This is a genomic window from Mycolicibacterium duvalii (assembly GCF_010726645.1).
In the GTDB taxonomy this organism is placed as follows: Bacteria; Actinomycetota; Actinomycetes; order Mycobacteriales; family Mycobacteriaceae; genus Mycobacterium; species Mycobacterium duvalii.
This window is the reverse complement of sequence record NZ_AP022563.1, coordinates 857,366-913,633: the sequence shown is the minus strand read 5'-3', so window position 1 is coordinate 913,633 and position 56,268 is coordinate 857,366. Positions and strand designations below refer to the sequence as shown.

General features: G+C 68.5%; 54 protein-coding genes and 1 tRNA gene (2 of these 55 only partly in view). 29 read left to right on the top strand and 26 right to left on the bottom strand.

What is annotated here, in order from left to right:
- On the top strand, positions 1-1,149 hold the 3' portion of the coding sequence (locus tag G6N31_RS04125; protein WP_098004504.1) for an RNA-guided endonuclease InsQ/TnpB family protein. Its footprint begins 66 nt before the window's first position; only the last 1,149 of its 1,215 coding nucleotides appear in the window; its start codon lies off the left edge, out of view; its stop codon occupies positions 1,147-1,149.
- A gap of 48 nt (positions 1,150-1,197) precedes the next feature.
- Here G6N31_RS04125 and G6N31_RS04120 read toward each other — a convergent pair whose 3' ends face one another.
- Positions 1,198-1,815, bottom strand: coding sequence for a class I SAM-dependent methyltransferase (locus G6N31_RS04120; RefSeq protein ID WP_098004505.1), 618 nt, complete (start codon positions 1,813-1,815; stop codon positions 1,198-1,200).
- Positions 1,812-2,729 carry an NAD(P)/FAD-dependent oxidoreductase gene (locus tag G6N31_RS04115; RefSeq protein ID WP_098004506.1) on the bottom strand — a complete coding sequence of 306 codons (918 nt, stop codon included), beginning with the start codon at positions 2,727-2,729 and terminating at the stop codon, positions 1,812-1,814. Before G6N31_RS04115 ends, G6N31_RS04120 begins: the two co-directional genes overlap by 4 nt.
- A 46-nt stretch (positions 2,730-2,775) precedes the next feature.
- Between G6N31_RS04115 and G6N31_RS04110 the strand changes: the two genes are divergently transcribed.
- Positions 2,776-3,354, top strand: coding sequence for a helix-turn-helix domain-containing protein (locus tag G6N31_RS04110; protein WP_098004507.1), 579 nt, complete (start codon positions 2,776-2,778; stop codon positions 3,352-3,354).
- Here G6N31_RS04110 and G6N31_RS04105 read toward each other — a convergent pair.
- From G6N31_RS04105 to G6N31_RS04095, 3 genes are read right to left on the bottom strand one after another with little or no spacing between them, the layout of a single operon-like run.
- The gene (locus tag G6N31_RS04105) at positions 3,345-4,421 is read right to left on the bottom strand and encodes a bifunctional RNase H/acid phosphatase (protein ID WP_098004508.1); all 1,077 of its coding nucleotides are present in this window, start codon (positions 4,419-4,421) and stop codon (positions 3,345-3,347) included. The genes G6N31_RS04110 and G6N31_RS04105 overlap by 10 nt on opposite strands.
- Positions 4,418-5,155 (bottom strand): zinc ribbon domain-containing protein, encoded by a 738-nt coding sequence (locus tag G6N31_RS04100; RefSeq protein ID WP_098004509.1) that lies wholly within the window; start codon positions 5,153-5,155, stop codon positions 4,418-4,420. The genes G6N31_RS04105 and G6N31_RS04100 overlap by 4 nt, the downstream gene beginning before the upstream one ends.
- Complete coding sequence (locus G6N31_RS04095; RefSeq protein ID WP_098004510.1) at positions 5,152-6,279, bottom strand: Nif3-like dinuclear metal center hexameric protein; 1,128 nt, start codon at positions 6,277-6,279, stop codon at positions 5,152-5,154. Before G6N31_RS04095 ends, G6N31_RS04100 begins: the two co-directional genes overlap by 4 nt.
- 114 nt (positions 6,280-6,393) lie before the next feature.
- On the opposite strand from G6N31_RS04095, the gene G6N31_RS04090 reads away from it, so the two are divergent.
- The 3 genes from G6N31_RS04090 to G6N31_RS04080 are packed head-to-tail and all read left to right on the top strand — an operon-like array spanning position 6,394 to position 8,379.
- Positions 6,394-7,071, top strand: coding sequence for an HAD-IA family hydrolase (locus G6N31_RS04090; RefSeq protein ID WP_098004549.1), 678 nt, complete (start codon positions 6,394-6,396; stop codon positions 7,069-7,071).
- A complete protein-coding gene (locus tag G6N31_RS04085) occupies positions 7,064-7,555 on the top strand; it encodes a low molecular weight protein-tyrosine-phosphatase (protein ID WP_098004511.1) in 492 nt (163 codons plus the stop codon). The genes G6N31_RS04090 and G6N31_RS04085 overlap by 8 nt, the downstream gene beginning before the upstream one ends.
- A 2-nt stretch (positions 7,556-7,557) precedes the next feature.
- The gene (locus tag G6N31_RS04080; RefSeq protein WP_098004512.1) at positions 7,558-8,379 is read left to right on the top strand and encodes an SURF1 family cytochrome oxidase biogenesis protein; all 822 of its coding nucleotides are present in this window, start codon (positions 7,558-7,560) and stop codon (positions 8,377-8,379) included.
- Here G6N31_RS04080 and G6N31_RS04075 read toward each other — a convergent pair.
- Entirely contained in the window at positions 8,333-9,313 is a 981-nt protein-coding gene (locus G6N31_RS04075) for a cobalamin biosynthesis protein (RefSeq protein ID WP_308207718.1), read from the bottom strand. The two genes, G6N31_RS04080 and G6N31_RS04075, sit on opposite strands and share 47 nt — an antisense overlap.
- 62 nt (positions 9,314-9,375) lie before the next feature.
- Here G6N31_RS04075 and G6N31_RS04070 point away from each other — a divergent pair, with 62 nt between their 5' ends.
- The 3 genes from G6N31_RS04070 to G6N31_RS04060 all read left to right on the top strand — a co-directional run bounded on the left by G6N31_RS04070 (position 9,376) and on the right by G6N31_RS04060 (position 14,156).
- Positions 9,376-11,085, top strand: a complete 1,710-nt coding sequence (locus G6N31_RS04070; protein ID WP_098004513.1) for an amidohydrolase — start codon at positions 9,376-9,378, stop codon at positions 11,083-11,085.
- A 61-nt stretch (positions 11,086-11,146) separates the two neighbouring features.
- Positions 11,147-13,714, top strand: coding sequence for a multicopper oxidase domain-containing protein (locus G6N31_RS04065; RefSeq protein WP_234815392.1), 2,568 nt, complete (start codon positions 11,147-11,149; stop codon positions 13,712-13,714).
- Between the two features lies 1 nt (position 13,715).
- On the top strand, positions 13,716-14,156 hold the full coding sequence (locus G6N31_RS04060) for a hypothetical protein (protein WP_098004551.1): 441 nt from the start codon (positions 13,716-13,718) through the stop codon (positions 14,154-14,156).
- Positions 14,157-14,168: 12 nt separating this feature from the next.
- Here G6N31_RS04060 and G6N31_RS04055 read toward each other — a convergent pair.
- The 4 genes from G6N31_RS04055 to G6N31_RS04040 form a co-directional block, all read right to left on the bottom strand.
- Positions 14,169-14,243, bottom strand: a tRNA-Val gene (locus G6N31_RS04055).
- A gap of 136 nt (positions 14,244-14,379) precedes the next feature.
- Positions 14,380-14,838, bottom strand: coding sequence for a peroxiredoxin (locus tag G6N31_RS04050; protein WP_098004515.1), 459 nt, complete (start codon positions 14,836-14,838; stop codon positions 14,380-14,382).
- A gap of 2 nt (positions 14,839-14,840) precedes the next feature.
- Positions 14,841-15,269, bottom strand: a complete 429-nt coding sequence (locus G6N31_RS04045; RefSeq protein WP_098004552.1) for a DUF3052 domain-containing protein — start codon at positions 15,267-15,269, stop codon at positions 14,841-14,843.
- A gap of 104 nt (positions 15,270-15,373) precedes the next feature.
- The gene (locus G6N31_RS04040) at positions 15,374-15,952 is read right to left on the bottom strand and encodes an Rv2240c family protein (RefSeq protein WP_098004516.1); all 579 of its coding nucleotides are present in this window, start codon (positions 15,950-15,952) and stop codon (positions 15,374-15,376) included.
- Between the two features lie 194 nt (positions 15,953-16,146).
- On the opposite strand from G6N31_RS04040, the gene aceE reads away from it, so the two are divergent.
- From aceE to G6N31_RS04005, 7 genes are all read left to right on the top strand, one after another.
- The gene (gene aceE, locus G6N31_RS04035) at positions 16,147-18,936 is read left to right on the top strand and encodes a pyruvate dehydrogenase (acetyl-transferring), homodimeric type (protein ID WP_098004517.1); all 2,790 of its coding nucleotides are present in this window, start codon (positions 16,147-16,149) and stop codon (positions 18,934-18,936) included.
- Between the two features lie 49 nt (positions 18,937-18,985).
- Positions 18,986-20,272, top strand: coding sequence for a PucR family transcriptional regulator (locus G6N31_RS04030; RefSeq protein WP_098004518.1), 1,287 nt, complete (start codon positions 18,986-18,988; stop codon positions 20,270-20,272).
- Positions 20,273-20,415: 143 nt separating this feature from the next.
- Positions 20,416-21,336 (top strand): ACP S-malonyltransferase, encoded by a 921-nt coding sequence (locus G6N31_RS04025; RefSeq protein ID WP_098004553.1) that lies wholly within the window; start codon positions 20,416-20,418, stop codon positions 21,334-21,336.
- A gap of 73 nt (positions 21,337-21,409) precedes the next feature.
- A complete protein-coding gene (acpM, locus tag G6N31_RS04020; RefSeq protein ID WP_098004519.1) occupies positions 21,410-21,709 on the top strand; it encodes a meromycolate extension acyl carrier protein AcpM in 300 nt (99 codons plus the stop codon).
- Entirely contained in the window at positions 21,706-22,956 is a 1,251-nt protein-coding gene (kasA, locus tag G6N31_RS04015) for a 3-oxoacyl-ACP synthase KasA (RefSeq protein ID WP_098004520.1), read from the top strand. The genes acpM and kasA overlap by 4 nt, the downstream gene beginning before the upstream one ends.
- Before the next feature lie 48 nt (positions 22,957-23,004).
- Positions 23,005-24,258: a 3-oxoacyl-ACP synthase KasB gene (gene kasB, locus G6N31_RS04010; protein WP_098004521.1), complete on the top strand. Its 1,254-nt coding sequence runs from the start codon at positions 23,005-23,007 to the stop codon at positions 24,256-24,258.
- A gap of 18 nt (positions 24,259-24,276) precedes the next feature.
- Positions 24,277-25,710 carry an acyl-CoA carboxylase subunit beta gene (locus G6N31_RS04005; RefSeq protein ID WP_098004522.1) on the top strand — a complete coding sequence of 478 codons (1,434 nt, stop codon included), beginning with the start codon at positions 24,277-24,279 and terminating at the stop codon, positions 25,708-25,710.
- Positions 25,711-25,789: 79 nt separating this feature from the next.
- Here G6N31_RS04005 and G6N31_RS04000 read toward each other — a convergent pair whose 3' ends face one another.
- Positions 25,790-26,539, bottom strand: a complete 750-nt coding sequence (locus G6N31_RS04000; RefSeq protein ID WP_098004523.1) for an SDR family oxidoreductase — start codon at positions 26,537-26,539, stop codon at positions 25,790-25,792.
- A gap of 74 nt (positions 26,540-26,613) precedes the next feature.
- Between G6N31_RS04000 and G6N31_RS03995 the strand changes: the two genes are divergently transcribed.
- The gene (locus tag G6N31_RS03995; RefSeq protein WP_098004524.1) at positions 26,614-27,483 is read left to right on the top strand and encodes a LysR family transcriptional regulator; all 870 of its coding nucleotides are present in this window, start codon (positions 26,614-26,616) and stop codon (positions 27,481-27,483) included.
- A 21-nt stretch (positions 27,484-27,504) separates the two neighbouring features.
- Here the strand turns inward: G6N31_RS03995 and G6N31_RS03990 are convergent, their stop codons facing one another.
- Both G6N31_RS03990 and G6N31_RS03985 read right to left on the bottom strand, forming a co-directional pair.
- The gene (locus tag G6N31_RS03990) at positions 27,505-29,043 is read right to left on the bottom strand and encodes a glycerol-3-phosphate dehydrogenase/oxidase (protein ID WP_098004525.1); all 1,539 of its coding nucleotides are present in this window, start codon (positions 29,041-29,043) and stop codon (positions 27,505-27,507) included.
- Positions 29,040-29,618 (bottom strand): TetR/AcrR family transcriptional regulator, encoded by a 579-nt coding sequence (locus tag G6N31_RS03985; protein WP_098004526.1) that lies wholly within the window; start codon positions 29,616-29,618, stop codon positions 29,040-29,042. Before G6N31_RS03985 ends, G6N31_RS03990 begins: the two co-directional genes overlap by 4 nt.
- A gap of 53 nt (positions 29,619-29,671) precedes the next feature.
- On the opposite strand from G6N31_RS03985, the gene G6N31_RS03980 reads away from it, so the two are divergent.
- The gene (locus tag G6N31_RS03980) at positions 29,672-31,252 is read left to right on the top strand and encodes an FAD-binding oxidoreductase (RefSeq protein ID WP_098004554.1); all 1,581 of its coding nucleotides are present in this window, start codon (positions 29,672-29,674) and stop codon (positions 31,250-31,252) included.
- A complete protein-coding gene (locus tag G6N31_RS03975; RefSeq protein ID WP_098004527.1) occupies positions 31,249-32,154 on the top strand; it encodes a diacylglycerol kinase in 906 nt (301 codons plus the stop codon). The genes G6N31_RS03980 and G6N31_RS03975 overlap by 4 nt, the downstream gene beginning before the upstream one ends.
- Here the strand turns inward: G6N31_RS03975 and G6N31_RS03970 are convergent.
- The 5 genes from G6N31_RS03970 to G6N31_RS03950 all read right to left on the bottom strand — a co-directional run bounded on the left by G6N31_RS03970 (position 32,151) and on the right by G6N31_RS03950 (position 37,316).
- Positions 32,151-32,663 (bottom strand): DUF3145 domain-containing protein, encoded by a 513-nt coding sequence (locus G6N31_RS03970; protein WP_098004528.1) that lies wholly within the window; start codon positions 32,661-32,663, stop codon positions 32,151-32,153. The genes G6N31_RS03975 and G6N31_RS03970 overlap by 4 nt on opposite strands.
- 129 nt (positions 32,664-32,792) lie before the next feature.
- Positions 32,793-33,617 (bottom strand): serine hydrolase domain-containing protein, encoded by an 825-nt coding sequence (locus G6N31_RS03965; RefSeq protein WP_098004529.1) that lies wholly within the window; start codon positions 33,615-33,617, stop codon positions 32,793-32,795.
- A gap of 11 nt (positions 33,618-33,628) precedes the next feature.
- Positions 33,629-34,534 carry a homocysteine S-methyltransferase family protein gene (locus tag G6N31_RS03960; protein ID WP_098004556.1) on the bottom strand — a complete coding sequence of 302 codons (906 nt, stop codon included), beginning with the start codon at positions 34,532-34,534 and terminating at the stop codon, positions 33,629-33,631.
- Positions 34,535-34,539: 5 nt separating this feature from the next.
- Complete coding sequence (locus G6N31_RS03955; RefSeq protein ID WP_098004555.1) at positions 34,540-35,616, bottom strand: class I SAM-dependent methyltransferase; 1,077 nt, start codon at positions 35,614-35,616, stop codon at positions 34,540-34,542.
- A 92-nt stretch (positions 35,617-35,708) separates the two neighbouring features.
- Positions 35,709-37,316: a LuxR family transcriptional regulator gene (locus G6N31_RS03950; protein ID WP_098004530.1), complete on the bottom strand. Its 1,608-nt coding sequence runs from the start codon at positions 37,314-37,316 to the stop codon at positions 35,709-35,711.
- Between the two features lie 107 nt (positions 37,317-37,423).
- Here G6N31_RS03950 and G6N31_RS03945 point away from each other — a divergent pair, with 107 nt between their 5' ends.
- Together G6N31_RS03945 and G6N31_RS03940 are read left to right on the top strand one after the other, a co-directional pair.
- A complete protein-coding gene (locus G6N31_RS03945; protein ID WP_098004531.1) occupies positions 37,424-38,518 on the top strand; it encodes an S-(hydroxymethyl)mycothiol dehydrogenase in 1,095 nt (364 codons plus the stop codon).
- Entirely contained in the window at positions 38,515-39,138 is a 624-nt protein-coding gene (locus G6N31_RS03940) for an MBL fold metallo-hydrolase (RefSeq protein WP_098004532.1), read from the top strand. Before G6N31_RS03945 ends, G6N31_RS03940 begins: the two co-directional genes overlap by 4 nt.
- On the opposite strand, the gene G6N31_RS03935 is transcribed toward G6N31_RS03940, so the two are convergent.
- Positions 39,135-39,713, bottom strand: a complete 579-nt coding sequence (locus G6N31_RS03935) for a hypothetical protein (protein ID WP_098004533.1) — start codon at positions 39,711-39,713, stop codon at positions 39,135-39,137. The two genes, G6N31_RS03940 and G6N31_RS03935, sit on opposite strands and share 4 nt — an antisense overlap.
- Positions 39,714-39,810: 97 nt before the next feature.
- On the opposite strand from G6N31_RS03935, the gene G6N31_RS03930 reads away from it, so the two are divergent.
- Entirely contained in the window at positions 39,811-40,896 is a 1,086-nt protein-coding gene (locus G6N31_RS03930; RefSeq protein WP_098004534.1) for a class I SAM-dependent methyltransferase, read from the top strand.
- A 3-nt stretch (positions 40,897-40,899) separates the two neighbouring features.
- Here the strand turns inward: G6N31_RS03930 and G6N31_RS03925 are convergent, their stop codons facing one another.
- Together G6N31_RS03925 and G6N31_RS03920 are read right to left on the bottom strand one after the other, a co-directional pair.
- The gene (locus tag G6N31_RS03925; protein ID WP_234815393.1) at positions 40,900-41,925 is read right to left on the bottom strand and encodes an NAD(P)H-dependent amine dehydrogenase family protein; all 1,026 of its coding nucleotides are present in this window, start codon (positions 41,923-41,925) and stop codon (positions 40,900-40,902) included.
- Between the two features lie 76 nt (positions 41,926-42,001).
- Positions 42,002-42,517, bottom strand: a complete 516-nt coding sequence (locus G6N31_RS03920) for a hypothetical protein (protein WP_165776254.1) — start codon at positions 42,515-42,517, stop codon at positions 42,002-42,004.
- A 148-nt stretch (positions 42,518-42,665) separates the two neighbouring features.
- Between G6N31_RS03920 and G6N31_RS03915 the strand changes: the two genes are divergently transcribed.
- Genes G6N31_RS03915 through G6N31_RS03895 form a run of 5 tightly spaced genes read left to right on the top strand, consistent with a single transcriptional unit; the run spans position 42,666 to position 48,422 of the window.
- Positions 42,666-44,204: an ABC transporter substrate-binding protein gene (locus tag G6N31_RS03915; RefSeq protein ID WP_098004557.1), complete on the top strand. Its 1,539-nt coding sequence runs from the start codon at positions 42,666-42,668 to the stop codon at positions 44,202-44,204.
- 2 nt (positions 44,205-44,206) lie between these two features.
- Positions 44,207-45,181, top strand: coding sequence for an ABC transporter permease (locus G6N31_RS03910; RefSeq protein ID WP_098004537.1), 975 nt, complete (start codon positions 44,207-44,209; stop codon positions 45,179-45,181).
- A complete protein-coding gene (locus G6N31_RS03905) occupies positions 45,178-46,062 on the top strand; it encodes an ABC transporter permease (protein WP_098004538.1) in 885 nt (294 codons plus the stop codon). The genes G6N31_RS03910 and G6N31_RS03905 overlap by 4 nt, the downstream gene beginning before the upstream one ends.
- Complete coding sequence (locus G6N31_RS03900; protein WP_098004539.1) at positions 46,059-47,669, top strand: dipeptide ABC transporter ATP-binding protein; 1,611 nt, start codon at positions 46,059-46,061, stop codon at positions 47,667-47,669. Before G6N31_RS03905 ends, G6N31_RS03900 begins: the two co-directional genes overlap by 4 nt.
- 12 nt (positions 47,670-47,681) lie before the next feature.
- Positions 47,682-48,422, top strand: a complete 741-nt coding sequence (locus G6N31_RS03895; protein WP_098004540.1) for an SDR family NAD(P)-dependent oxidoreductase — start codon at positions 47,682-47,684, stop codon at positions 48,420-48,422.
- 133 nt (positions 48,423-48,555) lie between these two features.
- On the opposite strand, the gene G6N31_RS03890 is transcribed toward G6N31_RS03895, so the two are convergent.
- Positions 48,556-49,788 carry an integrase catalytic domain-containing protein gene (locus G6N31_RS03890; protein ID WP_098004541.1) on the bottom strand — a complete coding sequence of 411 codons (1,233 nt, stop codon included), beginning with the start codon at positions 49,786-49,788 and terminating at the stop codon, positions 48,556-48,558.
- A gap of 143 nt (positions 49,789-49,931) precedes the next feature.
- Between G6N31_RS03890 and G6N31_RS03885 the strand changes: the two genes are divergently transcribed.
- Both G6N31_RS03885 and G6N31_RS03880 read left to right on the top strand, forming a co-directional pair.
- Positions 49,932-51,779: an HNH endonuclease signature motif containing protein gene (locus G6N31_RS03885; RefSeq protein WP_163722024.1), complete on the top strand. Its 1,848-nt coding sequence runs from the start codon at positions 49,932-49,934 to the stop codon at positions 51,777-51,779.
- A gap of 310 nt (positions 51,780-52,089) precedes the next feature.
- Positions 52,090-52,911, top strand: coding sequence for a hypothetical protein (locus G6N31_RS03880; RefSeq protein WP_133117730.1), 822 nt, complete (start codon positions 52,090-52,092; stop codon positions 52,909-52,911).
- Here the strand turns inward: G6N31_RS03880 and G6N31_RS03875 are convergent.
- Both G6N31_RS03875 and G6N31_RS03870 read right to left on the bottom strand, forming a co-directional pair.
- Positions 52,901-53,974 carry an NAD(P)H-dependent amine dehydrogenase family protein gene (locus G6N31_RS03875; RefSeq protein WP_098006604.1) on the bottom strand — a complete coding sequence of 358 codons (1,074 nt, stop codon included), beginning with the start codon at positions 53,972-53,974 and terminating at the stop codon, positions 52,901-52,903. The two genes, G6N31_RS03880 and G6N31_RS03875, sit on opposite strands and share 11 nt — an antisense overlap.
- Positions 53,971-55,005: a Rieske 2Fe-2S domain-containing protein gene (locus G6N31_RS03870; protein ID WP_098006602.1), complete on the bottom strand. Its 1,035-nt coding sequence runs from the start codon at positions 55,003-55,005 to the stop codon at positions 53,971-53,973. The genes G6N31_RS03875 and G6N31_RS03870 overlap by 4 nt, the downstream gene beginning before the upstream one ends.
- A gap of 70 nt (positions 55,006-55,075) precedes the next feature.
- Here G6N31_RS03870 and G6N31_RS03865 point away from each other — a divergent pair, with 70 nt between their 5' ends.
- Positions 55,076-55,714, top strand: a complete 639-nt coding sequence (locus G6N31_RS03865) for a TetR/AcrR family transcriptional regulator (RefSeq protein WP_098006601.1) — start codon at positions 55,076-55,078, stop codon at positions 55,712-55,714.
- Here the strand turns inward: G6N31_RS03865 and G6N31_RS03860 are convergent.
- Together G6N31_RS03860 and G6N31_RS03855 are read right to left on the bottom strand one after the other, a co-directional pair.
- Positions 55,687-56,010, bottom strand: coding sequence for a branched-chain amino acid transport AzlD family protein (locus tag G6N31_RS03860; protein ID WP_098006599.1), 324 nt, complete (start codon positions 56,008-56,010; stop codon positions 55,687-55,689). The genes G6N31_RS03865 and G6N31_RS03860 overlap by 28 nt on opposite strands.
- On the bottom strand, positions 56,003-56,268 hold the final stretch of the coding sequence (locus tag G6N31_RS03855) for an AzlC family ABC transporter permease (protein WP_098006597.1). 412 nt of this gene lie beyond the right edge of the window; the window shows 266 of its 678 coding nt (coding positions 413-678); its start codon lies beyond the right edge, outside the window — the gene reads right to left on this strand; the stop codon is at positions 56,003-56,005. Before G6N31_RS03855 ends, G6N31_RS03860 begins: the two co-directional genes overlap by 8 nt.

The window sequence follows — 56,268 nt, the reverse complement described above, 5'->3', positions numbered from 1 at the left end:
TTCGGATGCACCCGGGTGGTGTTCAACGACGCGTTGCGTGTGCGGGATGAGGCGCACCGGGCCGGTGTGAAGCTGTCCGACAGCGAGATTCAGCGCCGGGTGATCACCTCTGCCAAGACCACCACTGAGCGTGCTTGGTTGTGCGAGGTGCCCAGTGTGGCGTTGGTGCAGTCGGTCAACGACTCCCGCCGTGCGTGGCGCAACTTCTTCGACTCGGCTAGCGGGAGACGCAAGGGCCGGCGGGTCGGTCGTCCCAGGTTCAAATCCCGCAAGGACCACCGGCAGTCGTTCCGGCTGACCCGCAACGGGTTCTCGATCCGCGACAACGGCCGACTCTTCGTGGCCAAGGTCGGAGAGGTCGCGATGCGCTGGTCACGGGATCTGCCGAGCACACCATCGTCGGTCACGATCATCCGGGAACCTGACGGGCATTTGTACGCCAGTTTCGTCGTCGAGGTTCCAGCATCGCCTCTGCCGGTGACCAACCAAGAGGTCGGGGTGGATGTCGGGATCGCTCGGTTGGCCACGGTGGCCACCACCGACGGCCATCGAATCGATGTCGATAATCCGAAGCATCTGGGGCGCAAACTACGCAAGTTGCGGAGGTTGGAGCGGGAGAAGTCCCGCCGGCAGAAAGGATCAGCCAACAGGGCCAAGACGCGGTACAAGGTGGCCATCGCGCACAACGAGGTTGCCCGTGCTCGGCGGGACTATCACCACAAGCAGGCTTTGGCGTTGGTTCGCGACAACCAAGTGATCCACGTCGAAGACCTCAACATCGCTGGGATGGTCCGCAATCGCCGGCTGGCACGGGCAATCAGTGATGCGGGGTGGGGGCAGTTCGTGAAGATCATCGGCGAGAAAGCCGACCACTACGGGCGCACCGTGCACACGGTGTCGCGGTGGTTGGCGTCGAGCAAAACCTGCTCAACACCCGGGTGTGGGCATCGGCTCGACGAACTCCCACTACATATCCGCACGTGGGTGTGCCCGACATGCCAGGTCACCCACGACCGCGACTACAACGCCGCCAAGGTCATTCTCGCTGCCGGGCGGGCAGAGAGACTAAACGCCTGTGGAGCCCGTGTAAGACCGCAACCCGCTGCGGCAGTGGGTGTTGAAGCAGGAAGCACCCCAACAGCGGCGTGAGCCGCCACGGGAATCCCCGGACTTCAGTCCGGGGAGCACGTCAACGGTTCAACGGCGCCGCAGGACGATCAGGTTGTCCAGCAGCACCGCGGGCTCGCCGTCGGGGGTCACCGTCTCGCGTTCGACCGTCCCGGCCTGCACCCGCTCCCATACTCCGTCGTCGTCCACCACGGAAAGCACCTCGTCGACGGTCGGGAACACGTGGTCGTGGAGGTGGCCGGCCCACGGCGGCGCTGCCGCGTGATCGACGATCAGCAGGGTGCCGCCTGGGGCCACGGCCGCCGCGGCACGGCCGAAGATCCGGTTCCGGTCCAGGTGCACCAGCGACTGCAGAAAATGGGCCGAGACCAACTCGAACTCCCCGTCGGGGAACTCCTCGGACAGGTTCAGCTGGTGGAACCGGATCCGGTCGGCGACACCGCGTCGGGTGGCCTCGGCACGGGCACGCTGCAACGCGGTGTCGGAGATGTCGACCGCGGTCACCTGCCAGCCACGCTCGGCCAGCCACACCGAGTCGGCGCCCTCCCCGCAGCCGAGGTCCAGGACCCGCCCCGGCGCCAGCGGGCCCGCCACTTCGGCGAGCCAGCGGTTCACGTTGCCGCTGAACATCTGTGGGCGCTCCGCGTAGCGGTCTTCCCAATGCTGCTTCACATCGTCGTCGGTCATCGTTGTTCCTCCATCAGAGTTCGAACCACGGATGCCGCTGCACCCGAGCCCGCTGCGATTGCCGCCGCCACCTGCGGCAGCTGGGCACACACGTCACCGGCGGCGAACACGCCGGGTACCGAGGTGCGATAGAACGGGTCGACGTCGATGGACTCGGCCGAAACCGGTCCGGGGCCGGCGAATCTGACGCCGAGTCGCGCGGCCAGGGGGCTTCGCTGGTACAGCGTGGCCGACACCAGGAGTCCGCGTCGCGGCAGCCGGTCCCCGTCGGCGAACTCCACGGCCGCCAGCGTCCCGTCCTCGGCGATCGCTCGTACCACCGCGCGGTCGTCGACCCTGATTCCGGCTGCAGCGAGGCGGTCACGGTCGCTGTCGGGGATTCGCGGCGGTCCGCTGGTGAGCACAACGACATCGGAACTCCACCCCTGCAGCAGCAACGCCTTGTGCACGGCCTGCTCCCCGTCGGCGAGCACCGCCAGCGGTTGGTCCCGGACCTCCCACCCGTGACAGAACGGACAGTGGAACACCGAGGTGCCCCAGAGCTCCTGGACGCCCGGCACATCTGGGCACGCGTAGCGCATCCCCGCAGCCAGCAGCAGCAGCCGTGAGCGAGCCCGGCCGCCGTCGGCGAGCGTCACGGCGAAGCCACCCTCGTCCGGCGTCGCGGCGACGACCTCGCCGTGGTGCACGGTGACCGACGGATACCGGGCGAGTTCACGCCGACCCTGGGCGTAGAGCTGGGCCGGGGGCACACCGTCGAAGCCGAGCAGTCCCCCGATGCCGTGCGCCGAAAGATTGCTCTGCGCGCCGGCATCCACGAGCAACGTACGGCGCCGAGCCCGGCCGAGTACCAGGGCGGCACTGAGCCCGGCGGCCCCGCCGCCGACGATCACACAATCTGAGATCTCGTCCATGCCACGACCTTGCCCGGACACATACGACTTGCCAAGATACATTGCCATGGAGGCAAACGACGACTTCGATGCCCGGGTGCGGCGCCGGCTACGGCAGCTGCGCCAACAACGCGCGATGACGCTGGAGGACGTGGCGAGCCGGTCGGCGATCGACGTATCGACGTTGAGCCGTCTGGAATCAGGGAAACGCCGCCTCGCGCTCGACCATCTGCCCCGGCTGGCCGCGGCGCTGTCGGTCAGCACCGACGAACTGCTCGCGCCGCCGACCGTCGAGGATCCGCGGGTGCGCGGCAACGCCCACACCCGCGACCAGATCACCTTCTGGCCGTTGACCGGGGGCGGGCCCGCCGGCGGCCTGCACGCCTACAAGATCCGCATCAGCGCGCGGCGGCGCAGGCCGCCGGCCGAGTTGCCGGTGCACGAAGGCCACGACTGGATGTATGTGCTGTCGGGCCGGATGCGCCTCCTGCTCGGCGATCGCGACTTCACCATCGATCCCGGTGAGGCGGTGGAGTTCTCGACCTGGACACCGCACTGGTTCGGTGCCGTCGACGGGCCGGTGGAGGCCGTCGCCCTGTTCGGCGTGCACGGACAGCGGGTGCACGTGCACACCGATCAGAGGTAGGCGGTCTGGTTGACCAGCCGCACCGACGCGGCCCCGTCGGGGTAGAACTCGGCGATCGACAGCGACGCGAGGTCCAGGTGCATGCGGTAGAGCACGGTCGGGCCGGCGTCGAGCGCCATCCGCAGCAGCGTCTTGATCGGCGTCACGTGCGACACCACCAGCACCGTTTGCCCGGCGTGGTCCGCGGCGAGGCGCTGCTGCACGCGCCGCACCCGTGCGGCGACGGCGTCGAAACTCTCCCCTCCGGGCGGCGCGACGGCGGTGTCGCGCAGCCACCGGCCGTGCAGATCGGGGTCGCGTGCGACGGCCTCGCCGAACGTGAGGCCCTCCCAGGCACCGAAGTCCGTCTCGATCAGGTCCTCGTCGACCTCGACGTCCAGCTCGAGCGCCTTGGCCGCTGCCGCCGCGGTGTCGTAGGCCCGCTGCAGCGGCGAGGTCACCACCGCGTCGACACCACCCTTCTCGGCCAGGAACCGGGCGGCCGCGTCGGCCTGCCGGGCGCCCAGGTCGGTCAGGGCCGGGTTGCCCCGACCCGAGTAGCGGCGCTGCACCGACAACTCGGTCTGCCCGTGGCGCAACAGCAGCAGCCGCGTCGGCGCTCCCTTCGCACCGGTCCAGCCGGCCGGGTTGGTCGCCACGTGAGTACTGGACTCCCCCGCCGGGACGGACGCGTCGTCCATCGCTGCGTTGGCCAACGCGTCGGCGCGGCTGTTCTGCTCCCGCGGAATCCATGTGTAGGTGATGCGTTCGAAAGCGCGGGCCAGCTGCTGGGCCTGCTGGTGCAGCGGCGCGAGGTCGGGATGCTTGACCCGCCAGCGTCCCGACATCTGCTCGACGATCAGCTTGGAGTCCAGGCACGCCTCGACGTCGGTGGCGCTCAAGTCGCGGGCGGCCTCCAGGCCCGCGATCAGCCCACGGTATTCGGCGACGTTGTTGGTCGCGCGCCCGATGGCCTGCTTCGTCTCGGCCAGCACCTCGCCGTGGTCGGCCGACCACACCACCGCGCCGTAACCGGCCGGACCCGGGTTGCCCCGAGAGCCGCCGTCCGCCTCGACGATCACTCTCACGATGAGAATCCTTTGACCCGCAACAGAATCGCCGAACACTCCGGGCAACGCAGCACCTCGTCCTCGGCGGCTGCGGCGATGCGCGCCGACTCCCCCTGGTCGATCTCGATCCGGCACGCCCCGCAGCGCCGGCCCTGCAGTGCACCCGCGCCGACGCCGGTGCGGGCGCGCTGGCGTTCGTAGAGCGCCAGCAGCGCCTCGTCGAGCTGCGCGGCGAGGCGCTCGCGGCGCGCGCCGGTCTCCTCCTGGTCGCGGACCAACGCGGCGCGCGCGTCGTCGCACGTGCGCTGCGCGGCGTCGTGGGCGCTCTGCAGATCGTCAACGGTTTGTTGCTTTTGCGCGATCTCGGCCTCGAGTTCCTCGCGGCGCTCCATCACCTCGAGCAGTGAGTCCTCCAGGCTGGCCTGCCGCCGTTCCAGCGTGTCGAGTTCGTGTTGCAGGTCGGTCAGCTGTTTCGCGTCGACGTTGCCGCCGGCCAGTAGCGCACGGTCGCGGTCCTCGCGCTGGCGCACCCCGTCGATCTCGCTCTCGAACTTGGCGACGTGGGCGTCGATGTCCTCCAGCGCCAGCCGCAACACCGCCAGTTTGTCACCGGCCTGGCGCAATGCGGTCTGGGCGTCGGCGAGCTCGGCGGCTTCGGGCAGGTTCTTGGTGCGGTGGGCGATGCGGCCCAGCGCAGCGTCGAGCTCGGACAGCTCCAGTAGCGCCCGCTGCTGGTTGACGTCGGCTTTCACGGGCAATCTCCCTCGATGTTCCACGGGTCGGTGCGCACCTGCGACACGGTCACCGGCAGTGCCGCGCCGAAGTGCGCGCGCAGCAGCTCGGCGGCCTGGCCGCACCATGGTTGCTCACTGGCCCAGTGCGCCACGTCGACCAGTGCGACGTCGCAGACCCGGCGATGTTCGTCGGCGGGGTGGTGCCGCAGGTCGGCGGTGACGTAGGCCTGCACGCCCGCCGCGGCGACCGCGCCGAGCAGCGAGTCACCGGACCCGCCGCAGACCGCGACGCGGGTGACCATCGTCGCCGGGTCGCCGCCGGCGCGCACCCCCCACGATGTGGCGGGCAGCGCTGCCCGGACCCGAGCGACGAACGCGGGCAACGGTTCCGGGGAGGGCAGTGTCGCCACACGGCCCAGCCCGACGTCGCCGGGCGGGGTCTGCAGGGCGATGACGTCGTACGCGGGCTCCTCGTAGGGGTGGGCTCCGCGCAGCGCGGCGTACACCGCGGCGCGCCGCCCGACGGGTGCCACCATCTCCACCCGGTCTTCGGCGACGTGTTCGACGGTGCCGACGGTCCCGATCGCCGGTGCTGCCCCGTCGTGGGGCAGGAACTGGCCGGTGCCCGGTGCGCTCCAACTGCACTGTGAGTAGTCACCGATCTGGCCGGCGCCGGCGGCGAACATCGCCGCGCGTACCGTCTCGGCGTTCTCGGCCGGAACGAATACCACCCACTTGTCCAGCGCGGGTCCGGCCGGCGCCGGCGACAGCACCTCGCAGACCTGCAGCCCCAGCGTCTCGGCCAGGGCGTCGGAAACACCCGGGGCGGCGCTGTCGGCGTTGGTGTGCGCGGTGAACAGCGCCCGGCCGGTGCGGATCAGGGAATGGATCAGCGCACCCTTGGCGGTGTCGACGGCCACCGAGTCGACCCCGCGCAGCAGCAGCGGGTGGTGAGCCAGCAGGAGCCCCCGGTCGGGCACCGTGGCCACGACCTCGGCAGTGGCGTCGACCGCGACGGTGACCGAGTCGACCGGTTCGGCGGGATCACCGCACACCAACCCCACCGAATCCCAGCTCTGCGCGAGTGCGGGCGGATAGGCCTCGTCGAGCACATCGATGATGTCGCCGAGCCGCACCGTCATCGCACCACCTCGCCCTGTTCGCTGCCGCACCCGTCAGATCGCCTACTACTGCCACGACACTAGTGCGCCGGATCGGCCCGGTGGACACTGCGCGACAATGGGGACGTGACCGAGATGCTCGACAGCGCCGACAACCTCGCCCCGGTGAACGCGGGCGACCTGGTGATCTTCGACCTGGACGGAACCCTGACCGATTCCGCCGAGGGCATCGTCGCCAGCTTCCGCCATGCCCTGCGAGCCGTGGACGCCCCGGTGCCGGACGGCGACCTGGTCAGCCGCATCGTCGGGCCGCCCATGCCCGTCACCCTCGGACAGCTGGGTCTCGGTGAGCGCACCGAGGAGGCGATCGCGGCCTACCGCGCCGACTACACCAGTCGTGGCTGGTCGATGAACCGGCCGTTCGGCGGCATCGCCGAGCTGCTCGCCGACCTGCGCGCGGCCGGGGTGCGGATGGCGGTGGCCACCTCGAAGGTCGAGTCCACCGCCGCGCGCATCCTGGCCCACTTCGGGCTCGACGACCACTTCGAGGTGATCGCCGGCGCCAGCGCCGACGGCACCCGCGCCCGCAAGGCCGACGTGGTCGCCCGCGCGCTGGCCGCGCTGGCACCGGTGCCCGACCGGGTGACGATGATCGGCGACCGGTCCCACGACGTGGAGGGCGCCGCCGAACACGGCATCGGCACCATCGTGGTGGGCTGGGGATACGGCGCCGCCGACTTCCGCGACTCCGCGAGTGGGGCGCTGACCCATGTGGCCACCGTCGAGCAGCTGCGCGAGGTGCTCGGTGTCTGAGCTGCTGCACATCACGTTCGTCTGTTCGGGCAACATCTGTCGCAGTCCGATCGCGGAGAAGATGTTCGCCCACCAGATCGGGGAGCGCGGCCTCGGCGAAATGGTCCGGGTGAGCAGCGCCGGCACCGGGCACTGGCACGAGGGTGAGCCCGCCGATCGACGCGCGGGCCACGTGCTGCGCCGCAACGGCTACCCGACCGCACACCGTGCCGCCCAGCTCACCGACGACCACCTGTCCGCCGATCTGGTCATCGCGCTGGGCCGCAACCATCTGCGGTTCCTGTCCGAAGCCGGCGTGCCGGCCGAACGACTGCGCATGCTGCGGTCCTTCGATCCGCGCTCGGGTGCGCACGCGCTGGACGTCGAGGACCCCTACTACGGCACCCAGGACGACTTCGACGATGTGTTCGCCGTCATCGCGGCCGCGCTGCCCGGTCTGCACGACTGGGTCGACGAGCAGTTGGCCCACCGGAAGGTCAGCTGAGCATGCGGCGCTTCGCGTTTCTGCTCCGGCCGCAGTGGCTGGCGTTGTACGTCGTGGTCATCGCGTTCGCCTACCTGTGTTTCACCGTGCTCGCGCCGTGGCAGCTGGGCAAGAACACCACCACCTCGCGGGAGAACGCGCAGATCGCCCGTTCCCTGGACGCCGAGCCGGTGCCGCTGACCAGCGTGCTCCCGCAGCAGGACTCGACGATCGACGACGAGCAGTGGCAGCGGGTCACCGCGACCGGCCGGTACCTGCCCGACCGGCAGGTGCTGGCCCGGCTGCGCCTGATCGAGGGGGAACCCGCTTACGAGGTGCTGGTGCCGTTCGCGGTGGACGACGGCCCCACAGTGCTGGTCAACCGGGGTTACGTCCGTCCGGTGGGCGGCTCGGGAGTGCCGGACATCGCACCCGCGCCCGACGGACCGGTGACGATCACGGCGCGACTGCGCAATTCCGAGGCGCTGGCCCAGAACAAGACACCGTTCGAAGCCGATGGCGCCCAGCAGGTGTACTCGATCAACACGGCGCAGATCTCGGCCCTGACGGGGGTGCCGTTGACCTCGGCGTACCTGCAGCTGGTGGACGGTCAGCCCGGCGGCCTCGGGATGATTCCGCTGCCGCATCTGGACGCCGGACCGTTTCTCTCGTACGGCATCCAGTGGATCGCGTTCGGGGTGATCGCCCCGATCGGGGTCGGCTACTTCGTGTACTCGGAGATCAAGGTGCGGCGCCGCGAGAAGGCCCTGGCGCGCGACCCGGAAGAGTCGCGGGAGCTCAGCTCCGAGGAGAAGCTCGCCGACCGCTACGGCAGACGGCGCTGACGGCCACGGCAAGCACCGCGGCCGACACCTGAACCGACCGCGAGAGCCGCACCGCCCGCACCAGGTCGGCCACCTCGGGCGGGCGGCCGTCACCGAGGGTGGGCCGGATCTCGAGCTGGTGGGCGTACTGCGTCGGGCCACCGAGGCGTATCCCCAGCGCTCCGGCGAACGCGGCTTCGGCGACGCCGGCGTTCGGGCTGGGGTGTCGGCGGGCGTCGCGGCGCCAAGCCCGCCACGCCGCCCCGGGGGAGCCGCCCACCAGCGGCGCACACGCGACCACCAGCAACCCGGTGAGCCGGGCCCCGATCAGATTCGCAACATCGTCGAATCGCGCTGCTGCCCAGCCGAACTCAGCGTAACGCGCCGATCGGTGACCGATCATCGCGTCGAGGGTGTTGGCGGCCCGGTACACCAGCACTCCGGGCGCGCCGGCCGCCGTCGCCCATACCAGCGGCGCGACCTGGGCGTCGGAGGTGTTCTCGGCGATGGACTCCAGCGCCGCGCGCGTCAGGCCCCCGGCGTCGAGCACCGAGGGGTCTCGTCCGCACAGCGACGGCAATACCCGCCGGGCCCCGTCGAGGTCGCCGCCGCCCAGCAGCGCGGCCATCTGCGCGCCGGTGCGGCACAGCGACGTGCCGCCCAGCGCGACGAACGTGGCCGCGCCCACGCACGCCGCCTCGGCCCACGGTCCCCGGCGGATACCGGCGCGTTGCAGTGCCGCCGCAGCGGCCGCGACCGTGACCAGCAACGTGGCGGTGTGCACCGCGCCGGTCCAGCGGTCGTCGCGGTAGATGCGGGACTCCACGGCCGACGCGGCGGTCCCGAACAGCGCCACCGGGTGTCCGCGCTGCGGATCGCCGACGGCAGCATCGGCGACCACGGCAGCACCGATGCCGGCCGCACGACCCAGACCAGCCAAGACGGAGGCGAACACCCCGGCAGCGTCTCACAGCGGATTTCCCCGCCCGGGCTGGGCCGGGCTGCCAGACTGTCGGGATGGCCGATGTGATCTTGACCGCGGGAACGATCGTCACGATGGACCAGAACGCGCCGCGGGCGCAGGCGGTGGCGGTTTCCGACGGGCGCATCGTGACGGTCGGGAGCCTCGACGAGTGCCACGCCACCCTGCCCGACGCCGACGTCGTCGACACCGGCGTCGCCGCGCTGGGTCCGGGATTCGTTGAGCCGCATGGCCATCCACTGATCAGCGGGGTCGCCACCCAGTCACCGGCCCGGTCGATCGCGCCGTGGGACGCGCCACGTTGGAGCGATGTCGAACAGATCTTCGCCGAGGCCCTGCGCGGCGCCGATCCCGCCACTCCGCTGTGGTTCGCGGGTTTCGACGCGCTGTTGCACGGCCACCCCGCGCCGCGTGCCGACGAGCTCGACCGGATCTTCGGCGACCGGGTCGCGGTGATCACCGACAACTCCGGTCACGGCGTGTATTTCAACTCGGCCCTGATCCGCCGCTATGGCTGGGACACCGCCCCGCCCGCGGACCCCGTCGCGGCCCACTACGGGCGTACCGCCGACGGCGCACTGAACGGGCAGGGCTTCGAGCTGCCCGTGGTCACCGCGGTGACGGGGCCGCTGATGGCGCAGATGGGTGATCCGCTGCTGTCGGCGGCGCGGTACTTCGCGCTGATGGCCCGCGGCGGCTACACCTCCACGTCGGACATGACCTACGACCCGAAGTTCGCCGCCGGCTACGAAGCGCTGGCGGCGACGCCGTCATGCCCGCTGCGGGTCAGCATGTGGGAGATGTCGATCACCGAAAGCTACTCCGAGCCCGCCGCTTTCGCCGCCGGTGAGGAGTGGCTGACCAAAGCCGGTGTCAAGCTGTGGACCGACGGCTCGCCGTGGGTCGGCAACATCGCGATCTCGTTTCCGTACCTGGACACCGCGGCGACCCGCACCGCCGGCATCGATCCCGCGACGGCGGGCGGGGTCGATTCGATGAACTACAGCCGCGAGCAACTCGACGCCATCCTGGACCGGGCCGCCCCGGCCGGCTGGCAGATGGCGTTCCACGCCAACGGCGACCTGGCGCTGGACCTGGCGCTGGACGCCTACGAGGATGCGCTGACCCGGCACGGCCTGCTGGGCACCGACCACCGCTGGCGGCTCGAGCACTGCGGCGCCGGGACGCGCGCGCACTTCGACCGGGCCGCGCGCCTCGGCGTGCACGTGTCGCTGGCGCCGTTCCAGTACTACTACTGGGGCGATCTGCTCGACGGCGCGATGTTCGCCTCCGAGCACGGGGCGCGGTGGGCGGCCTTCGCCGACGCCGTCGCCTCCGGGGCCTGTGTGTCGCTGCACAACGACGGCTCGGTGTCACCGCCGACGCCGGTGATCAACGTCGCCACCGCCGTCACACGTCGGACCCGGGCCGGTGGTGTGCACCGCCCGGACCAGGCGATCACGCTGGATCAGGCCTGGCGGGCGCAGACCATCGATGCGGCCCGCACGCTGCGCCGCGACCATCTGGTCGGGTCGATCACGGCCGGGAAGCTGGCCGATTTCGTCGAACTCAGCGCCGATCCCCGGACAGTGGCGCCGGAACGCCTGATCGACGACGTTCAGGTGACGGGCACCTGGCTGGGCGGGCGTCGGATCGATCTGGACGAGTTCCTCGGCGCGGTGGGCGGCGCGGACAACACCGCGCACTCCCATCTGGCCGAGCGCAAAGCCACGGGGTGCTGCTAGCCGAGCATCTCGGGACCAACGCCTCTACCCCCGCCACCCCTGGCCGGAGTTGGCTGGAGGAGTGTCCAGCATCGATGTGAAGGCAGCGCAGACACCTCGGCGGCGCAACGGACCTCGGGGCCCAGTATTCCTGTGGGGCAACGTGATCGTGCTCGGCTGGCTCTCCGTAACGGTGGGCCTGCTGACCCTCCACAGCACGGTGGGCCTCTCGCCCTGGATAGCGCTGCACGCGTTGCTACTCGGCGCGGTGACCAATGCGATCGTGCTCTGGTCCGAGCACTTCGCCGAGGCGTTCAGCCACCTGCCGGCTCCCCCGCCGCGACGTCTGGCCGCGGGCCTGACTGCGCTGAACGTGCTCGTGGTCGCCGTGCTGGTCGGCGTCAGCTCCGGCACCGCGGTGCTGACCGGTGTGGGTGCTGCTGGGGTCGCCGTCGTCGCCGCCGTGCACGCGATCCATCTGCGCCGCGGGACCCGAGCCACGGCCCCGGGTCCGTTCGGTTATCTGCCCGGCTTCTACGCCTCGGCGGCGGTGCTGCTGGCGATCGGCGCAGTGCTGGGCGGTCTGCTGGCGCTGGGACCCGGACACTGGTACGTCCGCCTGTGGTCGGCACACGTCCACCTGACCCTGCTGGGCTGGGTGGGGCTCTCGGTGCTGGGCACCATGCTCACCCTGTGGCCGGTCACCCTGCACGCCAGAATCGGTGCCGACACCGCGACCGCGGCCCGTCGCGCCCTGCCGCTGTTGTGGGCCGGTCTCGCGATCGCGGTGACCGGCATGCTCTCCGCTCTTCTGTGGCTGACCGCGAGCGGGCTGCTGTGCTACGCGGCCGGCATCAGCGTTGTCGGAATCCCGCTCGTGCGCAACGCCGTTGCGCGCCATCCGGGCGGACCGGCCGCGTGGATGCTGGGCGCGGCGGTGGTGTGGTTGACGGTCGCGGTGGTGAGCGAGGCCGGACGCCTGCTCAACGCGGGAGAGATGGCTGCGCTGCCGGCGATCACGGCCGACGTGCTACCGATCTTCGTCGTCGGTTTCGTCGTGCAGGTGCTGCTGGGGGCACTGACCCAGCTGCTGCCGGCCGTTCTGGGCCGCGGCCCCGCGGAACACAAGGTGATCGCCCGGTTCCTCGGCAGCGGGTGGCGACTGCGCGTGCTGTTACTCAACGCGGCGGTGCCGATGGTGGCCTTCGACTGGCCCGCACCGGTGCCGCTGCTCGGCTGGACGCTGGCCGCGGTGAGTGTCGGTGCGTTTCTGGTCCAGGCGCTGCGCGTCGCGCTGCCCGCCGCCCGGCAGGGGTCGCCGGCGGCCGGCCTTCGGCACGTCCCCGGCACCACGACCGGTGTCCTGGCCGGACTGGCCGTCGTGGTGCTGGCGGTGACGCTGGCGGCTCCCGGGCAGAACGCATCCAGCCCGGCGAGCACACCGGGGCCGGAACGCACCGTCGAGGTCACGCTGCAGAACATGCGCATCGAGCCCGCGGTGCTCGACGTGGCACCCGGCACCCACCTCATGCTGAGGGTCACCAACATCGACGCGATGCCCCACGATCTGCGCGTCGACACCGGAGCGCGGACGCCGCTGCTGCGGCAGAACGACACCGCGATGCTCGATCTCGGCCGCATCACCACCGACGTCGGGGGCTGGTGCACGGTCGCCGGGCACCGCGCCGCCGGCATGACGATGTCGGTGCGGGCCGTCGACAGCATCGCCGAGCCGTCGTCCGGCGCTGTGCACCTCGGCGACGAAGCGACTCCGGCGCCACTCGACCTGACCGCCCGCCCGAGTCCGGGGTGGGCGCCGCAGGACGCCCGACTCGCACCGGCCGCCGGCACGCTGCACAAGGTCGAGCTCGCGGTGACCGAACGCGACATCGAGGTGGCGCCGGGCCGATTCGAGCGACGCTGGACCTTCGCCGGCTCAGCCCCGGGTCCGACGCTGCGGGGCAAGGTCGGTGACCAGTTTGAGATCACGCTGGTCAACGACGGCTCGATGGGTCACAGCATCGACTTCCACGCCGGGATGCTGGCGCCGGACGTGCCGATGCGGACGATCGCCCCGGGGGAACGCCTGACCTATCGATTCACCGCTCGCCATGCCGGGGCCTGGCTGTATCACTGCTCGACCATGCCGATGTCGCTGCACATCGCCAACGGGATGTACGGGGCGGTCATCATCGACCCGCCCGGGCTGGCGCAGGTCGACCGCGAGTACGTGCTCGTCAGCTCACAGCTCTATCTCGGCGAGCCGGGTGGTCAGCACCAGACCGACAACCTGCGGGCCAATCGGCCCGACGGCTGGGCTTTCAACGGTATGGCCGCGCAGTACGACCATGCACCGCTGCCGGCACGGGTCGGCGAACGCGCCCGGATCTGGGTCGTCAACGCCGGCCCCGGCGACAGCACCGCGTTCCACGTCGTTGGCAGCCAGTTCGACACCGTGTACGCCGAGGGCGCCTGGCTGCTGCGGCCGTCAGCCGAAAACAGCGGCGCGGCACAGGTTCTGAACCTCGGTCCCGCCCAGGGCGGGTTCGTGGAGCTGACTTTCCCTGAGGCCGGGAACTATCCGTTCGTCGACCACGACATGCGCCACGCCGAGGCCGGTGCGCACGGCGTCGTCGCCGTCACGGACTGAGATGTTCGACCTGTGGACCGTGGTGCGTTTCGCCCATGTCATGGGGGCGATCGTGTGGGTCGGCGGGCAGCTGACGATCACGCTGGTGGTGCTGCCCCAGGTGCGCGAACGACTCGCCATCGCCGACCGCGCCGACGTCATGCGCGCCGTCGGACAGCGGTTCGCCGTCATCACGATGGCGCTCTTCCTGCCGCTGCAGATCACGACCGGGGTGACGCTGGCGTGGCACTACGGCGTCACGTGGGCTTCGCTGGCGCAGCCGGGCTACGGTCGCATCCTGGTCCTCAAGCTGGTGTTGTTCACCGCGGTGATGGCCGCCGCGACGCTGCACGGCCTCGCGCAGGCCAAGGGCCAAGCCGAACGGGCCAGGGCGGCGTCTGTGGCGTCGCTGGTGGGCTCGCTGGGCGTCGTCCTACTGGCGACGTGGTTGGCGGAGGGCTGAGGCGAATGACGTTGGTGGGCGCGGACGGTATCGAACCGCCGACCGCTGGTGTGTAAAACCAGAGCTCTACCACTGAGCTACGCGCCCGATCCCGGGCAGGCTACACGGCGCCGGGCCGGAAGCGGAAATTGTCACCGGCGAGGGCAGCGCTCCCCGCCGTTGTGCACCCTTGGCGGAGAAACAGCCGAAATGCCGCCAGGAGTGCACAATCGGTGGACGACTATCAGCCCAGTGCGGCCAGCGCCTCTGCCCACACCGCCGGGTCCCGCTCCTGCCCCGGCTGCCGGCAGTCGGCGAAGCGCACCGTGCCGGACCGGTCGACGGCGAAGGTGCCCCGATCGGCGAACCCCGTCGCTTCGTTGAATACGCCGTAGGCCGCGCTGACGGCCCCGTGCGGCCAGAAGTCCGACAGCACCGGAAAGGTGAAGCCGCGCTGCGTGGCCCACACCTTGTGCGTCGGCGAGGGGCCGACCGAGACCGTCAGCGTGGCGACCCGGTCGGTGACGAACTCAACCGCGTGGTCGCGGATGTAATCGAGTTCGCGCTGGCAGATCCCGGTGAACGCCAACGGAAAGAACACCACCAGGACGTCCTTCGCGCCACGGAAATCGCGCAGCGAGACCGGTTGGTTGTTCTGGTCTTTGAGGGTGAAGTCCGGCGCGCTGTCGCCGACAGCGAGCACCGTCAGGTCCGCCGGCCGGCGGCCTTGGACTTGGGCTGCACCAGCCGACTGGCGATCCAATCACCGAGGTTCGCCGACGAGGTCTGCATCAGCCCCGCCGTCGGCGCCGACTCGGCGATCTCGGCGGGCAGCACGTGGCCCGCCTGACCGGTCTTGGGAGTGACAACCCAGATGACACCGTCGTCGGCCAGCGGCGTGATGGCGTCCATCAACGTGTCCACCAGATCCCCGTCGCCGTCGCGCCACCACAGCAGCACCACGTCGACCACCTCGTCGGCGTCCTCGTCGAGCAGCTCACCGCCGCACGCGTCCTCGATGTCGGCCCGGATGTCGTCGTCGGTGTCCTCGTCCCAGCCCAACTCCTGGACAACCTGATCTTTTTGGATGCCCAGCCTTCGGGCGTAGTTCGGGGGGTCACCCGCCGACACCACGGTCAGTCCTCCTTCGGTCACCACCGGGCGCACGGTGCGCTCGGCCACATACGCGCTCTATCGTCGCACGCTATAGCTGTCGAGCGAGACAGGTCGCCCCAGGTTCATCGATAAGCCGCGTCGCATCGGTCCAGGGCGGCGGTCTTGGTGTCGTTCAGACGCGCGATCGCGGCGTTGATCTCCACGACCGGATAGTTGCCCGCGATGGCGCTGGCCACCCCGCGCGCAGCGTCGATCCAGCTGGTGAGGGCATCGCGCAGCTCGATGGGTAACGCGTCGGACAGGGTCGCGACCACCCGATCGGCGCTGATGTTGAGTGCGTCGATCGCCGGCCCCATCGCCGCGGCGGCCTGCGCCGGGTCGGCGTTGAGCGCGTCGACGTACGTGTTGACCGCACCGACGGCGTCGGCACTGCTCGAGCTCATCTCCTCGCAGGAGCGCAGGATCGCCTCGGTCGCCAGCGCCTCCCGCCGCTGCGCTTCGCGGGCACTCGAGCTGGCCGCCGACGCCGCGATCGACGCCGATACCGACGACCGGTACTGCTGTGCTTGTCCGGGGGCCACCGAGACCTCCCCGTCGGTGATGTGGGTACACCCGACGACCACCATGGCCAGCGCGGCGAGGCTTCCGGTGATCAGGGCCGCGAGGCGCGCCCGGGGGGCGCTCCGCCAACCGATCAGCACGTTGCCAGACGTTACCTTTTCACCTGCCGTTTCATCCCGATGTTGGGCACCGCTGAGGCAGCCTGGTCTTTCCACCCCCACCCGGCAGCGCGGATGGGGCAGGATTGGTGAAGGATTGACAGGTACGCGCCACGAGAGCACACCCACTCGACCGGCGCGCGCGTAAACCCCACCGCCTAACAAGGAGCGGAAAGTTGACCACCGAGTTCGTGCGCCAGGATCTGGCCCAAAGCTCAAGCGGCTCAGGCGAACCCGACAGGGTTCGAGTGATTCGGGAAGGCGTCGCATCGTATCTGCCCGACATCGACCCGGAAGAGACCGGCGAATGGCTGGAATCGTTCGACGACCTGCTCGAGCGTTCCGGCCCGGCCCGGGCCCGGTACCTGCTGCTACGGCTGCTCGAACGCGCCGGCGAGCAGCGCGTCGCACTGCCGGCGCTGACCTCCACCGACTACGTCAACACCATCCCGACCGAGCTCGAACCGTGGTTCCCCGGCGACGAGGAAGTCGAGCGCCGCTACCGGGCGTGGATCCGGTGGAACGCCGCCATCATGGTGCACCGGGCGCAGCGCCCCGGGGTGGGCGTCGGCGGGCACATCTCGACGTATGCGTCCTCGGCCGCGCTCTACGAGGTCGGGTTCAACCACTTCTTCCGCGGCAAGAGCCACCCCGGCGGCGGTGACCAGATCTTCATCCAGGGCCACGCCTCGCCGGGCATCTACGCGCGGGCCTATCTGGAGGGCCGGCTCACCGCCGACCAGCTCGACGGGTTCCGTCAGGAGCACAGCCATCCCGGCGGTGGCATCCCGTCGTATCCGCACCCGCGGTTGATGCCCGACTTCTGGGAGTTCCCCACGGTGTCGATGGGCCTGGGCCCGATCAACGCCATCTATCAGGCCCGGTTCAACCACTATCTCCACGACCGGGGTATCAAGGACACCTCCGGCCAGCACGTCTGGGCCTTCCTCGGCGACGGTGAGATGGATGAGCCGGAAAGTCGCGGCCTAGCCCACGTCGCCGCGCTCGAGGGCCTGGACAACCTGACGTTCGTCGTCAACTGCAACCTGCAGCGTCTCGACGGTCCGGTCCGGGGCAACGGGAAGATCATCCAGGAGCTGGAATCGTTCTTCCGCGGCGCGGGTTGGAACGTCATCAAGGTGGTGTGGGGCCGCGAGTGGGACGCGCTGCTGCACGCCGACCGCGACGGCGCGCTGGTCAACCTGATGAACACCACCCCTGACGGTGATTACCAGACCTACAAGGCCAACGACGGCGGCTACGTCCGCGACCACTTCTTCGGCCGCGACCCGCGCACCAAGGCCCTCGTGGAGAACATGAGCGACACCGAGATCTGGAATCTCAAGCGCGGCGGTCACGACTACCGCAAGGTCTACGCGGCCTACCACGCGGCGCTGGACCACAAGGGCCAGCCCACCGTCATCCTGGCCAAGACCATCAAGGGCTACACGCTCGGCAAGCACTTCGAGGGACGCAACGCCACCCATCAGATGAAAAAGCTTGCGCTGCAAGATCTCAAGGACTTCCGCGACGTCCAGCGCATCCCGGTCAGCGACCAGGAACTCGAGGACAACCCCTACCTGCCGCCGTACTATCACCCGGGCCCGGAGGCCCCCGAGATCCGCTACATGCTCGACCGGCGGCGCGCGCTGGGCGGTTTCATCCCGGAACGCAGGACCAAGTCCAAGGCGCTGCCGCTGCCCGGCCCCGACACCTACAAGGCGGTGAAGAAGGGCTCGGGCAAGCAGGAGGTCGCCACCACGATGGCGACGGTGCGCACGTTCAAGGAACTGTTGCGCGACAAAAACATCGGCTCGCGCATCGTGCCGATCATCCCGGACGAGGCCCGCACGTTCGGGATGGACTCGTGGTTCCCGAACCTCAAGATCTACAACCGCAACGGCCAGCTCTACACCTCGGTCGACGCCGAGCTCATGCTGGCCTACCGGGAGAGCGAAGTCGGCCAGATCCTGCACGAGGGCATCAACGAGGCCGGCTCGACGGCCAGCTTCACCGCGGTCGGCACGTCCTATGCGACACACAACGAGCCGATGATCCCGATCTACATCTTCTATTCGATGTTCGGCTTCCAGCGCACCGGTGACGCGTTCTGGGCGGCGGCCGACCAGATGGCCCGCGGCTTCGTGCTCGGCGCGACCGCCGGGCGCACCACGCTGGTCGGCGAGGGTCTGCAGCACGCCGACGGGCACTCGCTGCTACTGGCGGCCACGAACCCGGCCGTGGTGTCCTACGACCCGGCGTTCGCCTACGAGATCGCCCACATCATCGAAAGCGGTCTGGCTCGGATGTTCGGGGAGGATCCCGAGAACATCTACTTCTACCTGACCATCTACAACGAGCCCTATGTGCAACCCGGCGAGCCGGAGGGGCTCGACGTCGAGGGGCTGCTGCGCGGCATCTACTGCTATCAGCCCGCCGCGCAGAAGCGCACCAACGTCGCCCAGATCCTGGCTTCCGGGGTGGCGATGCCGTCGGCGCTCAAGGCCGCCGAACTGCTGGCCGAGGAGTGGGACGTCGCCGCCGACGTGTGGTCGGTGACCAGTTGGGGTGAGCTCAACCGCGACGGCGTGACCATCGAGCGGGAGCGGCTGCGCCACCCCGACAAGCCCGCCGCCACGCCGTACCTGACCGAGGTGCTGGGCCAGACCGCGGGCCCGGTGGTCGCGGTTTCGGACTGGATGCGCGCAGTGCCCGAGCAGATCCGGCCCTGGGTCCCCGGCACCTTCATCACGCTGGGCACCGACGGCTTCGGCTTCTCCGACACCCGCCCCGCGGCACGCCGCTACTTCAACACCGACGCCGAGTCGGTCGTGGTGGCCGTCCTGCAGGGCCTGGCCCGGGACGGCAACATCGACATGTCGGTGGCCGTCGAGGCCGCCCGGCGCTACGAGATCGACGATGTGATGGCGGCGCCGGAGCAGACATCTGATCCCGGAGTTGCGTAGCGACCTGCTCTTGGAGGTTTTCGCCAGAACCAAGGCGTAGCTTTTAGGAATGCCCGACAATCGGTTCATCCCGCCGAGCTCGACGGTCGAGGTGCTCGAATCCGTCCCGGAATCGACGCTGCGCCGGCTCAAGCAGTACTCGGGCCGGCTGGCCACCGAGGCCGTGCAGGCGATGGGCGACCGGCTGCCGTTCTTCGCCGAGCTCGAGGCCTCGCAGCGCGCCAGCGTGCAGCTGGTGGTCCAGACCGCCGTGGTCAACTTCGTGGAGTGGATGCGCGATCCGCGCAGCGACGTCAGCTACACCGCTCAGGCCTTCGAGGTGGTACCCCAGGATCTGCGGCGGCGCATCGCGCTGCGGCAGTCGGTCGAGATGGTGCGCGTGACGATGGAGTTCTTCGAAGAGGTGGTCCCGCTGCTGGCCCGCAACGAGGAGCAGCTGGCCGCGCTGACCGCGGGCATTCTGCGCTACAGCCGCGACCTGGCCTTCGCCGCCGCGTCGGCCTACGCCGACCAGGCCGAGGCGCGCGGCGCGTGGGACACCCGCATGGAGGCCAACATCGTCGACGCCGTGGTGCGCGGTGACGTCGGTCCCGAACTCCAATCTCAGTCCGCCGCGCTGAACTGGGATGCCACGGCCCCGGCCACGGTGATCGTCGGTCTGCCCCGGCGCGACCGCGCCGAGTTCTCCAGCGACGACGTGCACGAAGCGGCGGGCCGGCACCACCGCGCGGCGCTGACCGACGTGCACGGCACCTGGCTGGTGGCGATCGTGTCCGGAGGTCTGTCCCCGACCGACCGATTCCTGGCCGACCTGATGAAGGTGTTCGACGACGGACCGGTGGTGATCGGGCCGACCGCGCCGACGCTGGCGGCGGCCCACCGCAGCGCGACGGAGGCCATCGCGGGCATGAACGCGGTCGCCGGCTGGGCCGGTGCGCCGCGGCCGGTCGCGGCACGCGAGCTGCTCCCGGAGCGCGCGCTGCTCGGCGACGTCACCGCGGCCGCCGCGCTCGAGGCCGACGTGATGCGGCCGCTCTCCGACGCCGGTCCGGCGCTGATGGACACCCTCGACGCGTATCTCGACGCCGGCGGGGCCATAGAAGCTTGCGCACGGAAATTGTTCGTTCATCCAAATACGGTGCGCTACCGACTGCGCCGGATCGCCGATTTCACCGGGCGGGATCCGACCGTCCCGCGCGACGCCTACGTGCTGCGGGTGGCCTCGACGCTGGGGCGCCTCACCCGGCAGACCCACCAGGGCACCGCGCAGGACCTGCCGTCCGGGGAGCTCAGCGGTGTTGCGCGGGTCACACCTCGCGGCCCCGAGGACCAGTGAGATGTTGCGGTGCGGTCTCGATGGCGTCGCATCACATGCGGATTTGTGGAGGACCTACAAAAACATAAGAAAGAGTTCATAGTCTCTTACACCGGGCAAAACCGTCTTCACAATGTTTTCTTAAAGACGTGCCCGACAAGACTGTGCTCGCATTCCTCGCGCCCGGACAGGGATCTCAGACACCCGGCATGCTCGCCGAGTGGCTCGAGCTGCCCGGTGCCGCGCAGCGGATCGCTGCCTGGTCGGACATCAGCGGGCTGGACCTGGGCCGCCTGGGCGCCACCGCGACCGCCGAGGAGATCACCGATACCGCGGTGACGCAGCCGCTGGTTGTGGCCGCCACCCTGCTCGCCTACGAAGAACTGCGCTCGCGGGGTGTGCTGACCGGAGACGAGGACATCATCGCCGCCGGGCACTCGGTCGGTGAGATCGCCGCCTACGCGATCGCCGGGGTCATCTCCGCAGATGAGGCCGTCTCACTGGCCGCGACCCGCGGCGCCGAGATGGCCAAGGCCTGCGCCCTGGAGCCCACCGGGATGTCGGCTCTGCTCGGCGGAGACGAGGAAGAGGTGCTGGCGCGCCTCGAGGCGCTGGATCTGGTTCCGGCCAACCGCAATGCCGCCGGGCAGATCGTCGCTGCGGGGGCGCTCGCAGCGCTGGAGAAGCTGGCCGAGGATCCGCCGGCTCGGGCCCGCATCCGTCCGCTGGCCACCGCGGGCGCATTCCATACCCAGTACATGGCGTCGGCGCTGGACGGCTACGCCACCGTCGCCGACCGCATCAACCCGGCCGAGCCGACGGTGACGCTGCTGTCGAACGCCGACGGCCGCCCGGTGTCGTCGGCCGCCGACGCGATGGCCAAGCTGGTCGCGCAGATGACGCGGCCGGTGCGCTGGGACCTGTGCACGGCCACCATGAAGGAGCGGGGCGTCACCGCGATCGTGGAGTTCCCGCCCGCGGGAACGCTGACCGGCATCGCCAAACGAGAACTTCGGGGGGTTCCGACGCACGCCGTCAAGTCCCCCGCTGACCTGGATGGGCTCGCGGAAGCACTCCGCAGCTGACCAGTTGAACAACTGCATCACCTTGTTCACATTCGTTCGAAGTAACACCCACCGATAAATAGAAGGAGCCACCGTGGCTGCCAGCCAAGAAGAAATCATCGCCGGTCTCGCCGAGATCATCGAAGAGGTCACCGGTATCGAGCCGTCGGAGGTCACCCCGGAGAAGTCGTTCGTCGACGACCTGGACATCGACTCGCTGTCGATGGTGGAGATCGCCGTGCAGACCGAGGACAAGTACGGCGTGAAGATCCCCGACGAGGATCTCGCCGGCCTGCGCACCGTCGGTGACGTTGTCGCCTACATCCAGAAGCTCGAGGAAGAGAACCCCGAAGCTGCTGCTGCCATCCGCGCTCAGATCCAGGGCGACAAGTGACCCGTCCTTCCACTGCTAACGGCGGTTTTCCCAACGTCGTGGTGACCGCCATTGAGGCCACCACGGCCCTCGCGGCGGACATCGAGAGCACGTGGAAGGGTCTGCTGGCCGGCGAAAGCGGAATCCGGATCCTCGAGGACGACTTCGTCGACAAGTGGGACCTGCCGGTGCGAATCGGCGGCCACCTCGTCGACAACGTCGACAGTCACATGTCGCGCATCGAGATGCGCCGCATGTCCTACGTGCAGCGCATGTCGAAGCTGCTGGCGCGACGTCTCTGGGACAACGCGGGCACCCCCGAGGTGGATCCGGACCGCTTCTCGGTCGTCATCGGCACCGGCCTCGGCGGTGGCGAGAAGATCGTCGAGACCTATGACGCGATGAACGAGGGCGGGCCCCGCAAGGTGTCCCCGCTCGCGGTTCAGATGATCATGCCCAACGGGGCGGCGGCCGTCGCCGGTCTCGAACTGGGCGCCCGGGCCGGGGTCATCACCCCGGTGTCGGCGTGCTCGTCGGGGTCGGAGGCCATCGCCCACGCGTGGCGCCAGATCGTCATGGGCGACGCGGACTTCGCCGTCTGCGGCGGTGTGGAGGGCGGCATCGAGGCGCTGCCCATCGCGGCGTTCTCGATGATGCGCGCCATGTCGACGCGCAACGACGACCCTGCTGGGGCGTCGCGCCCGTTCGACAAGGACCGCGACGGCTTCGTGTTCGGCGAGGCCGGCGTCATGATGATCATCGAGACCGAGGAGCACGCCAAGGCCCGCGGCGCCAAGCCGCTGGCCCGGCTCATGGGTGCGGGCATCACCTCGGACGCGTTCCACATGGTGGCTCCGGCCGCCGACGGACAGCGTGCCGGGCAGGCGATGAAGCGGGCGATGGAGACGGCCGGGTTGTCCCCCAAGGACATCTCGCACGTCAACGCGCACGCCACCGCCACCCCGATCGGCGACACCGCGGAGGCCAACGCCATCCGTGTCGCCGGGGTGGAGCATGCCGCGGTCTACGCGCCGAAGTCGGCGCTGGGCCACTCGATCGGTGCCGTCGGCGCCCTCGAATCGGCGCTCACGGTCCTCGCGTTGCGCGACGGCGTCATCCCGCCGACGCTGAACTACGAGACCCCGGACCCCGAGATCGATCTCGATGTCGTTGCGGGCGAGCCACGGTATGGCGACTACCAGTACGCCATCAACAACTCGTTCGGGTTCGGTGGTCACAATGTCGCTCTGGCCTTCGGTCGCTACTAGGTCCACGAGCGTCTGACCCAGACCCGCAGAAAGGACGCGCGTCTCGACATGGCAACGCCGACAACTGGGAGCGGACTGCCCGACGTGGTGGTCACCGGCATGGCGATGACGACAAGCGTCGCCACGGATGCCGAAGGCACCTGGAAGGCGCTGCTGGCCGGACACAGCGGCATCCGCCGTCTCGACGATCCGTTCGTCGAGCAGTTCGACCTGCCGGTGCGCATCGGTGGTCATCTGCTCGAGGAGTTCGACGGGGAGCTGACCGACGAGGAAAACCGTCGGATGTCCTACCCGCAGAAGATGGCCACCGTCCTCGGGCGGCGGGTCTGGGCCAACGCCGGCTCCCCCGGGGTCGACACCCGGCGTCTGCTGGTCTCGATCGGGACCGGCCTGGGCGGCGCCGAGGCCCTGGTGTTCGCCTATGACGGGATGCGTGACGAGGGCATCGACTCGGTGTCCCCGCTCGCGTGCCAGATGTACATGCCCAACGGCCCGTCTGCGGTCGTCGGGCTGGAACGCGGCGCCAAGGCCGGTGTGGTGACACCGGTCTCGGCGTGCGCATCCGGCTCGGAGGGCATCGCGCAGGCCTGGCGCGAGATCGTGCTGGGCGAAGCCGACATCGCGATCTGCGGCGGCGTGGAGCAGCGCATCGAGGCGGTTCCGATCGCCGGCTTCGCGCAGATGCGCATCGTGATGTCCACCAACAACGACGACCCCGCCGGGGCGTGCCGGCCGTTCGATCGCGACCGTGACGGCTTCGTGTTCGGCGAGGCCGGCGCCCTGATGGTGATCGAGACCGAAGAGCACGCAAAGGCCCGTGGCGCAACGATTCTGGCACGGATGATGGGCGCGAGCATCACCTCCGACGGCTACCACATGGTGGCGCCCGACCCCAATGGCGAGCGCGCCGGCTATGCCATGACGCGCGCCATCGAGTTGGCCGGCCTGAAAGCCACCGACATCGACCACGTCAACGCGCACGCCACCGGCACCAGTGTCGGCGACGTGGCCGAGGGACACGCGATCAACCTTGCGATGGGCGGGCACCGACCGGCGGTGTACGCACCGAAGTCCGCGCTGGGCCACTCAGTCGGGGCGGTCGGCGCGGTGGAGTCGATCCTGACCGTGCAGGCGCTGCGCGACGGAGTCGTACCGCCCACACTGAACTTGAAGAACCTCGACCCCGACATCGACCTCGACGTCGTAGCGGGCACGGCACGACCTGGTAATTACAAGTACGCCATCAACAACTCTTTCGGATTCGGCGGGCACAACGTCGCACTCGCCTTCGGGAAGTACTGAACCGGCACAGGAGAATTCATGACGACCATCGAGAACCGGGCCCCCGAAGCCAGCAATGAATCCGTAGATCCGCGCGATCCACTGCTGCGGCTGCAGACCTTCTTCGACGCCGACAGCGTCGAGCTGCTGCACGAGCGCGACAAGTCCGGTGTGCTGGCCGCGGCCGGCACCGTCAACGGCGTCCGCACGATCGCATTCTGCACCGACGGCACCGTGATGGGTGGCGCCATGGGTGTCGACGGCTGCAAGCACATCGTCGACGCCTACGACGTGGCCATCGACGAGCAGAGCCCGATCGTGGGCATCTGGCACTCCGGCGGAGCGCGGCTGGCAGAGGGCGTCAAGGCGCTGCACGCGGTGGGCCTGGTCTTCGAGGCGATGATCCGTGCGTCGGGTTACATCCCGCAGATCTCGGTGGTGGTCGGCTTCGCCGCCGGCGGTGCCGCCTACGGTCCGGCGCTGACGGACGTGATCGTGATGGCGCCCGACAGCAAGGTCTTCGTCACCGGCCCCGACGTGGTGCGCAGCGTGACCGGCGAGGACGTCGACATGGTCTCCCTCGGCGGGCCCGACGCCCACCACAAGAAGTCCGGCGTCTGCCACATCGTCGCCGACGACGAGCTCGACGCCTACGAGCGGGGCCGCCGCCTGGTCGGATTGTTCTGCCAGCAGGGCATCTTCGACCGCAGCAAGGCCGAGGCTGAGGACACCGACCTCAAGGCGCTGCTGCCCGAGTCGGCGCGCCGCGCCTACGACGTGCACCCGCTGATCGAGGCGCTGCTCGACGACGGTGTGCCGTTCGACGAGTTTCAGGGCAAGTGGGCGCCGTCGATCGTCGTGGGTCTGGGCCGGTTGTCCGGTCGCACCGTCGGCGTGATCGCCAACAACCCCTTGCGTCTGGGCGGTTGCCTGAACTCCGAAAGCGCCGAGAAATCCGCGCGTTTCGTGCGGCTGTGCGACGCGTTCGGCATCCCGCTGGTCGTCATCGTCGACGTGCCCGGCTACCTGCCCGGGGTCGACCAGGAATGGGGCGGCGTGGTCCGCCGCGGCGCCAAGCTGCTGCACGCGTTCGGCGAGTCGTCGGTCCCGCGCGTCACGCTGGTCACCCGCAAGATCTACGGCGGCGCCTACATCGCGATGAACTCGCGGTCGCTCAACGCCACCAAGGTGTTCGCCTGGCCCGACGCGGAGGTCGCGGTGATGGGCGCTAAGGCCGCAGTCGGCATCCTGCACAAGAAGAAGCTGGCTGCCGTCGAGGATCCGGCCGAGCGTGAGACGTTGCACGAGGCGCTGGCCGTCGAGCACGAGAGGATCGCCGGCGGTGTCGATTCGGCGATCGAGATCGGCGTGGTCGACGAGAAGATCGACCCGGCTCACACGCGGTCCAAGCTGACCCAGGCGCTGGCCGAGGCGCCGATGCGCCGCGGCCGCCACAAGAACATCCCGCTGTAGATCCGCGCGCGGAATAGCATCCCGCGGCTGGCAACTGGCGGGACATCGCTGATTTTGTCTGTTGGCGCCAGCAATCGAGTTATCGCGTGGTGTAGCCGCCGTTGGCAAAGATGGTCTGACCGTTGATCCAATGGCCTTCGTCGGCGAGGAACACCACCAGCGGCGCGATGTCGGTGATGTCGGTCAACCGGTTGTCCATCGCCTGGGACTTGTGGAATTCGACCCGTTCGGGGGTTTCCTGCGGGTAGAAGAACGGGGTGTCCATGGGGCCGGGCGCGACGTTGTTGACGTTGATGCCGCGCTCGCCGAATTCCTTGGACGCGGCCCGGGTGAAGTGCTCCACCGGGCTCTTGGAACCGGCGTAGGTGGAATAGCCGTCGGTGTAGGCCGCCAGCAACGCAGTCACGATGGTCACCACCGACCCGTTGTCGTTCAGCCGCTTGCCGGCCTGCTGCAGGAAGAAGTACGCCGCCTTGGCGTTGATGTCGAACATCGAATCATATTCGGCCTCAGTAGTTTCGGTGAACGGCTTGCGCAACACCCGACCGACGGTGTTGATCGCGATGTCAACACCTCCGAAGGCGTCGACGGCGGTGTCGAACAGCTTCTCGACGTTGGCCGGCACCGTCAGGTCACCCTGCACCTTGACGGCCTGCACACCGGCCTCCTGGATCTGAGCCAGGGTCCGGTCGGCATCCTGCTCGCTGGCCGCGCTGTGGTAGTGGACCGCGACGTTGACCCCTTTGGCCGCCAGCGTGGTACTGATCAGGCCGCCGAGATTCTTCGCGCCGGCAGCCACGACTGCGGATTTACCTTCGAGTGTGCTCATGACGCCGACGTTAGCGACGCTATCGACAAATGAGAAACCCATATTTTCGAGTTTCCGACAAGTACTGTTTGTAGATGGTCTCCACTCCGGATCTGCGCCGACTGCGTCACTTCATCGCGGTGGCCGAGGTGGGCAGCTTCACGCGGGCGGCCGCCGAGTTGCACCTGAGCCAGCAGGCGTTGAGCACGTCGGTGCGGCAGCTCGAAAAGGAGCTGGGCGCAGCGCTTCTCGTCCGCGAAGGCCGCCGCGTCACCACCACCGGCGCTGGGGCGCTGCTGCTCCGAGAAGGACGGACGTTGTTGGCGGCCGCTCGTACCGTCGCCGAGCATGTCGAACGGGTCGCCAGTGGGGACGACGAGGTCTACGTCGTCGGCCACACACCCGCCCTGAGCGGAGCCGAGGTGTACAGCGTGATGGAGACGGCCATCGATGAACATGCGTCGACCTCCTTCACATTTCGGCAGATGTACCCCGATGACCTGATCGATGCCATCCTGGGCGGATCGGTTCAGCTGGGGTTGCGGCGCGGGGTGGTGCCCAGTCATGACCTGGCGGGGGCCGTAGTCGGCTATCACCCCGTTCGGGTGGCCGTGCCGGCGCAGCACCGACTGGCCGCCGAGGTGGAAATCGACATCGCCGCCCTGGCCGGCGAACGCATCGCGCTATGGGCGCCCCCGGGTGCGTCGTACTACAGCGACCTGCTCCTGGGGGCCTGTCGCCGAGCGGGATTCGAGCCTGACTACGTGGTGAGCCGAGTGCAGGGTGCAGCGACCGTCGCCGCTCCACTGACCACCGGCGCCATCGCGTTCGTCACCGCGCCCGCGGGCCCGGCAATGGACGGCCGCGTCCGGGTCGTCGACCTTCGGCCGCCTCTCGTCGTGCCCGTGCAGGCTCTCTGGCAACGTCATACAGCATCCGATGTTCGCGATGTGTTGTTGCGCTGAAGGCAGCGCGAGCACGTGATGTCAGCTCAAGGTCGCCAGAATCTCTGCCGCGCAATCGGTTGCGCGCTCCCGGTCCGTGGCCACCAGGCCGATGCGCGTGCGCCGGTCGAGGATGTCGTCGACACTCAGCGCGCCTTCATGGGTGATTGCGTACTCGAATTCCGCGCGTGTGACATCGATGCCCTCGGCCACGGCTTCGGCTGGCCGCTCGCAACGCGCCTGCGCCAGGACATCGGCCGCCTCGGCGCCGTAGCGGGCCACCAGCGAGTCGGGTAGTGCGACGGCGGAGCGCGGGGCTGCACCCGGGTTCGACGGCGCGCCAACCAGCGGCAGGTTGCGTGTCCGGCAGGGTCCGGCGGTGAGCCCGCGCAGCGTGACGGCGCGGTCGAGGACATCCTCGGCCATGTAGCGATACTCGGTGAGCTTCCCACCGATCACGCTGATGACGCCCGACGGCGATTCGGTGACCGCATGCTCGCGCGAGACGTCGGCGGTCCGGCCCGACCCGGTGTCGATCAGCGGCCGCAACCCCGCATACGCCCCGATCACGTCTGCGGGTCCCACCGACGTCTCCAGCGCCGTGTTGACGGTCTCGAGTAGGAAGGTGATCTCCGCCGCGGTCGGCTCCGGCACATCCGGGATCGGGCCGGGTGCATCTTCGTCGGTCAGCCCCAGATACACCCGTCCGAGCTGTTCGGGCATCGCGAAGACGAAGCGGTTGATCTCCCCGGGAATCGGAACCGTGAGCGCGGCAACCGGATTGCCGAATACCGCCGCGTCGAAGACCAGATGGGTGCCGCGGCTGGGACGCAGCTTCACCGATTCGTCGACGGCACCCGCCCATACGCCCGAGGCGTTGATCACCGCGCGCGCCGTCACCTCGAGTGTCTCGCCGGTCAGAGTGTCGGTCAGGGTGGCCGACGTGCCCGACGCCTGCGACGCGACCACCCGCGTCAGCACCGTCGCACCGCACTGGGCGGCTGTCCGGGCGACGGCGGTGACCAGTCGCGCGTCGTCGATCAACTGCCCGTCATAGGCCAGCAGTGCACCGTCGAGTCCGGCGCGGCGTACGGTCGGCGCCAGTTCGGCCGCCCGGCGCGCATCGATCCGGCGGGATCGCGGCAGTACCGACGCGGGCGTGCCCGCCAGCCTGCGCAGTCCGTCGCCGGCGGCGAATCCGACCCGCACCAGCGCCCGCGACGCGGTGGTCATTTCCGGCAGCAGCGGAACCAGTTGCGGCATCGCGTGCACCAGGTGAGGGGCGTTGCGCGTCATCAGCAGATTCCGCTCCACCGCACTGCGGCGCGCGATGCCGATGTTGCCCGTGGCCAGATACCGCAGACCGCCGTGGACGAGTTTCGAACTCCAGCGGCTGGTGCCGAATGCGAGGTCGTGCTTCTCGACGAGCGCCACGGACATTCCGCGACTGGCCGCGTCCAGTGCGATGCCGGCACCGGTGATGCCGCCGCCGATGACGAGGACGTCGATCGGCGCACCGTCGCCCAGGCGCTGCAATTCCGAGCGACGCCGGGTGGCGTTCAACGCTGATGTCTTGTTCATGGTTTCAGATATCCGCTCAGGGCCAGGCCCAGTTCCGTGTCGAGGGCGTCGGCGTCGAGCAGGTCACCGACCATCTGGGCCGACTGGATGGTCGACTGGGTGATCAGCAGGCACATCGCGGCCATCCCCCGCGGGTCCCCGGCGCGGATGCTGCCCTCGTCCTGACCGGCCTTGATCGCCTCGGCCAAGGTGTCGACGAGGATCTGCTGGCTGGTGCCGAGCCGGTCGGCGATGTAGGTCATCGCGATCGCGGGGGCGTTGTGGATGACCGACATCACCACGTCGTCATTGCGCAGGTGCCGCGCCACGGCCACCACCCGGGCCACCGTGGCGGCCCGGCCGACCCCCTGCTCGGGCACCCCGTCGAGCACCCCGGCGATACGCACGGTCAGAAGTTCGGCGATCACCCAGCGGATGTCGGGCCAGCGGCGATAGATCGTCGGACGGCTGACCCGGGCCCGCCGGGCGATCTCGGTCATCGTCACCCGGTCCACACCGTAGGCCAGGACGCAGGCCGCTGCGGCGTCGAGGATGCGCTCCTCGACCGTGGCCACCGAGTTACGGATTGACGTCATCTGTAATACTGTAACTCATGACTCCCGCAGCAGCGCAGCCGAGCGACCCGCCGATGCAGTGGAATGCCTGGGGTGACCCGGTGTTGGCCAAGCCGCTCTCGGCCGGAATCCGCAGTCTGCTCAACCAAGCGCTGGGCATCGACGCCACCGACATCGCCCAGCCCGAGATCGAGCAGGTGCGGTTGCGGCCGTCGGCGTTGGCCCCGGCCGACCGCTCCGGAATGGGCGCCATCGTCGGCGCCGAGCACCTGGTGGTCGACGACCGCGGCCGGCTGTTGCGGGCGGGCGGCAAATCCACGTTGGACCTACTGCGCCGCAAGGATTTCGGCGTGCAGGATGCGCCCGACGCGGTCCTGCTCCCGGGTAGCGAGCAGGAGGTGGCGGAGTTGCTCGGCTACTGCGCCGACCACAGCATCGCCGTCGTCCCGTTCGGCGGCGGGACCAGCGTGGTCGGCGGGCTGGACCCGTTGCGCGGCGACTTCAAGGCCGTGGTGACGCTGGATCTGCGCCGGCTCGACGAGCTGCATGCGCTCGACGCGGTGTCCTGGGAGGCCGAACTCGGCGCCGGACTGACCGGCCCGCAGGCCGAGCAGCTGCTCGGCGAGCGGGGATTCTCACTCGGCCATTTTCCGCAGAGCTTCCGGTTCGCCACCATCGGCGGCTTCGCGGCCACCCGCTCGTCGGGTCAGGACTCTGCGGGTTACGGCCGCTTCGACGACATGGTCCGCGGTGTGCGCGCGGTGACCCCCGCCGGCATCCTCGACGTCGGGCGCGCCCCGGCGTCGGCGGCCGGACCGGATCTTCGGCACCTGCTGCTCGGCTCGGAGGGGACGTTCGGGGTGATCACCCGCGTGCGCGTGCGCGTCCACCCGGTGCCGGAGAGCACCCGCTACGAAGCGTGGTCTTTCCCGGATTTCGCCACGGGCGCCGAGGCACTGCGCGCCGTGGTGCAGACCGGCACCGGGCCGACGGTGATCCGGTTGTCCGACGAAGCCGAGACCGGCGTCAACCTGGCCACCACCGAGCAGATCGGCGAACAGCAGATCACCGGCGGCTGCCTGGCCATCACGGCGTTCGAAGGTACCGAAGCCCATGTGGCCAGCCGGCACGCCGAGACGCGTGAGCTGCTGGCCGCCCGGGGCGGCACCTCGCTGGGGGAACAGCCCGCACGCGACTGGGAGCACGGCCGGTTCAACGCCCCGTATCTGCGCGACGCGCTGCTGGCCGCCGGCGCGCTGTGCGAGACGCTGGAGACGGCGACGAACTGGTCGAACCTGGCGGCGGTGAAGACCGCGGTGACCGCGGCACTCACCGACTCCCTGGCCGAATCGGGGACAGCAGCCCTGGTGCTGTGCCACATTTCGCATGTGTACCCGACCGGAGCGTCGCTGTACTTCACCGTCGTCGCCGCCCAGCGCGGCAATCCGATCGAGCAGTGGCGCACGGCCAAGGCCGCGGCGTCCGAGGCGATGATGCGTTCCGGCGCGACCATCACCCACCACCACGCGGTCGGTGCGGACCATCGGCCTTGGATGCGCGACGAGGTCGGCGAACTGGGCGTCGAGGTGCTGCGGGCGGTGAAGGCGACGCTGGACCCGGCGGGAATCCTCAATCCGGGCAAGCTGATTCCGTGACCGGCCGCTCGCGCGTCACCGTCCTGACCAATCCGGCGTCCGGGCATGGCAGCGCGTCGCACGCCGCCGAACGGGCCATCGCGCACCTGCACAAGCGGGGCGTCGATGTGGTGGCCATCGCCGGCCGCGACCCCGCGCACGCCCGGCTGTTGGTCGAGGGTGCGCTGGAACGCGGGATGGACGCGCTGGTGGTCGTCGGCGGCGACGGCATCGTGTCCCTGGCGCTGCAGGTGCTCGCCCAGACCGACATCCCGCTGGGCATCGTCCCGGCCGGGACGGGCAACGACCACGCGCGCGAGTTCGGCATCCCCACCAATCCGGTGGCCGCCGCCGACGTCGTCGTCGACGGCGAGGCCGACACCATCGATCTCGGGTTGATCGAGGGCGCCGACGGCACGCGTCGATGGTTCGGCACCGTGATGGCCGCCGGGTTCGACTCGCTGGTGACCGACCGCACCAACCGAATGCGCTGGCCGCACGGCCGGATGCGCTACAACCTCGCGATGGTCGCCGAGTTGTCGAAACTACGGCTGCTGCCGTTCCGGCTGACGTTCGACGGCACGGAGCTCACGACCGAGCTCACCCTGGCCGCATTCGGCAACACCCGCAGCTACGGCGGCGGCATGCTGATCTGTCCCGATGCGGACCCGCGCGACGGCCGGATCGACGCGACCATGGTCGCCTCCGCATCGCGCACCCGGCTGATCCGGTTGTTCCCGACCGTGTTCAAGGGCACCCACGTCGACCTCGACGAGGTGCGCACGGCGCGGGCCCGTGTCATCACGGTGGAAGTGCCCGGGGATTTCGACATCAATGCCTATGCCGACGGCGAGTACGTCTGTCCGCTGCCGGTGCGGATCTCCGCGGTTCCCGCCGCGCTGAAGATCCTGCGGCCCGTTTAGCCCACTCCCCTGCTCAGCCAGCTGACCTCGGCGCCCTCGCCCCCGTCGCGGTAGGCCTCGAGCGCCTCGTCCCACGCGGTGCCCAGCACGGAGTCCAGCTCCGAGGCCAGCATGTCCGCACCGCCGGCCATCAGCGTGCGCAGCCTCATCTCACCGACCATCACGTCACCGTTGGCACTCATCGCACCGCTCCACAACCCCAACTGCGGGGTGTGGCACCAGCGGTGGCCGTCCACGCCCTGACTGGGGTCCTCGGTCACCTCGAAGCGCAGCACCGACCAGGAGCGCAGCGCATTGGCCAACTGGGCTCCGGTGCCCACCGGGCCGACCCAGTTGGTCACCGCACGGAGCTGCCCGGGCATGGCGGGCTGCGGCGTCCACTTCAGATTCGCCCTCGCATTGAGGGTCGACGACAACGCCCACTCGACATGCGGGCACACCGCCGCGGGCGAGGCATGGATGTACACCACGCCCGTCGTCGCGTCGGCGAATTGGTTCGCTGCACGCATCTGCTACTCCTTCGGCTCCACGAGGGACGTCTTCCCCAACGACCTGGTGTGCGCCGAACAGCAGCAAAAGTGAATGCAGATGAAGTTGTGACTTGCGAGTCCATTGTGCCTCGTGAGACGGACGTTGCGCTAGTCCGACCCGAACTCTCTTAGGACTTCATCAGACAGTGCCGGCATCACCTCGTGTGCCCAGTCGCCGAACTGCCGGTCCGTGAGCACGACCAGCGCCAACTCCGCCTCGGGATCCACCCACAGGAACGTCCCGGACTGACCGAAATGGCCGAACGTGCGCGGCGAGTTCGCCGCCCCGGTCCAGTGCGGGGATTTGCCGTCGCGAATCTCGAAACCGAGGCCCCAGTCGTTGGGTCGCTGCACCCCGAACCCGGGCAGCACCCCGTCGAGCCCCTCGAAGGCCACACTGATGGCCCGGTCGTGCATCTGCTGCGACACGGTGGCGGGAACCAGCAGGTCACGGGCGAATACCGCCAGGTCGTCGACCGTGGATGTGCCGCCGAATCCGGCCGCCTCGGCCCCACCGTCGAACGCCGTGTCCGACATCCCGAGCGGTTGGAACACCGCGTCGCGGAGGTAGTCGGCGAACGGAATGTCGGTCGCCTGTTCGAGAGTCTGGGCCAGCACGGTGAAACCGTGATTCGAGTAGATCCTGCGGGTGCCCGGCGCGGCGATGACCTTGCCCGAGGTCATCTCGTAGCCGGCCGCGTGCGCCAGGAGGTGCTGCACGGTCGATCCCGGCGGCCCGGCCTCGCTGTCCAGGTCGACCGCCCCTTCTTCGACGGCCACCTGGACGGCGCGGGCGACAAGCAGCTTGGTCACCGACGCCAGCGCGAATGCGTGGGTGGTGTCGCCGTGGTGGGCGATCGTCCCGTCGCGGCCCACCACCGCCGCGGCCACAGTCGGGACCGGCCAGTCGGCCAGCACGTCGAGTGCGCTCATCGCGCCCGAGCCTAGTTCGCCTCCCAAGCGGCGCACAGCGCGGCCACATGCCGGGCGTCGGTGCCGCAGCACCCGCCGAGCACCGCGACCGCGGGCAGACGGTGGCGCAGCGCGACGTGCGCAGCCGCCAGATCGTCGGGATCGCCGTCGTCCAACTCGGTGGCCACGTCGAGTTCAGCGTGGCTGAGGGTCGAGGCGTTGGCGCGCAGCCCGCCCAGCCGTCGCAGCCACGGGCCGTCGTGGTCGAGCGCGGCCGCGAAGTGCGTCGGGTGCGCACAGTTGACCATGAAGAACTCCGCGGCGGCAGCGGTCTCGGCGTCGGTCTGCTCGACGGCCTCATGCAGCGGCTGACCCGTGGGCAGCCGGCCGTCGGTCTCGACGGTGAACGAGACCGCGGAGGTGATGCCGGCCGCCGCGGCGGCCCGGACCACGCCGACCGCCTCGGGTGTGTTGGTCATCGTGATCGCGGTGACCCGATCGGCTGACGTCGCCGCGTAGGTCCCGATCTGGGTGGCGTGGTAGTCCTCGGCTTCGCCAGTGGTCATGGCGGCGCCGGGGTCGTACCCGTCCCCGCGCGGACCGATACATCCGCTCACCACTGCGGTGACGCCGTCGGCCTGCGCGGCCGCGCGCACCTCCTCGGCCAGTTCGACCGCCGCGCGATTGAGCTCGTCGAGCCGCTGCACCGAGTACCCGAGTTGCGCCGCCCAGTCGGGGTTGGCGCGCCAGGTCGGGGTCTCGACCACGAAGCCGGTGCGGTGCCGTCGGGCGATGTCGAGATAACCGTCGTAGTAGCGCTGCAGCCGGGCCCGACCGTCAGGGGTTTCCAGCAGCGGGAACGCGGCGAAACCCGGAAGGTCCCGACCGTCGTGGAAGACGAGTTCGGTCTCCAGGCCGCCGTCGGTGACGAACAACATCGGGCTCACTTCCGCCCGACGTAGTAGTAATTCAGCGGGTCGGAGTCGATCTCGCGCACCGTCACGTCGCTGAAGCCGGCGTCGGACAGCATGCTGGTGGCCAGTTCACGCCCCCAGCAGGTGCCCAGCCCGTCACCATCGAGGCCCAGCGACACGCTCATGCAGTGCATCGTGGAGACGGTGTAGAGGTACGGCGCGAACGGCACCCCGATGTTGTCCTCGAGTCTCGTGGAGGCCTTGATGTCGACCATCAGGAACACCCCGCCGGGACGCAACGCGCGGTGGATGTTGGCCAGCACGCGCGCCGGATGAGCCTGGTCGTGGATCGCGTCGAACGCCGTGACGACGTCGAAGACCTCGGTGCGGTCGTAACCGGCGACGTCGGCCTGCTCGAAAGCGGCGTTGGTCAGGCCGAGGCGACGCGCCTCGTCCGTCCCCGCCGCCAGACCTTCCTCGGAGAAATCGATGCCGACGAACCTGCTGGCCGGAAACGCCTGGGCCATCACGTTGACCGCATGACCGCTGCCGCACCCGAAGTCGGCGACATCGACGCCGGCCGTCAGCTTCTCGGGCAGCCCGTCGACCAGGGGCAGCACCACATCGACCAGCGCGGCGTCGAACACCTCGCCGCTCTCCTCGGCCATGAGCGTGTGAAACCGCGGATACTCGGCATAGGACAGACCGCCACCGTGCCGGAAGCAGGCGATGACCTTCTGTTCGACCTCACCCAGCAGCGGGATGAACTGCGCGACCCGGGCCAGGTTGTCGGGCCCGGCGTTACGGGTCAGCACGGCGGCGCGGTGTGGGGCCAGCGAATACGTCTGCGCCGCCGCGTCGTAGTCGATGATGCCCGCGGTGACCACCCCGCCCAGCCATTCGCGCACGTAACGCTCGTCGAGGCCGGCGGCGTCGGCGATCTGGGTGCTGGTGGCCGGGGGCAGTTCGGCGAGAGTGTCGAACAGCCGGGTCTGGTGGCCGATGGACAGCAGGATCGCCACGCTGGCAGCGTCGATGGCACCCACGATGCGCTGGGCGAATTCCTCGGTGGTGTCGACCGTCGAAGGGTCGTGCAATGTCGTCATGACCAGCAACGTTAGGCCGCCCGGCAGCGCCGTGGCATCGGTTACCCGATGTATTTGTTCGCCCGCCCATGGGGCAAATGATGCAGATCAGATCAGATCACGTTGTGTTGCCGCGCCCAGGACGCCGCCGCGGTTCGCGACGACACTCCGATCTTGGCATAGATGTTGGCCAGGTGGCGGCCGATCGTCTTCTCGCTGAGGAAAAGCTGTTGCGCCGCTTGCCGATTGGTCGCGCCGCGGGCAATGCAGGCCAGCACCTCGCATTCGCGCCGGGTCAGAAGTCCCGGCGCCGAGGACCCGCAGATCCCGGCCGGGTCTACGCCGAGCTCGGCGTAGATCGCGTCGGCTGTGGCCGCGTCGGCGGCGGCGGCATCGTGGTGCCCCAGCCCGCGGTGGGCCAGCACCATCCACCCGTAGACCTCGGCGGTGTCGTACCGCGACTGCTGCACCCGGTATTCGCGCAGCGCCTCGGTCAGCACCTCCAGGGCCTGCTCGAAGTGCCCCTGTCGGACCAGCAGCGCACCGCGGGCGTGCGCAGCCCAGGCGCGGAACCCCGGTGTGCCGAAGGCTTGCGCGTCGGCTTCGAGTTCGACACAGTGGGTTTCGGCTTCGGCGAGGGCATCGCGGGTCAGCGCGATCTGCACCGCTGCGCGCAACAGCCGCACCCGGTCCAGCCGATCGCCACCGGTCAGCGCCAGCCGGATCGCCGTCCACGCCCCGGCATGCTCCCCGCGCCGGCAGGCCAGCAGCGCTTCGCCGGGCTGCGGGTCCATCCCCAACGCCCGCGCTTGGTCGAACGCGGTTGCTGCCCCGTCGAAGTCGCCCATCAGCCGGCGCACCTCGCCGAGCTGGTAGTAGCCTTCGGCGGCGGCCCAGCCATTCACGTCCTGCAGCGCGCGGCTGGCCGACGCCAGCCGGTTCTCCAGCGTCCGGTAGTCGTCGGTGCCGACCTGCACCTGAAGCCTGTGCACATCGCAGACCCCGCCGTAGGGCACGGATCCGGACACCCCGCACCACTGCTCCATCGACTGCGTCCAGGAACGCATCCGCGGCAGATCGGCGAGCTTGTGGCAGTGGTGTAACACGATGCAGTACAGGTCGCCGGCCCATTCGATGGGCACCTGGTCGGCCATCAACGGCAGCATCGCCTCGTCGATCAGCGCGTAGCCCTCGGCGGTGCGCGCGTGCAGGATCGCGTCGACGCCCGCGGCGATCAGGCCCAGCGCGGTGACGGCGGGAGTGTCCAGGCGGTCGGCGAGTTCCCGCAATCGAAGGACGTGCCGGCGCAGCGCATCGAAATCGTGCGTCACCGCGGCCATCGCGGCTTCGAGGTAGGTCAGATAGCCGTGAGCGGCGCTGTCGTCGAGACCGGTCAGCAGCCGACGGGACCGGTTCATCCAGCCCTGGGCGATGTTGACATCGCCGCGCACCAGCCAGGCCAGCGCCAGTTCGTTGGCCTTCATCGCGGCGGCGGTCGAGTCGGTTCGGGTCAGCTCGGCGTACACCCGCTCGGCGGCTCGGCTGGACTCTTTGATGTAGCCCAGCCGCCACGCCGCGAAGGAGAACGCGTCCAAGTCGTCGGTGCTCAGCGGCGCCAACCGGCCGACCACGTCGAACGCCTCGTAGCTGGCATGCCAGTCTCCGCGCCGGTGCGCGTCCCGGGCGGTGGACAGCAGGTCGGACTGGGTCGGAGCCAGCATGGGCTCCAGTATCCCGCGAATGAGCTGTTCAGGATAGATCGATCGAGGGCTGCCCCATGCCCGCCCGCAGTCGGACAGGTGTCCAGCGGAGGAGATATGTTGTAGCCATGACTCAGACTGTGCGTGGAGTGATCTCACGGGCGAAGGCTCAACCGGTCGAGGTGGTCGACATCGTGATTCCTGATCCGGGGCCGGGTGAGGTGGTCGTCGACATTCAGGCCTGCGGGGTATGTCATACCGATCTGCACTACCGCGAGGGCGGCATCAACGACGAGTTCCCGTTCCTGCTCGGGCATGAGGCGGCCGGTGTCGTGGAATCAGTCGGCACCGGCGTGACCAACGTCGAACCGGGTGACTTCGTGGTGCTGAACTGGCGCGCGGTGTGCGGGCAGTGCCGGGCGTGTAAACGGGGACGTCCGCACCTGTGCTTCGACACCCACAACGCCGCCCAGAAGATGACGCTGACCGATGGAACCGAGCTGACCCCGGCGCTGGGCATCGGCGCCTTCGCCGACAAGACGCTGGTGCACGAAGGTCAGTGCACCAAAGTCGATCCCGCGGCCGACCCGGCCGCGGCCGGACTGCTGGGCTGCGGGGTGATGGCCGGGGTCGGAGCGGCGATCAACACCGGCGCGGTCAACCGCGACGACACCGTCGCGGTGATCGGGTGCGGCGGCGTGGGCGACGCGGCCATCGCGGGAGCCCGCTTGGTCGGCGCCCGGCAGATCATCGCGGTCGACATGGACAACCGGAAGCTGGACTGGGCCCGCAAGTTCGGTGCCACCCACACCATCAACGCCGGCGACCTCGACCCGGTCGAGACCATCCAGGACCTCACCGACGGTTTCGGCGTCGATGTGGTGATCGACGCGGTGGGCCGGCCCGAGACGTGGAAGCAGGCGTTCTACGCACGCGATCTGGCCGGCACCGTGGTGCTGGTCGGGGTGCCGACTCCGGATATGACGCTGCAGATGCCGCTGATCGACTTCTTCTCCCGCGGCGGCGCACTGAAGTCGTCCTGGTACGGCGACTGCCTGCCCGAACGGGACTTCCCGACGCTGATCAGTCTCTATCTGCAGGGCCGCTTCCCGCTCGACGAGTTCGTCACCGAACGCATCGGGCTCGACCAGATCGAGGAGGCTTTTCACAAGATGCACGCCGGTAGCGAGGACGCCGTGCTGCGTTCGGTGGTGATCCTGTGAGCGCGATCCAGCGGCTGGTCACCAGCGGCACCTTCGAGCTCGACGGCGGCAGTTGGGACGTCGACAACAACATCTGGATCGTCGGCGACGACAAGGAAGTCGTGGTGTTCGACGCCGCGCACACCGCCGAGCCGATCATCGACGCCGTCGGCGGGCGCCACGTGGTGGCGGTAATCTGCACCCACGGTCACAACGACCACGTCACCGTCGCCCCGCAGCTCGGCCAGGCCCTCGACGCCCCGGTGTTGCTGCACCCCGCCGATGACGTGCTGTGGCGAATGACCCATCCGGACAAGGACTTCCGCACCGTCACCGACGGTGACACCATCCGGGTCGCCGGCACCGAACTGCGCGCGCTGCACACCCCGGGCCATTCGCCGGGGTCAGTTTGCTGGCACGCGCCCGAACTCAACGCGGTCTTCAGCGGCGACACCCTCTTCCAGGGCGGCCCGGGCGCGACGGGGCGCTCGTTCTCCGACTTCCCCACCATCCTGGAATCGATCTCCGGACGGCTGGGCACCCTGCCCGGCGAAACGGTGGTCTACACCGGCCACGGCGACACCACCACCGTCGGTGACGAGATCGTGCACTACGACGAATGGGTGGCGCGCGGCAGCTAGATCTGAGTCGGCCCGGGCAGCGGGCGGGGCCGCCTGCCCGCCCGCGCCGACCAGCGCAACGCCACGGCCAGCCACAGGAGTCCGCCTGCGAACACCGCGCCGAAGGCCCACGGCGCCCAGCCCACCGACGTATCCCGGCCGAATGCGAGGTGCGGACTCCGGTAGCCGCCGACCGCACCGCGCGCGGTGATGTCGTAAACCGCTTCCTGGCTGACCTGCGCAACCCAGATCCGCACGCGCACATCGTTGTTGATCGCGGTCACCGACCGCATGGTCTCGGTGACGACCGGCTCGGGAACCCCGCTGGGCGGCCGGATGCTCAGCTGAAGGGGCGGTACGGGCAGACTGTCGTCCTCGTCGAGGCCGCCGGGCACCACTGCGCGGAAACTGATCGTGGCCTCGCCGGCGGGCAACACGAACCGCCCGGAGCCGGGCACGGGCACCTCGCCGTAGGCGTCGAACTCGTCGTAGACGACCGCGTTGAGTACCAGCGTGACGACGAATCCGACCACGCCGAGGACAGCGGTGAGGATCGCCAGCGTGACGGCGATCCGGGGCCCGGCCTGGCGGTCCATCCGCGCAGTCTGCCACGACGGCTCTTCTGCGGCGCGGGAGGCGCGCGCGGGCTACGGTCGTAGGTGACGGAATGTCCCGACGCCCCCGGAGGTCGCGATGCCTGAATCGAGCATCGTCGTGCGGCCGGAGCCGATGGACAGCGGCACCTACACCGCCGCGTCCCGGCTGCAGGCCGCCGGACTGTCGCAGGCCATCGCGGTCTTCGAGCAGGCCGCGGCTGCGGTCCCGCTACCGGAGCCGCCCCAGCCGATCCTGATCGCCGACTACGGCGCGGCCACAGGGCACAACTCGCTGTTGCCGATCGGCGCTGCGATCGCGGTGTTGCGCGGCCGCACCCGGCCCGAGCACTCGATTGCCGTCGCGCACACCGACCGCCCGGACAATGACTTCACCGCGCTGTTCCGCACGCTCGAGGAGGACCCCGACACCTACCTGCGCAAAGACCGGGTCACGTTCGCCTCGGCGGTGGGCCGCTCGTTCTACTCCCAGATCCTGCCGTCCAACAGCGTGCATCTGGGCTGGAGCGCGTGGGCCATTCAGTGGCTGAGTCAGACGCCCGCGGTCATCGACGGTCACCTGCAGGTCGCCTTCTGCGACGACGAGGCGGTGCGCACAGCCTTTGCCAAGCAGGCTGCGCGGGACTGGCACGAGTTCATCGCGTTCCGCGGTCGTGAGCTGGCACCCGGCGGCCGCCTGGTGGTGATGACGATGGCCGTCGGCGAGGACGACGAGTTCGGCTTCGGATCGCTGCTCACGGCGCTGGTGGACGCGCTCGACGAACTGTCCGGCGCGGGACTGCTCCACGGCCACGAGGTGGCGCGGATGTGCATCCCCACCTTCGCGCGGCGAGTCTCGGATTTCATCGCGCCGTTCGCCCCGTCCGGCCGGTTCGAAGGTCTCGCGATCGAGCACCTGGAGGTGTTCAACGCCGAGGACCGATTCTGGCATCGCTATCAGGTCGACAAGGACGCCGAAGCGTTCGGGGCCCGGTGGGCCGGCTTCGCGCGGGCCTCGGTGTTCCCGGCGCTGCTGGCCGCGCTCGACGGCGGCGACACCGATCCGCGCGCCGGTGAGCTGTTCGACCGGCTGGAGAAGGCGGTCGCCGACCGGCTGGCCGCGGCGCCGGAACAGACCCAGATCCCCCTGGCACTCGTGGAGTTGTTGAAGCGGCCGAAATCCTGACCGTCAGCGGATCGTTCCGGCGCCCGGGATCAGCGGGAGATCCAGCGCGGTGACCCAGCCGGGTGACAGGTCGTTGACCGCCGGCACAGCGTTGAGCGCTCGCAGCCCGGTGGCCAGACAGCCCGCCGCGGCGGCGTCGCGGCCAGAGCCGTCGGTGAAACGGAAGGCGGTCTCCTGGAAGATGCTCGGGGTGCCGTCGATGTCGACGCGGTACACGTCGTTCTCCGTGCCCGCGGGCCAGTCCGGTGCGGCGTCGTTGCCGATCCGGTTGACATGCTCGAGTTGGATGCGCGTCTCGCCGCGGTAGACCCCGTTGATGGTGAACCGCACCGCCGCGACGTTGCCCGGCGCGATGACACCCTTGGCGGTCGGACGTTCGGTCGGGGTCACCCACTTCTCCCAAGTGGTGGTGATGTCGTCGAGCATGATGCCGGCCGCATGGGCGATCATCGGAACCGTTGCGCCCCAAGCGAACACCAGGATGTCGGGGTTCTCCAGCAGCGGTCGGTATTCGGGGGGCCGGCCGATGCCCATCTCGCGGTCGTAGTCGCCTTCGTAGTTGGTGTAATCGAGCAGTTCGGACGCGCGAACCCGGCGGACCTCGGAGCACAGGCCCATCAACGTCATCGGGAAGAGGTCGTTGGCGAACCCGGGGTCGATGCCGGTGGTGAAGCACGACGACTCGCCCAGCTCACAGGCCACCGTGATCGGTTCGATCCAGTTGGGCGGGTTGAGGTGCATGCTGGGCCAGATCCAGGGCGTCATCGCGGTGGAGCAGACGTCGATCCCGGCCCGCAGGAAGCGGGTGATCAGCGCGATGTTGGCCTCGGCGTGGTTGGCGGTGGGCCCGTAATGCACCAGCGCGTCGGGTTTCAGGTCGATCAACGCGTCGACGTCGTCGGTCGCGGTCAACCCGACGGGGTCGCGGCCACAGAGCTCGCCGACGTCGCGCCCCACTTTGTCCGGGTTGCTGACGCCGACACCGACCAGCGTGAAGCGGGGATGGGCGAGGATCTCGGGGATCACCATCCGCCCGACGAACCCGGTGCCCCAGACGACGACCCGTTTCACGTCCGCAGTGCTCACCGGCTCGTCCTCCTCGCTCTCAGAAGCAGCGCCGCAGCCCGCCCGGTTCGCAGATCAGCGGATAGCGGTCGACCGGCAACGGCAACGCCTCGCGGTAGGCCAGCGTGAACGGCGAGTTGATGATGCCCGGCTGCATCCCGCAGTTTCCGTTGTGGGAGATGCTGCGGGTGCCCGACATGGTCGCGTCGTCGAACGACAGGGTGTCGACGGTGGGCGCCCAGGTGCCGTCGGGACACTTCATGCCCTTGCTGTTGGGTGTGGTGAAGCTCCACACTCCGCCGACCAGCCGCGCGTCTCCGCCCGGTGCGCCCTGCGAGCCGGCGACGTGCAGCGTGCACCCGACCGGCAGGTACAACGGTTCACGGAGGTCGCCGACGACCGGCACGCAGCTGGGGTAGATGGTCCAGGTTCCCGAAGTGCCGTCGGCCGGGGTGTAGGTGTAGACGCCTTCCATCACCTCGCTGGCCCGGGCCGGGGTCGTCGAAGCGACCGACATCCCGAGCACGACGGCGAGCACGGCCGAAAAAGTGGCCATACCCCGTAGGATTCTCACGGTTGTTCCCTTCGGCGGACGCGGACGGTCGTTGGAGTATCCCAGCCCGTGCGCACAGAAGTCACGTGTTTGTCCGCTCGGAACATCGGGTAGTGGAGGCGAGGCAAGCTCGAGTCCCGGGGTGATGCAGATGGCGAGAACCGCGGCGCGAACCGCTGTTCTCGCCATAGTCCTGTTGGTGGCCGCGCTTACGAGCTGTTCGACCGGGCAGCGGGTGGATCTCGGCGCCGGCGCCGAGGGCAGCTTGGTGGCCGCGATCGCCGGGGAGCCCGATCAGCTCGACCCGCACAAGACCACCGCCTACTTCTCCTTCGAAGTGCTCGAGAACGTATTCGACACGCTGGTCGAACCCGATGAGAACCTACAGATGCGACCGGCGTTGGCCAAGTCCTGGGAGGTCAGCCCCGACGAACTCACCTGGACGTTCCGGTTGCGCGAGAACGTGACGTTTCACGACGGCTCCCCGCTGACCGCCGAGGACGTCGTGTACTCCTACCGCCGCATCATCGACGAGCAGCTGTCCAACGTGGACAAGTTCAGCGCCGTCACCGCGGTGGAAGCACCTGACGCAGGCACCGTGGTGATCCGGGTGTCGCGACCGACGCCGAACATGCTGACCAATCTCGGTGGTTTCAAGGGCATGGCAATCGTGTCGCGACGCAACGTCGAAAGCGGGGAGATCGCCACCAATCCCATCGGTACCGGGCCGTTCAGCTTCCGAGGTCAGACCAGCGGTGACTCGATCACGTTACGCGCCAACCCTGATTACTGGGGTGGCGCACCGAGCCTGACGGGAGTGACGTTCCGCTTCATCTCGGAGCCGTCGACGGCATTGTCCGCGCTGCAGGCCGGCGAAGTCGATTGGACGGATTCGATCCCGCCGCAACGGGTTTCCCAGCTTACCGAAGACGAATCGCTGACGGTGGCTGTGACTCCCAGCAACGACTACTGGTATCTCGCGCTCAACCAGGCCCGCGCGCCGTGGAACGACGTGCGGGTACGGCAGGCCATCGCGTATGCCATCGACCGTGACGCGATCGTCGCCGCCACCAGTTACGGAACCGCGCAGGCCAACCAGCTCGCCATTCCCGAAGGGAACCCCTGGTACACCAGCTACGACCGCTACGACAGCGGCGGGATCGACAAGGCCCGAGAACTGTTGGCCCAGAGCGGCGCATCGCCGCGCACGATGGACATGCTGGTCACCACCGACTACCCGGAGACGGTGACTGCGGCGCAGATCATCGCCGACAACCTTGCGCCGCTGGGGATCACGGTCAACATCCGCACCGTCGACTTCGCCACCTGGCTCGACGAACAGAACAACGGCAACTTCGACATGCTGATGATGGGCTGGCTGGGCAACATCGACCCCGACGACTTCTACTACGCGCAGCACCACACCGACGGGACCAGCAACGCACAGAAGTTCTCCGACCCCGAAGTCGACCGCCTCCTCGACGCAGGCCGGGTCGAGACGGACCCGGCGGCGCGATTCGACGACTATGCCCGCGCCGCAACGTTGATCGCCGACCAGGTCAGTTACATCTTTCTGTACAACCCGTCGGTGATCCAGGCCTGGACGCCGGCGCTGCAGAACTACCAGGCGCGCCGCGACGGCGCGGTCCGGTTCCGCAACGCCACCCTCGACACCGACGGCGAGACCTGAGCATGCCCCTCCCCCGCGTCGTGACCCACCCGATCACCCGGTTTGTGTTGCACCGGCTGCTGTATTCGGCGGTGGTGCTGCTCGGCGTCCTCGTCGTGGTCTTCGCGTTGGTGCACCTGGTGCCCGGCGACCCGGTACGCATCGCGCTGGGCACTCGCTATACACCGGAGGCCTACGAAGCGCTGCGCACCGCCTCCGGACTGGACCGCCCCATCGTCGCGCAGTTCTTCGGATATCTGGGGTCGGCATTGACCGGGGATCTCGGGGTCAGCTTCCGCAACGGCAATCCGGTCACCGTCACGCTGTTGGACCGGCTGCCCGCCACGCTGTCGCTCGGCATCGTCGGCATCATGATCGCGCTGGTGATCGCCGTACCCGCCGGCGTGTTCTCCGCGCTGCGCGAAGGTCGGATCAGCGACACGATTGTCCGGCTCACCAGTCAGTTCGGGGTGTCGGTACCCGATTTCTGGATGGCCATCCTGCTGATCGCACTGTTCTCCTCGACGCTGGGATGGTTGCCGACATCGGGTTACCGTTCGTTGCTGGAGGATCCGGTGGGGTGGGCCCGGCACATCGTGCTGCCCGCGCTGACGGTCGCGGTGGTGGCCGGGGCGATCATGACCCGCTATGTGCGTTCCGCGGTGCTCGACATCACCGCGATGGGATACGTGCGCACCGCGCGCTCGAAGGGCCTCTCGCCGCGGGTGGTGACGTTGCGCCACACCGTCCGTAACGCCCTCGTCCCGATCTTGACGATCACCGGCATCCAGTTGGCGACGTTGCTCGGCGGCGTGATCGTCGTCGAGGTGGTCTTCGCATGGCCGGGCCTGGGCCGCCTGGTGTACAACGCCGTCGCGGCACGGGACTACCCGGTGATCCAGGGCGCGGTGCTGCTGATCGCCGCCCTGTTCCTGCTGATCAACCTGCTCGTCGATGTGCTGTACGCGGTGGTCGACCCGAGGATTCGGCTGGGATGACGACGAATAACGCGGAGCACACTCGGATTTCGTCGTGGCGGTTGCTGCTGCGCAACCCGGTGACGGCGGTCAGCGCGGCGGTGCTGGTCGTGGTGGCGGTGGTGGCGGTCAGCGCGAGTTGGCTCGCGCCCTACGGGATCAACGACGTCGACGTGCCCAACGCGCTGCAGTCGCCCAGCGGTTCGCACTGGTTCGGCACCGACGAGCTCGGCCGGGACATCCTGTCCCGGGTGCTGGTCGCCGTCCAGGCCTCCATGCGGATCGCGGTGGTCAGCGTCGTGTTCGCCGTGGTCGTCGGCGTGACCATTGGGGTGGTGGCCGGGTACCGGGGCGGCTGGCTGGACACCGTCCTGATGCGGGTGGTTGACGTGATGTTCGCATTTCCGGTGCTGCTGCTGGCACTGGCCGTGATCGCGATCCTGGGACCCGGTGCGACGACGACGATCCTGGCGATAGGGATCGTTTACACCCCGATCTTCGCGCGGGTGGCCCGGGCCAGCACCTTGGGGGTGCGCACCGAACCGTACGTGTCGGCGTCGCGGGCAATGGGCAGCGGCGACCTCTACATTCTGCGCCGCCATGTGCTGCCGAACATCTCTGGCCCGTTGATCGTGCAGACCTCGCTGTCGCTGGCGTTCGCGATTCTCAGCGAGGCCGCACTGTCGTTCCTGGGCCTGGGAATTCAGCCGCCGGAGCCGTCGCTGGGCCGGATGATCTTCGACTCCCAGGGTTTCGTGACGATGGCCTGGTGGATGGCCGTTTTCCCGGGCGCAGCGATTTTTCTGATCGTGCTGGCGTTCAACATGTTCGGTGATGGGTTACGTGACGTGCTGGACCCGAAACAGCGCACCACCGTCGAAGCCCGCAGGCAGGAACGATGACACCCCGCTCCCCTGTCCTCAGCGTCGCTGACCTCGGCGTCCGCATCGGGTCGCGCACCATCGTCGACGGCGTGTCATTCGAGGTGTTCCGCGAACACACCGTCGGCATCGTCGGGGAATCCGGATCCGGAAAAACCATGACGGTGCTGGCCGCCACGGGCCTGCTCGACGCCCCGGGAGCGAAAGTCTCGGGAAGCAGCGTGCTCGCCGGCGACGTGCCGACCGAATTGGTCGGTGCCAGTCCGCGACTGCTGCGCAGCGTGCACGGCGCCCGGATCGGGTTCGTCTTCCAGGATCCTGGCACGTCGTTGAACCCGCTCCTCACACTCGAGCGGCAGATCACCGAATCGCTGCAGACACACCGCAACCTGACCCGGCGCGCTGCGACTACGCGGGCCGCCGAACTGCTCGAGGCGGTCGGGCTGCCCGACCCGCAGACGCGGTTACATGCCTATCCGCACCAACTGTCCGGCGGTCAACGGCAGCGGGTGATGATCGCGATCGCATTGGCGTGTGACCCCGAGCTTCTGGTGGCCGACGAGCCCACCACGGCACTGGATGTCACCACCCAGGCCCAGATCGTCGAACTGGTGCGCCGATTGCAGCGCGACTTCGGAACGGCGGTGGTGTGGATCAGCCATGACCTCGGGGTGATCGGGCAGGTGGCCGACGATGTGACTGTGCTGCGTGACGGGCTCCCGGTGGAACAGGCCCCCATCGACGCCGTGTTCGACCACCCGCGAGAGCAGTACACCCGCGACCTCCTGGATGCCCGCCCCGTGCTCGACACTTCCGCGCCCGTAACCGACCCCTCGGCGGAGCCCCTCCTGGAGGTTGCCGGACTCGACGTGAAGTTCTCGGTGCCCACACCGGTGGGACGGTCGCAGGTGCACGCGGTCAGAGACGTGTCGTTCACGATTCGCCGCGCGACCACGATGGGGCTCGTCGGCGAGTCCGGCTCGGGAAAGTCGACGATCGCCGCATGCCTGACCGGACTGGTGAAGCCCGACCGCGGGGTGGCCACCCTCGGTGACGTCGACGTCTTGGGCGCGAAAGGCCGGGCAGCGAAATCACTTCGGCGACGCATCGGGCTGGTGCTGCAGGACCCGTTCTCCTCGTTGAATCCCCGGTCTCGGGTCGGGATCTCGGTCGCCGAGCCACTGGTGGTGCATCGACTGGCCGACAGCAAGAAGACCCGGGAAGAACGCGTGGCCGAACTGTTCGAGCTGGTCGGCTTGCCCGCGTCATTCGCACAGCGCTACCCGCACGAGCTTTCGGGCGGACAGCGTCAGCGGGTGAGCATCGCCCGTGCCCTGGCGGCCGAACCGGATCTGTTGATCCTCGACGAGGCGACCGCATCGCTGGACGTGTCTGTGCAAGCCAGGGTGTTGGACCTGCTCGCGCGACTGCAGCGCGAACTCGGGCTCACCTATCTGCTGATCGGACATGACCTTGCGGTGATCCGACAGCTCAGCCACGACATCCTGGTGATGCGCCACGGCGCGGTCGTCGAGAAGGGTCCGGCCGATGATGTGTTCTCCGCTCCGGAACAGGAGTACACCCGGACACTGTTGGCTGCGGTGCCCCCGGTGCGCCCACGGGCGTGAGAGGGTCATGGGATGGGACAGCTCAGCGGCAAGGTCGCGTTGGTCACAGGTGCGTCGGCGGGTCTGGGCGCGGCGACGGCAACATTGTTCGCCGAACGGGGCGCCAAGGTTTTCGGCATCGCTCGGGACGCTTCGCGCATGGCGGAAGTGTTCTCCGGTGTCCCCGACGCGACGTTCGCTTCGGTGGACATCACCTCGCCGCTGGCCTGTGCTCAGGCCGTCGAGGACTGTGTTGCGCATTTCGGCCGGCTCGACGTGTTGGCCAACATCGCCGGTTTCCACCAGATGCGCCACACCGCAACGATGTCCGATACGGACTGGGAGACCGACCTGGCAGTGAACCTGACGGGTCCCTTCTTCCTGTGTCGTGCAGCGCTGCCGCACCTACTAGCGACCGGCGGCAACATCGTCAACGTCTCGTCGATCGCCGGTGTCGAAGGTGAGGTGTATTCAGCGGGGTACTGCGCGGCCAAGCATGGACTGGTCGGGCTGACCCGCGCGCTGGCGGTCGAGTTCACCAAAGAGCGGTTACGCGTCAATGCGATTTGTCCCGGCGGCATGCCGACCGCGCAGACCACCGAGTTTCAGGCACCCGAGGATGCGGACTGGGACCTGATCATGCGGATCGCCTCCCCCCGCGGATTCATGCAGACCGAGGATGTGGCCAAGACGATCGCATTTCTGGCCAGTGATGACGCCGCGGCCATTCACGGCGCGGTCTACCGTGTGGACAACGGCAAGGGCGCCGGCTGACCGTCTGAGTCATTCCCAGTGGTCGATGAAGACCCGTAACAAGATCGCCTTCGGCGCGCAGATTTCCGAGCTGTTGGGGTAGTCCGGCCCGGCGGCGCTTTGGTGCGCCTGCGTGTCGGCAAGTTGCCTCACGTCAAGATGCGCGCGAAGGGTGCTTTGTTGCCTCACGTGAGCGTGCGCGTTTGGTGACTGGGGCGGGGGTGCCGTCGGTGGCTTTGCTGGTGGCCAGGGCGAAGAGGCGGTCGGTGAGGGCCTGGATCTGGCGCTGGGTGGCGGCGGGGTTGATCAGCGAGTAGGTCCGTGTGAGCGCGACGATGCGGTCTACGGTCGTGTTCGGGTGGTCGACCGCGCGGTGGAATGGGGTGGTAGCCGTGTCGTGTTTCCTGGACACCTTGGCCCCTGTGCGGACTTTGGAGATCAGCTTCTGTTGGGGGTGGAAGTAGTTGGTCAGCTTTGACTGGAGTTGCCAGATCTCGTTGAGCAGCAACAGCTCTGATGCGGTGTCGTAGCGGTAGTAGCCAACCACGGTGCGGACTACCGCCCAGTTTTTCTGCTCGACGTGACAGCCGTCGTTCTTGTTGCCCGGCCGCGACCGGGTAAAGGTGATGCGGCGGTCGTGGCACCAGCCCAGCAGGTCTTCGTTGATGAATTCCGATCCGTTGTCGGAGTCCACACCCAGAATCGGGAACGGCATCGCAGCGGCGATGTGATTGAGTGCGGCCACGACCTGTTTTGCTGCCCTATCGGGCATTGAGCGGCTCTCGGTCCAGCCGGTGGCGATGTCAGTGACCGTCAGCGTGAAGGCGTGGCCCCCACCGCGATTGCCGCCGTCGTGGAAGACGGTGTCGATCTCGACAAACCCGGGCACCACGTCATCCCATTCGGCCCAGGTACGGACCGGGATCTGGGTTTTCCGCAGCGATCCTGGCTTGGTGCCCGCGCGTCCTCTGATCTTGTATTTGGCTCGCTCACTGGCGAGGCGGCGATCGATGGTGGCCGCCGACATCGACACCAGCAGAGCCGCGGTCTCCTCACTGATCACCAGTTCTCCGAAGTGGCGCAGGACAGCCACCAGCTCTGCGAGCATGGGCGCCAGCCGTTTGCCGGCGGGCATTCCCAGCACCGTCCAGCAGACCGTCAGAGCCGCGATGACCTCGGGTCCGTATATCACCGCCCTGGGAGCGCGCTCGGTGACAATCCTGGGCGCCAGCGCGGCCTTGAGCGCCTTGCGGGCATGGCTACGGTGCCAACCGGTAGTGGCGCACAGCTCGTCGAGAATCCGGGACTTCCGTCGCTTACCGGCCTGCTGGTAACGCATCGCCGCTGTCTGGGTCAGCGCTTTGCGCTCTGCCAATGTCAACCCCATCGCCTGGGCCTACCGAAATCATTGCTGAGCGATCAGGTAGGCGCGCCGTCGATGCGCGCATTCCCGATGAGGCAACGACCCCCTCTTTCACGCGCATTTTTGATGAGTCAACGCGGTCGGTGGGGGTTGGCATAATAGAACACGTGTTCGATTCATTGTTTGCCGATGCCTCTGATGAGGCGATCGTGGGCTGGATCGAGCGCAGTGCGCGTGAGGAGGCGCGGATTTGTGCGCGCCGGTCGGCGGCGATCGCGGAGTTGGTGCACCGCCATGTCGATGAGGATGATGAGCGCGGTGGGTGGGTCTTTGATCCGTGGGCCGCGACGGCCGCGCAGGTCGGCGCGGCGCTGAACATCGGGCAGCGCAAGGCCTCGGGCCAGATGCACATCGCGGTGGCGTTGCGCTACCGGCTGCCCAAGGTCGCGGCGTTGTTCACCGACGGGGTGGTCGGGGCGCGGGTGGTCTCGGAGATCAGTTGGCGGACCCAGTTGGTGGAGGATCCGGCGGCGCTGGCCCAGATCGATGACCGGATGGCGGCGTGCGCGGTGGGTTGGGGCCGCCTCTCGGAGCAGAAGCTCAAATCCGCGATCGATGCGGTGATCGAGCGGTTCGATCCGGAGGGGTTGCGGCGCAGCAAGGAGATCATGCGGGCCCGCGATATTCATGTCGGGGCCAGTGACGATCCCCACGAGACCGCGGCGTTGTGGGGGCAGTTGTTGGCTTCTGATGGCCGGCTGCTCAAGCAGCGCCTCGCTGAGATGGTCGGTGCGTTGTGTGCCGAGGATCCGCGTCCTGCCGGGGAGCGGCGCTCGGATGCGATGGGGGCGATCATCCGGGGGGAGTTTCATCTGAACTGCCGGTGCGGTTCGCCGGACTGCCCGGTGCCCGTGCAGGCATCACGGTCGAACGCGGTGATCAAGATCATCGCCGATCAGGCTGCGATCGAGGCCGCCCACGCCCTGATCGAACAGGACGACACCACCGCCGCCCACAACACCGCCGCCGCCAAAGCCGCTGCCGAGGCCGAGGCCGAGAAAGTCTTTGCCACAACAGATTCGGCGGGCGACGACCGGTGCGAGGGTTCCGCTGGGTCGGGAACCGCTGCGTTGTCCGAGAGCCCCACCACCCCTGGTAATTCCGCTGCCGAGGACCCTGCCGCGCCGGAGGAGCCCGCCGCGAAAGCCGCCGAGGATGCCGAGCGCGAGCCCGAGCCGCAGACCGCCGAGGATGCGGTGACCGAGGTGTGCGAGCCGCCCACCGTCGAGGATGGCGCGGCCGGTTCGGGTGGGTTGGTGGATCGGGGGGCCGCGCTGGGCCTGGATGGGCGGCCGGTGCCGATCGCGCTGCTGGCCGAGGTGATCCGCGGCGGGGCGAAGATCTCCGCGCTGACCCTGCCCGGCCCCGAGCCCGAGCCGCGGTATCGGCCCTCAGCAGCGCTGGCGGAGTTCGTGCGCATGCGCGATCTGTTCTGCCGCTTCCCCGGCTGTGACATCCCCGCCGAACGCTGCGATATCGACCACACCGTGCCCTACCCGTTCGGACCCACCCACGCCTCCAACCTCAGCTGCAAGTGCCGCGGCCATCATCTGCTCAAAACGTTCTGGTACGGCCCGGGCGGCTGGCGCGACGAACAACATCCCGACGGCACCCTGGTCTGGACCGCCCCGACCGGGCACCGCTATGTCACCAAACCCGGCAGCCGCCTGTATTTCCCCAGCGCGGCCATCACCACCGCCGATCTGCCCCCACCACCGACACCCCCGCCGGGCTATGCCGCCGGCACCCTGAAAATGCCGCGACGCCGACGCCCCCGCGCCGCCGACACCGCCGCACGCAACAAAGCCGAACGCGCCCACAACGCCGAACAACGCGCCCAACAACAACAACGCGCCCAAGAACTGCGACGCGCCCGCGAACAACGCGCCCGAGAAAAGAAACTGCAACAGGAACAACCGCCGCCCGAAACAGGCGCCGACCCACCACCCTTCTGACACTGCAGCGCAACGAGTTAAACGATGGTGACGGAAAGGTCCGTGTTGAGGCGTGGCGCGATAGTCTCGACTGCCGCACGCACGGCGCTGCTGTCGACACAAGTCTGACGCGGCAGCAAATATTGAATCGCTACCCTCCGGTGATTCTCGTGTTAGGTTGCCGACCATCCAACGAATCCGATTGGAGATGGTCATGGGGTTTGGCAGAAGTAGCGCAGCCGCGGTCGCTGTGGTCGCATTGGCCGGAGCGACTGCCGTGTCGCCACCATCTGAGCAGCCGGTATCGCACACCGGCGGCGGAGTGACACCGGTGTCGATCGATCTCACAGCATCCTCGCGGACGCTGGTCGGGTGGCCGTGGCTGCCGAACATGGCGTCGTCGCCACCGCCCGCCACCGGCGACGTACCGGCGCTGAAGACCGAACAACAGCAAATCGCCACGCCAGACCAGATCGACGAGTCATACATCGCTTCCCGAACCGCAGCACGCGCGGATTTCAACGAATTCGCCAATGAGCTCGGCTATCTCGGCAAGCAGCTGTATATCGGATACAACTTCGGCGAAACCATCATTGCGAGTGCAATATTCAACGGAACCGACATCCGGCGCGGCGAAGGCGTACTGACGAACTTTGCGGAGTTCGCCTATGACATCTATCTCGGCGCGCTCTACGTCGCGGTGGACAACCTCTATCTCCACATCCCGGGGCTACCGCCGATCATCTCACTGCCCAGGCGAGGGCCGGCCGACGCACCGTTGGGATGGCAGCGTCCCCAGGTACCGCTGCCGCACCGACCGCTGGTCCAGCCGGACACCGAGACGTCGGACACCGAGTCGCGGGTGCGCTTCGAGAAGACGACGTCGGACGTCTCAGGTCTGGCGCGTCCCAGCCGATCGGACGACACCACTGAACCGGAAGGCGAGACCGAACGGGAAAGCATCGTCGAAGAAGACATCACAGAAGAAGACATCGTCGGTGCTGACCACCGATACGAAGAAACTACCGGCAATGTTTCGCCGACCGTCCAGCGGGACCCTGCCACCTCATCGGAATCCAAGCCACGAGGCAAGGCGCGCGCCGACTCCGGTGAGAAGCGAGCCAGTCGCGCAGACTCCCGTTCTACAGCTTGAAGCGTCCGGCGAATCCTCGCAGCGGTAGATCCGCGCTGGTGATGATCCCCGGGGGTGCCGCAATCACCGACTTGATCGCGTTGAGCGCCGGCAGGCCGGTGACCGTCATCCCGATCGACGCGAACGCGCTCGGGTCGGACAGATCGACGCCGGGTTTCGGGAAGATCATGTGCTTGTTGTAGATGTTCGGATCACCCTTGATGTGAGTAATATAGCAACCCTTGATGTCCCAGGCAGGATCGGTGTACGGCGTCATCTGCCACTCCAGATGCGTCTCCACGCGCGGGATTCCGTCGATCATCCCTTGGTACTTGATGTAGTTCCCGCCGAGGGATCCCTTGGGCAGCTGATACCAGCCGAGGTCGACGTCCTTGGTGCATGCGCCGAGCTCGTAGGAGAACGTCACCTCATCGAGCTCGAGTCCGAAGCAGTCGGCCATCAAAAGCACGCTGTCGGCGAAGACCCGGGTGTACTTCTCCAACTTGCCCGGGATCTCCGGGTCGTCGACCGGCTGGCCGTAGCCCACCTCGATCCAGGTGTCCTTGGAGTGGTGGCAGGACACGTCGACGGATTCGATCGTGGTCACGTTCTCGATCTCGGCCACATCGGCCGAGCACGCCACGCCGAGAATCTGGTTCAGCCCCGGATTCATCCCGGTGCCGTAGAACGTCGACCCGCCCTTCTCGCATGCCTCCTGCAGCAGTTGGGTCACAGGCTTACCGGAGTGATGCGGATGGTTGCGGTCGCGGTGCCAGCCGGTGATCCAGTCGGCGGTGGTGACGATGTCGATACCGGCCTCGAGAACCTGCACATACAGGTCCTCGTCAGGGAACACTCCATGGAACGTCACGACATCAGGCTTGGCGGAGATGATCTCCTCGACCGTGCCGGTGGCGGTCACGCCGTTCGGCGCCAGGCCGGCGAGTTCACCGGCATCCTTACCCACCTTCTCCGGCGAGTAACAGTGCACACCGATCAGCTCGAGATCCGGATGGCTGGCGATCCGCTTGATCATCTCGGTGCCGACATTGCCGGTCGCGACCTGAAAAACCTTGACTGTCATGACATTGCCTCTCTGCGGGCGGCCAAGTCGGCGGCACTGCCGCCCTTACCGTCGGGATAGAACTTCATGGCCCACTTGCGGATCGCGGTGAACCCCTCGAGCTCCGAGCTCGCCAGCGCCGGCGGGTCGGAGTACCGCTGATGCGACCAGATGTGGATGTCCTGGCTGAACTGGCGAATCACCTCGGCGCCGAACTCCGCCGCCTTGGCCTCCGCGCGTGCCGGGTCGCGCACGTCGCGCTCCGGTCGGCCGATATACACCATGAATCGGACGTCGGAGGTGGACTCGTCGACGGGGGTGATCGCCGAGATCGTCCGGTTGTCGACCATGCCCCAGCTCTTGGTCACCGCGATCCCGAGGCCGCCGTTGATGGCCTCGACCCCGCTGCCGACGTCCTCGATCCGCTGCCCGTCGTCCCCTTCGAAGGTGATCGTGAAATCCACATAGGACACTGGATCGTCGAAGTCGTGCCGGGTGAACTTCGGCACGATCGGAGTGTTGTGCACGTACTTGAAATGCGCAAAGTCCACGCCGTTCTCCAGCACGTACTGCGGGTGCATCTCGAGACTGTCGCGGAACAATCGCTGTTGCGGGTAGTAATCGGCGGCGGTCTTGCCGTCACCGAAGTCGGCGAAGATGTCGGGTGCTTCGAAGAACGGTTCCCGGCCGAGGATGTCGTGCCAGATGTAGATCGACTCGTTGCGCTCGACGACCGGGTAGGTCGTGATCCGCCGCCCGCGATTGGGCCGGTCTTCATACGGGATGCACACGTTGCGGCCCTGCTGATTCCACTGCCAGCCATGGAACGGGCATTGCAGCACTTCGCCTTTGACGGTGCCACCGAAACCCAGATGCGCACCGAGGTGTTCACAGTAGGCGTTCATCACCGTGAGCCGGCCGGACTCGGCGCGCCACGCGACCATCTCCTGATCGAAGTACTTCATCGTGCGGACGTCGCCGACGGCGATCTCATCGGACCAGGCGACCTGAAACCATCCGGTCGGTTTCATCGACAGGGGCGGCTTGGCCATGCCTCGGAGCATAAACGACGTTCGGACAGAAACATAGTAGGTTCTACGAAACTTTCGGTACGCTTCGCCTATGACCGAGGTGCCCGCGTCGCGCGTGCGGCGGCCGAACCGGCGCGGCCAGACCACCCGCGCCAACATGCTCGCCGCCGCGCTGACCGCACTGGCGTCCGGGGACCCCGGATCGGTGTCCGCCAATCGCATCGCCAAGGACATCGGAGCGACGTGGGGTGCGGTGCAGTACCAGTTCGGCGACGCCGACGGATTCTGGGCTGCCGTGCTGCACCTGACCGCCCAACGCCGTGCCGAACTGTTCACCGACGTCGACGCGGGCGCACCGCTGCGCGACCGAGTGGCCGCGATCATCGAGACGCTGTACCACGGCCTGGCCGCCCCGGATTCGCGGGCCATCGAGAACCTGCGCGCTGCGCTGCCGCGCGACCCCGACGAACTCGAGCGGCTCTACCCGCAGACCGCCGCGGAGCTCTACTCGTGGGGCCAATCCTGGTTACAGACATGCCGCAACGCGTTCACCGGACTGGACATCGACCCCGAGCGGGTCCGAGAAGTCGCCGCGCTCATCCCCGGCGCCATGCGCGGGCTGGCGTCCGAGCGCCAGCTGGGCTCCTACGCCGACCTCGACGTCGCCCGCCGCGGATTGACCAACGCGCTGGTTGCCTATCTTCAGGGCACCGACATCAAGACCACGTAGCACGCGGTGCCGACCAGGATGCTGAGCACCGCGTTGCCTCGCCACAGATGCAGCCCGGCTGTCACCGCCACCGCGACGCCCAGCCACAGTCGCTGCAGCGCCGTCTCACCTGCCACGGTGTGCAACGTGTAGATGGCCAGGATGGTCATGACCCCCACCGGCATGTGCACACCGAGGTAGGTGACGAGCCGACTCTGCCGCAGCGGTGCCAGCGCGACGAACGGTAAAGCGCGCAGCGCCCACGTGACCGCGGCGCTGACAAGCACCAACAGTGCGACGTATCCGTTGTCAGGCATGCCGCGTCCGTTGCCGGACCAGCAGTACAGCGGCGAAGGCGCCGAACGCTGCCACCAGCATCTGGCCCGGCACCAGCATCCACGCCGACACCGCGCACAGCGCGGCAAGCCCGGCGGTGAGACGATCCGGACGCTGTCGGTAGGCATCGATGGCCAACACGACGAACAAGGCTGTCAGCGCGAAGTCCAGTCCTGTCAGTCGCTCGATCGGCAGTGCGGAGCCGGCCAGTCCACCGAGCGTCGCCGCGGATACCCAGA

Bases quoted from the DNA above. Each gene is read 5' to 3' on its own strand.
- G6N31_RS04120 (WP_098004505.1), bottom strand. From the start codon at position 1,815: ATGACCGACGACGATGTGAAGCAGCATTGGGAAGACCGCTACGCGGAG.
- G6N31_RS04115 (WP_098004506.1), bottom strand. From the start codon at position 2,729: ATGGACGAGATCTCAGATTGTGTGATCGTCGGCGGCGGGGCCGCCGGG.
- G6N31_RS04110 (WP_098004507.1), top strand. From the start codon at position 2,776: ATGGAGGCAAACGACGACTTCGATGCCCGGGTGCGGCGCCGGCTACGG.
- G6N31_RS04095 (WP_098004510.1), bottom strand. From the start codon at position 6,279: ATGACGGTGCGGCTCGGCGACATCATCGATGTGCTCGACGAGGCCTAT.
- G6N31_RS04090 (WP_098004549.1), top strand. From the start codon at position 6,394: ATGCTCGACAGCGCCGACAACCTCGCCCCGGTGAACGCGGGCGACCTG.
- G6N31_RS04080 (WP_098004512.1), top strand. From the start codon at position 7,558: ATGCGGCGCTTCGCGTTTCTGCTCCGGCCGCAGTGGCTGGCGTTGTAC.
- G6N31_RS04070 (WP_098004513.1), top strand. From the start codon at position 9,376: ATGGCCGATGTGATCTTGACCGCGGGAACGATCGTCACGATGGACCAG.
- G6N31_RS04060 (WP_098004551.1), top strand. From the start codon at position 13,716: ATGTTCGACCTGTGGACCGTGGTGCGTTTCGCCCATGTCATGGGGGCG.
- G6N31_RS04030 (WP_098004518.1), top strand. From the start codon at position 18,986: ATGCCCGACAATCGGTTCATCCCGCCGAGCTCGACGGTCGAGGTGCTC.
- kasB (WP_098004521.1), top strand. From the start codon at position 23,005: ATGGCAACGCCGACAACTGGGAGCGGACTGCCCGACGTGGTGGTCACC.
- G6N31_RS04005 (WP_098004522.1), top strand. From the start codon at position 24,277: ATGACGACCATCGAGAACCGGGCCCCCGAAGCCAGCAATGAATCCGTA.
- G6N31_RS04000 (WP_098004523.1), bottom strand. From the start codon at position 26,539: ATGAGCACACTCGAAGGTAAATCCGCAGTCGTGGCTGCCGGCGCGAAG.
- G6N31_RS03995 (WP_098004524.1), top strand. From the start codon at position 26,614: ATGGTCTCCACTCCGGATCTGCGCCGACTGCGTCACTTCATCGCGGTG.
- G6N31_RS03990 (WP_098004525.1), bottom strand. From the start codon at position 29,043: ATGAACAAGACATCAGCGTTGAACGCCACCCGGCGTCGCTCGGAATTG.
- G6N31_RS03985 (WP_098004526.1), bottom strand. From the start codon at position 29,618: ATGACGTCAATCCGTAACTCGGTGGCCACGGTCGAGGAGCGCATCCTC.
- G6N31_RS03980 (WP_098004554.1), top strand. From the start codon at position 29,672: ATGCAGTGGAATGCCTGGGGTGACCCGGTGTTGGCCAAGCCGCTCTCG.
- G6N31_RS03970 (WP_098004528.1), bottom strand. From the start codon at position 32,663: ATGCGTGCAGCGAACCAATTCGCCGACGCGACGACGGGCGTGGTGTAC.
- G6N31_RS03965 (WP_098004529.1), bottom strand. From the start codon at position 33,617: ATGAGCGCACTCGACGTGCTGGCCGACTGGCCGGTCCCGACTGTGGCC.
- G6N31_RS03960 (WP_098004556.1), bottom strand. From the start codon at position 34,534: ATGTTGTTCGTCACCGACGGCGGCCTGGAGACCGAACTCGTCTTCCAC.
- G6N31_RS03955 (WP_098004555.1), bottom strand. From the start codon at position 35,616: ATGACGACATTGCACGACCCTTCGACGGTCGACACCACCGAGGAATTC.
- G6N31_RS03950 (WP_098004530.1), bottom strand. From the start codon at position 37,316: ATGCTGGCTCCGACCCAGTCCGACCTGCTGTCCACCGCCCGGGACGCG.
- G6N31_RS03945 (WP_098004531.1), top strand. From the start codon at position 37,424: ATGACTCAGACTGTGCGTGGAGTGATCTCACGGGCGAAGGCTCAACCG.
- G6N31_RS03935 (WP_098004533.1), bottom strand. From the start codon at position 39,713: ATGGACCGCCAGGCCGGGCCCCGGATCGCCGTCACGCTGGCGATCCTC.
- G6N31_RS03930 (WP_098004534.1), top strand. From the start codon at position 39,811: ATGCCTGAATCGAGCATCGTCGTGCGGCCGGAGCCGATGGACAGCGGC.
- G6N31_RS03925 (WP_234815393.1), bottom strand. From the start codon at position 41,925: ATGGTGATCCCCGAGATCCTCGCCCATCCCCGCTTCACGCTGGTCGGT.
- G6N31_RS03920 (WP_165776254.1), bottom strand. From the start codon at position 42,517: ATGGCCACTTTTTCGGCCGTGCTCGCCGTCGTGCTCGGGATGTCGGTC.
- G6N31_RS03915 (WP_098004557.1), top strand. From the start codon at position 42,666: ATGGCGAGAACCGCGGCGCGAACCGCTGTTCTCGCCATAGTCCTGTTG.
- G6N31_RS03910 (WP_098004537.1), top strand. From the start codon at position 44,207: ATGCCCCTCCCCCGCGTCGTGACCCACCCGATCACCCGGTTTGTGTTG.
- G6N31_RS03905 (WP_098004538.1), top strand. From the start codon at position 45,178: ATGACGACGAATAACGCGGAGCACACTCGGATTTCGTCGTGGCGGTTG.
- G6N31_RS03900 (WP_098004539.1), top strand. From the start codon at position 46,059: ATGACACCCCGCTCCCCTGTCCTCAGCGTCGCTGACCTCGGCGTCCGC.
- G6N31_RS03895 (WP_098004540.1), top strand. From the start codon at position 47,682: ATGGGACAGCTCAGCGGCAAGGTCGCGTTGGTCACAGGTGCGTCGGCG.
- G6N31_RS03890 (WP_098004541.1), bottom strand. From the start codon at position 49,788: ATGGGGTTGACATTGGCAGAGCGCAAAGCGCTGACCCAGACAGCGGCG.
- G6N31_RS03875 (WP_098006604.1), bottom strand. From the start codon at position 53,974: ATGACAGTCAAGGTTTTTCAGGTCGCGACCGGCAATGTCGGCACCGAG.
- G6N31_RS03870 (WP_098006602.1), bottom strand. From the start codon at position 55,005: ATGGCCAAGCCGCCCCTGTCGATGAAACCGACCGGATGGTTTCAGGTC.
- G6N31_RS03865 (WP_098006601.1), top strand. From the start codon at position 55,076: ATGACCGAGGTGCCCGCGTCGCGCGTGCGGCGGCCGAACCGGCGCGGC.
- G6N31_RS03860 (WP_098006599.1), bottom strand. From the start codon at position 56,010: ATGCCTGACAACGGATACGTCGCACTGTTGGTGCTTGTCAGCGCCGCG.